Raw genomic sequence first — 56,254 nt, forward strand, 5'->3', positions numbered from 1 at the left:
GCCGGCTTCAGCATGTTGGAGGCGTCCATGGCGCCCTCGGCCTTGCCGGCACCGATCAGGGTGTGCAGTTCGTCAATAAAGACGATGATCTCGCCGCCGGCATCGGCGATCTCCTGCAGCACCGCTTTCAGGCGTTCCTCGAACTCGCCGCGGAACTTGGCACCGGCCACCATGGCGCCCAGGTCCAACGACATCAGGCGCTTGTCCTTCAGGGTGTCGGGCACGTCGCCGTTGACGATACGCTGGGCCAGGCCCTCGACGATGGCGGTCTTGCCGACGCCCGGCTCGCCGATCAGGACGGGATTGTTCTTGGTCCGGCGGGACAGCACCTGCACGGTGCGGCGGATCTCCTCGTCGCGGCCGATGACGGGATCGAGTTTGCCTTCGCGGGCTACCTCGGTGAGGTCGCGGGCATACTTGGTCAGCGCCTCGTACTGCTCCTCGGCGGTCGCGGTGTCGGCGCGCCGGCCCTTGCGCATGTCGTTGATCGCCTGATTGAGCGACTTGGGCGCCACCCCGGCGCTGTCCAGCGCCTTGGCGGCATCGCTGCCCGGCAGCATGGCGATGGCCAGCAGCAGACGTTCTGCCGTCACGTAGCTGTCGCCGGCTTCCTCGGAGAGCTTCTCCGCCTGGGCAAAGAGATCGTTGGTCTCCTGCGCCAGATAGAGCTGACCGGCCCCGGCGCCCTCCACCTTCGGCTGCCTGGCCAGCGCGGCGTCGACGGCTTTGGCGGCGGCCTCGGGCTTGCCGCCGGCGGTGCGGATCAGCTTGCGGGCGAGGCCCTCTTCGTCGTCGAGCAGAACCTTCAGCAGGTGCTCGGGCGTCAGGCGTTGGTGGTGTTTGCGGCTGGCGAGAGTCTGCGCGGCCTGGAGGAACCCGCGCGAGCGTTCGGTATAGCGATTGAAATCCATCTATATCCCCTTTCCCGCACCCTCGATTCGGCATGCAGGCATATGGTTCATGGTACTCCGACCGGCGCGCCCGTCACAGCGGCACACACCTGCCAAAGCCGGCCAAGGCGGCCCGGCTTTCCCCTTGGATATGGGGCTGTTGCAAAAAAGACACAAGACCCAAATGGCTCAAAAACGGGCCGCCCGACACCCCAGAGCACCGCACCAGAGAGACCCGGGACACGGCCTGACCACCGGCTGATCGGCAATCCCGACAACCGACGGACAGCGACCGGGCATGTCGCAAATAGACAATCAGTAATACTGTCACGGACGATTGGGCTAGCCACCCTGTCCCTATGATCTCGGGGCTGTCGCCCAGGACAACATCCAAGCCGCTTCGTGTTTTCCGGGCCCGGCAAACCGCCCCGCACTGCAAGAAGGCGGGGGAATACTAGGAACATCGAACCGCGCTATTTGCGGAGTCCTAGAACAACTAATGGGGGACCCACATGAGCAATCCGGAAAGCACAGACTATGAGGTAGGCCAAGACAACATACGTCCCTTCGGCCTCGACATTCACAATCCGGTTTTCGTCGTTTCCGCACTCACCATCATTATCTTCGTCCTGCTCACCCTGGCCTTTCAGGAGGAGGCGACGAAATTCTTCGGCTGGCTGCGGCCCTTTCTGACATCGAATTTCGATTGGTTCTTTCTGCTCTCGGCGAACATCTTCGTGCTGTTCGGCGTTTTGCTTGTGGTGACGCCTTTGGGGTCGGTGCGCCTTGGCGGCGCCGATGCCAAACCCGAGTATTCCTATCTCGGCTGGTTCGCCATGCTCTTCGCCGCCGGCATGGGCATCGGCCTGATGTTCTTCGGTGTGTCCGAACCGATGTCGCATTTCGCCTCTTCCATGGGCGGCACCAGCCTGGAAAACGGCGTACGCACGGACTGGGCACCGCTCGGTGCGGCGGCTGGTGACGTCGAGGCGGCCCGCAACCTGGGCATGGCCGCAACCATCTTCCACTGGGCCCTGCATCCCTGGGCGATCTATGCCGTGGTGGCCCTGGCGCTGGCGTTCTTCGCCTACAACTACAATCTGCCGCTCACCCTGCGCTCGGCCTTCTACCCGATCTTCGGCGAGTCCGTCTGGGGTTGGGTCGGCCACGTCATCGACACCCTCGCCGTCTTTGCCACCCTCTTCGGCCTCGCCACCTCGCTCGGCTTCGGCACCGAACAGGCGCTGGCCGGCCTCAACTATCTCTTCGGCACGCCGACCGGCAACGGCGCGCGGGTGCTGCTGATCTCGGCCATCACGGTCATCGCGCTGGTCTCCGTGCTGCGCGGCCTGGACGGCGGCGTCAAGGTGCTCTCGGAGATCAACATCGCTTTGGCGGCGCTGCTGATGATCTTCGTGATCTTCGTCGGACCGACCGCCGCGATCTTCGAGACCATCATCGGCGGCGGCGTCGCCTATGTGAAAGAGGTCGTGCCGCTGTCCAACCCCTTCGGCCGCGAGGACGCGAACTTCTCCCAGGGCTGGACTGCGTTCTATTGGGCCTGGTGGATCTCCTGGTCGCCCTTCGTCGGCATGTTCATCGCCCGTGTCTCGCGCGGCCGCACAGTGCGCGAGTTCGTGATCTGCGTCGTCTTCGTGCCAACGGTGGTCAGCATCTTGTGGATGGGCGCTTTCGGCGGCACCGCCATCGACCAGGTGATTGCCAACCCGGAGGCCGCGGTGCAATCGGCTTCGCTGGAGTTGAAGCTCTTCGAGATGTTGAAGGACCTGCCGCTGGCCTGGTTGACGTCGTTCCTCGGCATCGTGCTGGTGATCGTGTTCTTCGTGACATCCTCCGATTCCGGCTCGTTGGTGATCGACACCATCACCGCCGGCGGCAAGACGGACGCGCCGGTATCACAGCGCGTGTTCTGGTGCACCTTCGAAGGGCTGGTGGCCGCGGCACTGCTGCTGGTCGGCGGCGCCGGTGCCCTGACCGCCCTACAGGCCATGGCAGTTTCCACCGGCTTCCCCTTTACCATCGTGCTGCTGCTGATGTGCGTCAGCCTGTTCATCGGCCTCAACCGGGCACGCCGGCAGGCGAACCAGGAAGCAGCCCCCACCCAGGCGGAGTAGCCACCGCGCAGCCTGACTTCCAAGCCCCGCCGCTTTGGCGGGGCTTTTCTTTTGCGTGCTTCAGCGCACGACAAAGACGGAGATATCGCTGTGGGACGCCAGGTAGCCGGCCCGTGAGGCGAAGAGATGCTCGGCGAGGCCCGGGACGCGGGATGCCATGACGATGAGGTCGGCCCCGATCGCATGGGCTTCGCGGCCCAAGGTGTCGTCGAGATCGGCGGCCGGGTCCGGGCTGGTGAGGGCATCGGCGGTAAACGCGACGCCGTACCTGGCGCTTGCGGCAGCCGCATAGTCTTCGAGCTTGCGGGCGAACTCCGCCGGGTTGTGGGCCACAGCAGTCGGGGCTGTCGATGTCACGGCAACCATCTGCACCGGTGCGCTATAGACCTTGGACAGATCGGCAGCCGTTGCCACAGCCTTGCCGAGAGCCTCGGTGTGGCCGAGATCCACCGGAACCATGATCTTCTTGTACACCTTGGGGCCTCCTCCCGCATCTCACGACCGCTGTCCGGCAGCGAACCGGCACGCCTTTTCATCAGGCGTTTACGACGGCAGGGTAGGCGCAGCGCTGCCGCCCCAGCCATGAGACAGGTCAAAGGGCCCGGATGCACGCAGCGCCGCAGCCTGCCCGGAAGGGCGTCCGAGGCCGCCTTGGCGCCGAAACAAGAACCCCGCCGGGCCTTTCGGCCGGCGGGGTCGGGCATTGCCCAAAGTAGGATCAGGAGAGATCAATGCTTACCCCGCTGCGGGAAACCCGCGTCTCCGGTACCGGGCTGGATATGAGGGATCCGCACCCTGCCTCCCGGAAGCCGCTGACTCAGCAGCGAAAAGCATGGGCGGACGCTAACCCAGCTCTCATGCAATTGCAACTCATTATCAATTGCACTGCTGCAATTTTTTGTACGCCTTTGTCCATTCTCGCCGGCTGCTTGACTCCGCCCCGGCGAAAGCGCTTAGGTGCAGTGCAGCATCAATGAAAGAAACGCGATGACCGCACGCGTCGAGCAGATCCATCGTTTTCCAGTCAAAGGCCTGAACGCCGAATCCCTGGACTCCGTGACCCTGGCCCCGGCCGCCGGCCTGCCGGAGGACCGCCGCTTTGCCCTGGCCTACGGCCTGACCACCGGTGCCAAGCGCGGCTTCTTCCAGTTGACCAGGGAGGAGAAGCTGGCCCAGCTCAAGGTCACCTACGACGCTGCGGCCCCCCTTCTCACCATTCATCGTCAGGGCCGCCAGGTGGTTTCCGCCAACCCCTGCGACCAGACGGGCCGCATGTTGCTCAACCAGTTCTTCGCCGGCTTCTTTGCCGGTTCACCACGCGGTACGCCGTCGTTTCAGGAGGTCCGGGGTCCGGCGGCCTCGGACGAGTCCTCGGCTGAAGCCCTGCCGGAGGCGGTGTCCATCATCAACCTGGCCAGCGTCCGCGACTTCGAGCGGGTTGCGCGCACGACCGTCGACCCGCGACGGTTCCGCGGCAATCTTCTGATCGATGGCCTGCCAGCCTGGGACGAGTTCTCCTGGCTCGGGCGGGAACTGGTTGTCGGAAACGCACGGCTGAAGGTCACCGAACGCACTGAGCGCTGCGCAGCGACCAACGTCAATCCCGAAACAGCCGAGCGCGACATGAACATCCCGCTCACCCTGCGCAAGGGCTTCGGCCATATGGACCTTGGAGTCTATGCAGAGGTTACGCTGGGTGGCAACGTCAGGCTTGGCGATGGGGTTGCCCTTGCGGGCGCAGCAGCGGCGGATCTTCCGTTCGCCTGAGATTCACCGTTCGCCTGGCCGGGTCGCGCATTCCGTCCCTGCAGACGCGGTGTTCTCCGAGTGTTGAAATGCCTCAACCAAGCGGAGGCATCAGGCGGAGGCGGGATCGCTTTCCACTTCGGCCGGCGCGCCGTCGCCCGCTGAACTGTCTTTAGAGGCGCTGTCCTTTGCGGCGCTGTCCTTCGGCGCAGCGTCTTTCGCAGCGGCACTCTCCTGATCGCTGCTGCGCGCCTTGCGCGGTCGGCCACGCCGCTTGGGAGCCGGCTTCGGGGCCGCCTCTTCCTCATCGGACTTGTCGCCTGCCGGCGCCATCAGCGTCTCTGCATCCTGTCCGTTCCGGGGACCGGCGGAACCGTTTTGGTGCTGGCCGCCATCTTCGGGCGCAGTCTCGGCAGACCGGACCTCAACAGGCCGGGTCTCCGCAGGCTGATCGGTCAGAAGAGCTTCGGCGGTTGTCTCTTCCGCCTCGCCGTTCACATGCGGCGCGGGCACAGCTTCGGCAGCCGTGCGGCTGTCGTTGCGGGCGTCCTGGCGCCTGTCGTTGCGCTGGCCGTCGGGGCGCTGTGGGTCGGTGGTATCGCTGAGAATTCTGAAGTAGTGCTCGGCGTGCTGGTAATACGCCTCGGCGGCAACCCGGTCGCCGGCCGACTGGGCGTCGCGCGCCAGCGTCAGGTATTTTTCGTAGACCTGCCGGGCATTGCCTCTGACCCGTCCATCAGGTCCGTTGCTGTCGAAGGTATGGGGCCTGGATGGCCCGCCCCCATGTTGCTTGCGATTAGTCCGACCGCGAGGCCGACGTCCATTGTTGGAACCTTGTCTCATCGTTCGCTTGCTTCAGAATGGATAACGTGCCGCCCGCGCTCCCGAAATCCAGCACGGAGCAACTCCGCTAGCTGTAAACCACACACAGGTTAATTTGGGGTGGTTGCGCGTCTCCCGAGACGCTCGGAGCCCTTTGGCTCGGCCCCTTCAAAGTAGAGGCCTTTGACCCTTATTCCAACTCTTTTTTTAGCCTGTTTGCCGTGAATCCGAAGCGCTGCCGCGACTTTTGCGCGCCTGCGTGGCAAGAACGCAACGCACGGTCCCGGATAGGTCACAGGCGGTATTCACGGCCGCGAATCCGGCGCTCTGAAGGAGCGCCGAAACCGCCTCTGCCTGGCCGGCGCCGACCTCCAAAGCGAGCAGTCCGCGCGGATCCAGCACGGCTGCGGCAGCCGGAACGAGGGCGCGGTAAGCCTCCAGACCATCGGCCCCGCCATCAAGGGCCAGGCGGGGCTCGTGGCGCGCCACCTCGGGCGCAAGAGCGGCGATGTCCGCACTGGGAATATAGGGAGGGTTGCTGACGATGATGTCCCAGGCGCCGGCTGCTCCGGGCCTGTCCGGCGCAGGCGGCAGACCGCCATGCCAGGACCCCTCCTGGAACCGCGCACGCTGCGCCAGACCGAGATGCCGGGCATTGCGTTCGGAGAGCCCGACCGCCCCCGGCGCCGCATCGATGCCGAGACCTTCGGCTTCGGGCAGTTCGCTCAGCAGCGCCAGCAGCAGGCAGCCGGAGCCGCAGCCGAGATCGAGGACGCGCAGGTCATGGCTTCCATCGCTCCGCCCGGCGCCGGACCCGGCATCGCTCCGGACCCAGGCGAGCACCGCCTCGACCAGCGTCTCGCTGTCGGGCCGCGGATCGAGGGTCTCCGGCCCCAGCAGAAACTCAAGGCTCCAGAACTCGCGCCGGCCCAGAATGCGTGACACCGGTTCGCGCCCTTCGCGCCGGCGGATGGCCGCTTCGCAGAGACGCGCCTCCTCGGCGTCCAGCGGGCGTTCGGGACGCGACAGCAGCAGTTCGGGCCCGCCGCCGAGAAGACTGCAGATCAGCAGCCGCGCGTCCCGGCGCGGGCTCTCCACACCGGCACTGCGCAATCGGGCGGTTGCAGCGTCGACGGCTGCAGCCAAGGTCGCCGGCGGGTTCGGGGTCACTGCAACTCCGCCAGCTTCGCCGTCTGGTCGTCGGCAATCAGGGGGTCGATCAACTCGTCCAGGCCCTCGCCGGTCAACACACGCTCCAGCTTGTAGAGCGTCAGGTTGATGCGATGGTCGGTCACGCGGCCCTGGGGAAAGTTGTAGGTGCGGATGCGCTCGGAGCGGTCGCCGCTGCCGACCTGGCTCTTGCGCTCGGCGGCCCGCTCGTCGGCCTGCTGTTGCCGCTGCACCTCATAGAGCCTGGCGCGCAACACCTTCATCGCCTTGGCGCGGTTCTTGTGCTGCGACTTCTCGTCCTGGCACTGCACCACCACGCCGCTCGGCAGGTGGGTGATGCGCACCGCCGAATCGGTGGTGTTCACGTGCTGGCCGCCCGCTCCCTGGGAACGGTAGGTGTCGACGCGCAGATCCTTGTCTTCGATGTGAACGTCGACGTCCTCCGCCTCCGGCAGCACCGCGACCGTGGCGGCGGAGGTGTGGATGCGCCCGCCCGACTCCGTCACCGGCACGCGCTGCACGCGGTGCGCCCCGGACTCGAACTTCAGGCGCGCGAAGACACCGCTGCCGGTGATCGATGCGCTGGCCTCCTTGTAGCCGCCCAGCTCGTTCTCCGAAGTCTCGATGAGCTCGAAGCGCCAGCCCTGCTGTTCGGCGTAGCGCTGATACATGCGCATCAGGTCGGCCGCAAAGAGCGCGGCCTCGTCGCCGCCGGTTCCGGCCCGCACCTCCAGAATGACGTTGCGGGAATCCGCCTCGTCCTTTGGAATGAGCAGAAGCTTCAGGTCCTGCTCGAGGGAGGGCAGGCGCGCCTTCAGCCCCTCAAACTCGTCCTCGGCAAGCGTGCGCATCTCGCTGTCGGAGTCCGGATCGGCAATCATCTCGGCGAGATCGGCCATCTCGTTCTGCGCCGCGCGCAGCGCCTCGATGCCCTCGACCACCGGCGTGAGGTCGGAGAATTCCTTCAGCATCGCGGTATGCTCGGGCGAGCCCGGGTTGGCATGGGTCGCCACCAGGTTCTGCAGCTCGTCATAACGGCTGAGCACGCGGTTCAGGTTTTCATCGAGGTTCACGTCTCCTCCTCACCCTTGTCCTCCTCACCTTTGTAACCGGCCGATTTCAGATCGAAGAGCCGGCGCAGGCTGCGCTCCAGCGCTTCCCCCGCTGCAGGGTCGCTGCCTGCGGTGTGGCGCAGGGCCTCGGACGGGCCGTGCAGCAGCCTGTTGATCAACAACCGTGTGGCCGCCTCGGCATCGTCCGCGCCCTGGTCAAGCACCTCCCGGCGCACTGTCTCGAAGTGCTGCCGCAGGGCGGTGACGGAGGGGGCGGCGCTGCGCTCGGCCTGGGCCTGGCAAAAGCGGCCCAGTTCCTCCTCCACAACCGCCCAGGCCATGGCCTCGGCGGCGGCGCGGCCGCCGGCCTCGCTCTGGGCAAGCCGTTCGAGGTCGTCGAGGTCGTAGACGAAAGCGCCGTCCAGGTCCGCCACCCCGGGCTCGATGTCCGATGGCACCCCGGCATCGATCAGCAGCATCGGCTGCCGCCGCCGCCGCTTCAAGGCCGCCTCGACCTGCTCGGCATCCAGGGTAAAGCGTCCGGCGCTGGTGTCGCTGATCACGATGTCGGCCTCCGCCAGATGATGGTCCAGCGTTTCTTTCGGCGCGAAGTTGCAGGCGAGGCGCCGCGCCACGGCCTCGGCCCGCAGCGGCGAGCTATGCATGACCAGCAGATGCTCGATCCCGGCGGCAAGGAAATCGCCCGACAGCATCTCGCCCATCTCGCCGAGACCCAGCCACAGCAGCTTGAGGGCATCGAAGCGTCCGTGCAGGTCTTCGGCGACCTGGCGGGCGATCAGAGTCATCGAGCTGGTCTGCTGGCCGATCGGGGTTTCGCTGCGCACCCTCTTGGCGGCAGCAAAAGCCGCCTGCAGGGCGCCGTCCAGCAGCGGGCCGGAAAGCCCTGCCTCCCGGCTGGCGCGGTAGCACTGTTTCATCTGGCCCAGGATCTGCGGTTCCCCGACGACCAGGCTGTCCAGCGAGGCGGCAACGGCGAAGAGGTGGCGCAACGCCTGCGTGCCGGTATGGCAGTAGCTCTGGCCCGCCAGATCGACCGGGGAGACATCGGCCGTCCGGGCGATGCGCTGCAGCAGTTCCGCCGCCGGCGCGCGCTCCGGCCTGGCGATCACGACGAATTCCAGACGCTCGCAGGTGGCGACCGCCAGGGCTTCCTCCCAGTCGGCGCTGCGCAGCGCCTCCAGCAGCGCGCCCTGGTCCGGCTCCTCATCGAAAAAGCGTCCGCGCAGCGCGGCATTGACGCTGCGATGGCTAACGCCGACCAGAGACAGGCGCTGAAGCTTCGCGGCACTCGCCGGGTCTCTCGTGCTGTCGCCGTCCGCCATCGCCGGCCCGCTAAGCGAGGCGGGAGAGGCGCTCGGTCAAAGATGTGAGTTTGACGAGCTCCTGCTCTCCGGAGTCGAGATCGCGCAGGGTTGCGCTTTCGGCCACCAGTTCCTCTTCGCCGAGGAGCAGAGCCGCGCGGGCATTCATCTTGTCGGCGCGCTGGAGACGCTTCTTCAGGTTCCCCGAGTAGCCCAACTCAGCGACGAAACCCGCGTGCCGCAGGTTCTGCGTCACCTTGAGCGCCGTCTCCGCCGCAGCCTCTCCGACCGGAACGACAACGATGGGCCGCGGCGCTGCAGCGGGTTCACCGGTCAGCATGGCCAGCCGTTCGACGCCCGCCGCCCAGCCGACCCCTGGTGTCTGCGGGCCGCCCATGGTCTTGATCAAGCCGTCGTAGCGTCCCCCCGCCATCACCGCGGACTGCGCGCCGAGCCGGTCGGTGGTGAACTCGAAAGCCGTGTGGCAGTAGTAGTCGAGGCCGCGCACAAGACGCGGATTGAGCCGATAGGCGATGCCGAGACTGTCCAGACCCGCCCGCACCGCGGCGAAGAAGTCCTGGCTGTCCTGGTTCAGGTAGCGCTCGAAGAGCGGCGCGTCGGCCACCAACCTGCGGTCCCCCTCGTCCTTGGAGTCGAGGATCCGCAGCGGGTTGCGCGCGAGTCGCTCCCGGCTGTCCTCCGAAAGACTGTCGCGGTGATCCGAAAAATAGGCGACAAGCGCATCCCGGTAGGCGGTCCGACTCTCCGGGTCGCCCAGGGTGTTGAGTTCCAGTACCACGGCATCCTGCAGGCCCAGCGCTTCCAGGATCTGGGCGCCGCAGGCGATTACTTCGACATCGGCCTGCGGCTGCGGAACGCCGATCAGCTCGACGCCGAACTGATGGAACTGGCGCTGGCGTCCCTTCTGCGGCCGTTCGCGGCGAAACATCGGCCCGGCATAGAAGGCCTTTAGCGGCACCTGCTGCGCGAGCCCGCCGGAGATAAAGGCGCGGGCGACGCCGGCGGTGTTCTCCGGCCTCAGGGTGATGCTTTCACTCTCCTGATCGCGGCCACCGGGGGCAAAGGTGTACATCTCCTTGGTGACGATGTCGGAGGTGTCACCCAGGGTGCGCTTGAAGACCTCGGTGAACTCGAAGATCGGCGTGGCCATTTCCTGGAAGCCATAGCGCGCAGCGACGTCCCGCGCAGAGTCGACGACCGCGCGGTGGCGGCGCATGGCATCGGGCAACAGGTCGTGCGTGCCCCTGACGGGCTGAAGGCTGCTCAAGGCGATCTCCCGGAGAGGCTAAGAGGCCGCAGCGGCCGGCGTCGGATCTTCACTGCTGGCGCCGTCTTTGGTCTGCTGCGGCTCAGCCTCTTGACCGGCCTCTTCGGCAGCCTTGGCGGCCTCGATCTCCGCCGCCTTGCGCTCGACCATCTCGACCAAATGGTCGACGATGTTGTCGTCTTTCAGCCGGTGGTCCGGCAGCCCGTTGACGTAGACCTGATGGGTGCCGCGCCCGCCGCCGGTGAAGCCGATATCGGTCATCAGCGCCTCGCCGGGGCCGTTGACGACACAGCCGATCACCGACACCGTCATCGGCGTCGTGATATGGGCCAGGCGCTTCTCCAGCACCTCGACGGTCTTGATGACTTCGAACTGCTGGCGCGCACAAGACGGACAGGAGATGACGTTCACGCCGCGATGGCGCAGGCCGAGCGACTTCAGGATGTCGAAGCCGACTTTGATCTCTTCCACCGGATCGGCCGAGAGCGAGACCCGGATGGTATCGCCGATACCCGCCCAGAGCAGGTTGCCGATGCCGATCGAGGACTTGATGGTTCCGGTCTGCAGGCCGCCGGCCTCCGTGACGCCCAGGTGAAGCGGGTAATCGCAGGCTTCGGCCAGCGCGGTGTAGGCCGCCACGGCCAGGAAGACGTCGGAGGCCTTGCAGGAGATCTTGAACTCGAAGAAGTCCTCGTCCTCCAGGATGCGCGCGTGGTTCAGCGCGCTCTCCACCATGGCCTCCGGGCAGGGCTCGCCGTACTTCTCCAGCAGGTCGCGCTCCAGCGAGCCGGCATTTACGCCGATGCGGATCGAGCAGTTGTTGTCCCGCGCCGCCTTCACCACCTCGCGCACCCGCTCGCGCGAGCCGATGTTGCCGGGGTTGATGCGCAGGCAGGCCGCGCCCGCCTCGGCCGCTTCGATGCCGCGGCGATAGTGGAAATGGATGTCGGCGACGATGGGAACGGTGACCTCGGGAATGATCTTCTTCAGCGCCGCGGTCGAGTCCTCGTCCGGGCAGGAAATCCGAACGATGTCGGCGCCGGCCACCTCCAGCGCACGGACCTGGGCGATGGTCGCCGCGACGTCGCTGGTCAGGGTATTGGTCATCGACTGCACGGTAATCGGCGCATCGCCGCCGACCGGCACGGAGCCGACGTGAATCTGGCGCGACTTCCGCCGATAGATGTCCCGATATGGCCTAACGCTCATGCAGTCCTTCCTGACCTACCCTGCCTGCCCCCTTTGCCCGGCGCCCTTCCACAAGGGGGCCGCAGGCGTTGCGACATCGGGGCACCGGCCTTAGCGGCCGTCATAGGTATAGATGGGTACGCCCTCGGGCGAGAAGATGCGCCGAAATGCCGCAAACTTCAAGGCTGGCGGGGTGCTTTCAAGGGCTGAAAGGGCGGCGGTTTCGAGGCTCCGAGCGGTCCGAAACCGCCCGTTCCGTTCAGCGCCCGGCGCCGGCGACCAGTTGGTCGGGATCCAGGGGAATGTTGCGGCGCACCGCGCCAACCGGCCCCAGCGGCGCCAGGGGGGTGCCGTCGACCAGGATCTCCAGGCCACCGGCGTTGCCGGTCAGCAGAGTCAGGTCTTCCTGATTGGGTACCCGATAGCTGTCGCCCACCCGCAGCACGCGGGTCAGCAGCAGCGTGCCCTCGCGGTCGCGGACCTGCACCCAGGCATCCTGGTTGGCGCGCAGGACGACCCGGGAATCCGCATTGTCACTGCCGTAGACCTGCGGTTCCTGATTGAGCAGGAAGCTGTTGGCCGGGGCGCTCTCCGGCGCCGAAGGGATGGCATAGGCCGTCTGGTCATTGGCCGCCGGGGGCGCGGTCTCCTGCTGCGCCGGCGGAACAACCCCGCTTTGCAGGCTGTCCTGCCCATCTGCGGCCGGCGTTTCGGGCTGTCGCAGGACAATTGTCGGGGCGGGCGTCGGGGCGGCGGCCGGCTCGGTCGCCTGCGGCACCACCGCATCCAGGGGCGCGGTGACCACCGGTACCTCGGCCGTGGCCGTGCCGGACCCGGAAACTGCTTCCGCCGGGACTTGCTCCGCAGCGGGGGCCTCAGCTTCAGCGGATACAGCAGAATCAGAAGGCGTGTCCTGCGCAGCCTCCGCCGCAGGCGGGACAGCGTCGGCAGTACCGGCCTCTTCCGGAGCAGCGCCCGCGCCAGAGGCATCGGGACCTGCCGGCGCGCCTGGCGTCGGCGCCACGGCAGTTTCGGTGCTTTCCGCCAGCGTCGCCGGCTCCTCGGAAGGCACAGCAGCAGCTTCGCCGTCGTCCTGCTGGGCCGGTTGCTGGGCCGGTTGCTGGGCCGGCAATGATGCCGCCGGGGCAGCGGACTCGCCGGCCGGGTCGGACGCGGCCAACTCCTGCAGACGTTCAGGCACCGGCGCGACGAGGTCGGTGAGGGTTTCGTCCTTGTTGGACAGATAGAACCAGACGCCGTAAGCGCCGGCGAACAACAGAGCGGCAACCAGGAAGACGGCCCCGCCCGGCATCTTGCCCTCCGGCGCCGGTGTCGGGAAATGCAGCTTGGTCTGCCCGTTCAGGCCCTGAACCTCGTTCTTGAAGCGTTCGACGATGGTGTCGCCGTCCAGCCCCAAAAACTCGGCATAGGTCCGCACAAAGCCCACGGCATAGGTGGGGCCCGGCAAATTCTCGTAATTGGCGCGCTCGATGGCATCCAGATAGGAATAGCGGATGCACAAAACCTGGGCGATGGAGCGCAAGTCCTGGCCGTACTGCTGCCGTGCCCGGATCAGGGTGTCGGCAACGGTCTCTCCCTCCAGCTTCTGGGCAATGGTGATCTCCGGAGCGGACTCCGGCCCGGTTTCGGAGATCTTGTCGGGATCGACGAGCTTGGGCTCACGTTTCTTGGCTGTCTGGGCCACCGATTCTCACCAGCTTTGCTTTCGGGGCGACGTCTTCGCCCGCTTGCGCGGACACCCGGAAAACGTCCTCTGCCGGATCGCCCGCAGGAACCAGACTGACCGGCACCTCTACCCCGTCAAGTTAACAATTTTCTCTTCGCCGCAGCAACGCGTTAGATGGCGATGTTCCGCTCGATCGCGTAGGACCTTAACGGTTCCCGGATACTGTGATCCGGTAAAGTTAAGAATTGATTGATGGCATCGCTCAGCGCCGCTGAATCAAGGCCGCGCACCATGGTCTTGACCGGCCCGACCGCGCTCGGCGTCATCGACAGACGGCGCACGCCGCAGCCGAGCAGTGCCATGGCTTCCAGCGGATCGCCGGCCATCTCGCCACAGACCGTAAACGGAACCCCCTGGGCCGCGCACTGGGCGGCGATGTCTCGGACCAGACTCAGCATGGCCGGGGACAGCGGGTCATAGCGGCGGGCAAGGCGGGGATTGCTGCGGTCGGCGGCAAAGAGGAACTGCAGCATGTCGTTGCTGCCCAGCGACAGAAAATCGCAGAGCGGCAGAAGCTGCTGCAGCTGCAGAGCGAGCGCCGGGACCTCCAGCATGGTCCCTACGCGCACCGCCTTGGGCAGCGCACCGCCCAGGGCCGTCTCGCGGTCCATCTCCCGCTGCAGCAGCGCCTGCGCGGCGGAGAACTCCGCCACGTCGCTGATCATCGGAAACTTCACGTAGAGATCCCGCCCCGCCGCCGCCCGCAGCAGCGCGCGCAACTGCTGGCGCAGCAGCGCCGGCCGGTCGAGCCCGATGCGGATGGCCCGCCACCCCATTGCCGGATTGTCTTCGTGACTGCCACGCCAGTAGGGCAGCAGCTTGTCGCCGCCGACGTCGAGGGTCCGAAAGACCACCGGCTTGTCGCCGGCATGTTCGAGGATCCGGCGATAGATGTCGGCCTGCGTTTCGACGCCGGGGAAGGAGTCGCGGATCATGAAGGGAACCTCGGTGCGGTAGAGCCCGATCCCCTCGGCGCCGGCATCGTCGAGGTGGGTGAGGTCGATCATCAACCCGGCATTGATCAGCAGCGTGACATTCTGATTGTCCTGGGTGACCGCCGGCAGGTCGCGCACCGCACGATAGGCTTCCTGCTGGCGCTTCTTGCTTGCGATGCTGTCCTGAAAGCCGGCGCGCACCGAAGCGCTGGGCCGCAGGAGGACCTGGCCGGTCTCGCCATCGACGATGATCGGCTCGCCCTCGCCGGCCTGCGTTGCGATCCCCTCGCAGCGCCCGATCATCGGGATCTGCAGCGCACGGGCAACGATGGCCACGTGGGAGGTCGGCGCCCCCTGTTCCAGAACGACACCGCGCAGACGGTTCTGGTCGTAGTCCAGCAGTTCGGCCGGGCCCAGGTCGTTGGCGATCAGCACCATGTCTTCCGGCAGGTCCTCGCGCCGCTTCTCCTCCAGCCCCAGGAGGTGGTGCAGCAGGCGGTTGCCGAGATCGTCCAGGTCGGCCAGGCGGGCCCGCAGATAGGGGTCCTTGATGCTCGCCATGCGGGCCCGCGTCTCGTTCTGCACCTTCTGCACCGAAGCCTCGGCCGTCAGGCCGCCGCGCACCGCATCATGCATACGCCGGCGCCAGCCGCGGTCGTCGGCGAACATGCGATAGGTTTCCAGGACTTCCCGGTGCTCGCCGGCGCGCGCCACCTCCTGGCGCGCCAGCATGGCATCGAGGGCATCGCGCATCTCGCCCATCGCCGTGTCGAGGCGTTCCCGTTCGGCATCGGGATTTTCGGCCACGACCTGAGAGATCACGATGCCGCGGTGGTGCGGCACCGCCACGCCAATGGCCAGGCCGCGGTTCAGAGTGATCCCGCTGAGACGCGCCGGCATCAGGTCGCTTTCGGCCCCACCGGAGCCGGCCGGGCGTTCCAGCAGGCGGTCGCCGGCAAGCAACTCGGCCAGCACCATGGCCACCGTTTCCAGCGCCTCGACCTCCTCCTCGCCGTAATTGCGCTGGGTGCGGTTCTGGACCACCAGGACGCCGAGCACCCGTCCGCTGCGCATGATCGGCACGCCCATCAGCGAGTGGTAGACCTCTTCACCGGTTTCCGGGCGATAGGCGAAGTTCGGATGGCCCTGGGCGTCGGCCAGCGCCACCGGGCGTGCCTGGGCGGCAATCAGCCCGACAAGTCCTTCGTTCACCCTGAGGCGCGTCATGTGCACGGCGGCAGGCTTCAGCCCCTTGCTGGCGAAGAGCTCCAGCATCTCGCCGCTGCGCATGGCGTAGATCGAACAGACTTCGGCCACGATGTGCTGGGCGATCAGGTCGACGACCTTGTCGAGCCGCTCCTGGCTGCTGCCGCCGGCCTTCATCAGGTCGCGCAGCAGACGCAGCAGACGGCGCGAACCGGCCCAACCGTGATCGATGTCCGAAGGCGCGGTCATTCCGGCTCAGTCCGTCGTTGCGGTAGAAGCTCGGCGCCCCTCTGCGCCGGATGCGGGCTTGGTTCGCAGCGAACCAGCCATTCCCTAGGCCGCGTCCAGTCCGTAGGCGCTGTGCAGGCCGCGCAGGGCAAGTTCGGTGTATTCCTCGGCGATCAGCACGGAGACCTTGATCTCGGAGGTGGAGATCACCTGGATGTTGATGCCGCGGTCGGCAAGGGCGCGGAACATCTGCTGGGCGACGCCGGCGTGGCTGCGCATGCCGACCCCGATGACCGAGACCTTGACCACATTGGGATCGGACAGCAACTGGTCGAAGCCGAGCTCTTCCTGGCTGCGGCGCAGCACCTCTTCCGCCCGTTCCAGGTCGGCCTTGGTCACCGTAAAGGTCAGATCGGTGCGATCGGCCTCGGCCGAGATGTTTTGCACGATCATATCGACGTTGATGGCCGCATCGGCCAGCGGGCCGAAGATCTTGGCGGCAACGCCGGGCTGGTCCAGAACCCTCAGCAAGGTGATCTTGGCTTCATCACGGCTGTAGGCGATCCCGCTGACAACGGCTTGTTCCACGATCTCTTCCTCATCGACGACCAGGGTTCCGGGGGCGTCTTCGAAGCTGGAGCGCACCTGGATACGGACATGGTGCTTCATCGCCATCTCCACCGAGCGCGTCTGCAGCACCTTGGCCCCCTGGGAGGCCATCTCCAGCATTTCTTCGTAGGTGATTTTATCGAGCTTGCGGGCCTTCGCAACGATGCGTGGATCGGTTGTGTAGACACCGTCCACGTCAGTGTAGATGTCGCAGCGGTCCGCGCCGAGTGCAGCCGCCAGGGCGACGGCCGAAGTGTCGGAACCACCGCGACCCAGGGTGGCAATCCGGCCCTGGCTGTCGACGCCTTGGAAACCGGCCACGACTGCGACCTGGCCGTCGTCGAAGCGGCGCTCCATCTCGTCGACCGCGATTTCCTGGATTCGTGCGCTGCCATGGGCATCATCGCAACGAATCGGGATCTGCCACCCCATCCAGGACCGCGCGGAAACACCCAGATCCTGCAGGACAATGGCCAGCAGGCCGGCGGTTACCTGTTCGCCTGACGACACCACAACATCGTATTCACGCAAATCGGCCAGCACGGCGGCATCGCGGACCAGATCAACCATACCGTTGGTGACCCCGGCCATGGCCGAGACCACCACGGCCACCTGGTTGCCCTGGTCGGCCTCCGCTTTGACCCGCCGCGCGGCATTGCGGATGCGGTCCAGGTCGGCAACGGACGTGCCCCCGAATTTCATCACGATACGGGCCATCGACGGTCCTGACTCTCACCTGGGTTCGGCCGCGCACCCGGCGGGCAACTGGTTCAAGATGGCTGCGCAACCGGCTCTGCCGTCCTGCGCGGGACGGTTGCCCCGAAGACGGCGGCTATCCATACTCTCAGCGTCTCCTTGACGCAAGGGCGCGGGGGGATAGATGACCTCATGCGGGCTCTCGAAGTGCGCAGTCGCGCTGCCGCGCAGACTTGGCGCCCATAACCCCGCAACCGCCTGAAGATGCGCCCTGACAGCATCCTGAAAGGACCGGCCCCCCTTGAGCCAAAGTGCCCCGAGCCAGAGTGCCCCGAGCCAGAGTGCCGAAACCATGCCGACAGGCCCGACCGCCAGCATTGATCCCGCCAGCATCGATCCCGCCAGCATCGATCCTGACGAGATCGCCAAGTTCACCGCCATGGCGGAGGCCTGGTGGGACCCCAACGGCAAGTTCCGCCCGCTCCACCGCTTCAACCCGGTGCGCCTGGCTTACATCCGCGACAAGCTCTGCAGCCACTTCGACCGCGACCCCGCCGCCGAACAGCCGCTCACGGGTCTGCGCATTCTCGATGTCGGCTGCGGCGGCGGGCTGCTGTCCGAACCGATGGCCCGGCTCGGCGCGACGGTGACGGGCCTGGACGCGGCGGAAAAGAACATCCGCATCGCCCGCCTGCACGCAGCGGAGTCCAAGCTGGACATCGACTACCGCCACGGCAGCGTCGAAGATCTGGCTGCCGCCGGCGCGCAGTTCGACGCGGTCCTGAACATGGAGGTTGTCGAACACGTGGCCGACGTCGGCAGCTTCCTGGGCGCCAGTGCGGCCGTAGTGCGCCCGGGCGGGATCATGGTGGTCGCCACCCTGAGCCGCACGCCCAAGTCGTTTCTGCTGGCCATTGTCGGTGCCGAATACGTGCTGCGCTGGCTGCCGCGCGGCACCCACGACTGGCGGCGCTTCCTGCGTCCCTCGGAGTTGGCCGCGGACTTGCGGGGCAGCGGCCTGGAGATCGCCGAGATGACCGGGGTCGCCTTCAACCCCCTGACCGACAGCTGGCGACTGGCGCCCCGCGATCTGGACGTCAACTACATGGTCCTGGCGGAAAAGCCGGCTTAGCGCCGCGCCGAGAACGCGCGCTCCCCAGGGGCACGCACTCCTGAGGCCGCGCCGTTACGAGTTCTCGCGCGGCAGCCAGGGAACCTTCTGGACCGCCACGCCCTCGTCCTCAAGGGCCTTGGCTTCCTCGTCCGAGGTCTCACCGTAGATGCCGCGACTCTCGGCCTCGCCATAGTGGATCTTGCGCGCCTCTTCGGCGAACTCGGCGCCCACGTAGTCGCAGTTCTGCTCCACGTGCCGGCGGATCTCTTTCAGCTTCTGGCGAATCTCAGCGGCCTGACCGGCATCCGACACCGCCATCTGGCGGGCCTCGCCCTTTGCGACATTGGGCGCCATCAGCGCCTTCTCGACCTTCTTGCTGCCACAGACCGGACACTGCACCTCGCCCGCAGCCACCTGCGCGCGAAAGCTCTCGCTGTCGCGGAACCAGGCTTCAAAGACATGGTCCTTGCGGCACTTCAGGTCGAAGACAATCATTCCGGTCAGGCTATCCCGTCTGGCAATCTCTTTTGCAGCCAGTCCTTGTTGCGCTGTTCCGGCCCTGCGCCTTGTCGGTCCGCGACAGCCAATCTGCCTCGAAACAGGCGCCGAAGGCCTGGAAACGCTGTACTTTGACCATCTAGCCTTACCGAAAGAAGCGCATTGAAACAAGACGGCAATCAAATGGGACAGGGCGGCCCGGGCGGGCAACAGGGCGGCGAAGGCCGAGGGTCCGCAACGCCTGCAGCGCCCCCCTCGCCCTGGGTGCTCCGCTTCGCCCCGCGGATGGCGGCAGGCTGCCGGATTCTGGATCTCGCTTGCGGCAGCGGCCGGCACAGCCGGCTGTTCCTCGACCGCGGTCATCCGGTGCTGGCCGTCGACCGGGATCTCGCGCGGCTTGCTGCGCTTGCCGACCATCCCGGTCTGGAGACGCTGCAGTGCGACCTGGAGGAGGGCGGGACTCCTGGGTTTCTCAAACGCGGCTTCGGCGGCATTGTCGTCACCAATTACCTCTTCCGCCCGCTGTTTCCGGCCCTTCTTGGCGCGCTGGCCCCCGGCGGCCTGTTGCTCTACGAAACCTTCGCCCGCGGCAACGAGCGCTTCGGGCGCCCGAGAAATCCCGATTTCCTCCTTGCAGAGGGCGAGCTCCTGGACTGGCTGCACCCACAGCTTGAGGTGCTGGCCTACGAGAGTCTGGAAGTCAGTGAGCCGAAACCGGCCGTGGTTCAGCGCATCGCCGCACTGCGGCCGGCCACCAGACGTGCAATGGGCGAGACGCTCTAGCCGACCGCCTGCAGCAGAGGATCGAGCTTGTTGCCCGCGTCCAGGGCGAAAAGCTCGTCGCAGCCGCCGACGTGGCGGTCGCCGATGAAGATCTGGGGAACGCTAGTGCGCCCGCCGCTGCGTTGCACCATCTCGGCCCTGCGACGCGGGTTGAGCATGACGTCGATCTCGGTGAAATCGGCCCCTTTTTGCTCGAGCAGCTTCTTCGCCCGGTAGCAATACGGACAGAGCATGCTCGAATAGATCTCGATCTTCGCCATGGTTAACGTCCCACTCCCCGTGCACTGCAAGCCCGTTTGCAGAGATGGTGTGCCAAGAGCCCCACGTCCAGGGGGCGGCAGCCGATGCAACCGCGATCCTGCCCCTTCATCAATCGCGAACCGCCATCAATCGCGAACCGCCATCAATCGCGGACCGCGCGGGCGAGCACCACCACGTCGACCGCCTGCGCCCCAGCCGCAAGGGCCGCTCGCGCACAGGCGCCCACGGTGGCGCCGGTGGTCATCACGTCGTCGACAAGCAGCAGGCGGCGCCCGCGCAGCACCTCCGCATGGCCGGCACGCACCGCAAAAACCCCGGCCACGTTGCGCCGGCGCTGCGTGGCGCTCAGCCGGCCCTGGCTGGGCGTCGCCCTGTGCCGAACCAGGAGATCCGGCAGGCCCGGCCGCCCGCTCTGCGCAGCCAGCGCCTGGGAGAGCAGTGCAGACTGGTTGTAGCGCCGCCCGAAAAGGCGGCGCCAGTGGAGCGGCACCGGCGCGATTACGGCGCTGTCGGCAACCAACTGCGGCGCCGCCCGGGCCATCCAGGCGGCAAAGGTGGCAGCCGCTTCGGTGCGGTCCGCATGCTTGAAGCCCAGCACGAGGCGCCGGCTGGCATCGTCGTAGCGCAGCACCGCCCGCGCCCGATCATAGGGCGGTGGCTCCCGCAGGCAGGCGCCGCAGTGCATCTCTCTCCCCAAGCCGGGGGCCGGATCGTGATCGAAGGGCAACCCGCAGCGGGCGCACTGCGGATCGCTGACAAAGGTCATGCCGGACCAGCAGGTCACGCAGAGCGCGCCCTGTCGATCAACCAGCGCACCGCAGGACAGGCAGCGCGGCGGCAACAGCAGGTCGACCGTGGACCGCAGGGAGCGCCGGACAGCGCTTGACCAGAAAGCCCCGGCCCAGGGGCGCGCCCGCTCTTCAGGCCGATCCCCGGGCGACTCCCCGGGCGACTCCCCGGGCGACTCCCCGGGCGACTCCCCGGGCGACCCCTCTGTGCCGGTCTCGCTGCCGTGGTTCCACATGACCAAAGTCTCACCGCCTGTCCTGGAGCGGTCAAGCCGCACGGCTTTTCCTCCGGGCGCGCCGAGGCCATATTGCGGGCAATGACCGACTCTCCGGAAGTCTTCGACCGGTACAGCCTGCGTCTGCATCGCGACCGGGCGGCTGCGACCCTCACCGAGCACGATTTTCTGCTGCGCGAGGTCGGCGAGCGCTTGCTCGACCGCCTGAGCGACATTACGCGCGACTTTCCGCTGGCCCTCGACCTTGGCTGTCACCACGGCATGGTCGCCGACCTTCTGGCCGCCGGCGCCGCCGGCAGCACCACGGTCGGCACCCTGATCCAGGCGGACCTTTCGCTGCCGCTCGCGCGCCTGGCTGCGGAAAAGGGCGGCCCGACACTGGTGGCCGACGAGGAGGCCCTACCGCTGGCCCCGGGCAGCCTCGACCTCGTCGTCTCCCTGCTCAGCCTGCACTGGGTGAACGACCTGCCCGGGGCGCTGTTGCAGATCGGCCAGGCGCTGAAGCCCGACGGCCTGTTCCTCGCGGCCATGATCGGCGGCAACAGTCTCGCGGCGCTGCGCAGCGCGCTGATGGAGGCGGAGGTCGAAATCGAAGGCGGCGCCAGTCCGCGGGTGTCACCCTTTGCCGACCTGCGCGATATGGGCGGGCTGCTGCAGCGTGCCGGCTTTGCCCTGCCTGTCAGCGATGTCGACAGCATCACCGTCAGCTATCCCTCCGCTTTCGCCTTGATGAAGGACCTGCGGGGCATGGGCGAATCGAATGCCAGCAAGGAACGCAGACGCAGCACGATGCGGCGCGAAACCCTGCTGCGCGCCGCCGCACTCTACGAAGAACGCTTCGGCGACGGTAACGGCCGGATCCCCGCGGTCTTCGACATCATCTATCTGACCGGCTGGCGTCCCCACGACTCCCAGCAAAAAGCACTGCGCCCCGGCAGCGCCAAGGCACGCCTCGCCGCCGCCCTCGACAGCCGCGAAGTCCCCGCCGGGGAGGCTGCGACTCCGCAGCGCGGGCGCAGGCGTGGCTCCGACGACAGCTAGACCGGAACCCCGGCTTGGCGGGACGGGTCGGAAAGCCGGACTGATGGGCCGATTCGGCGCAAGTCGCGCGCCCCGAACCTGCGCTAGGGGTCAGGCGGAGCCTTTGCGGAGTTGCCATGGGACGCGGCGGCGTGTCCCTCTTCCGTGGCGGCAGCGCGAAAGTAGCTCAAAATGAAAACCCTGACGCCGGCGGTCAGGCCGGATTGCGTGCGCTCCCGATCAACCTGCCTGCAGATATCGTGCAGGCTTCGGGATTCCCGTGTGCAGATTTCGCCCAGAGCATCCCACATCTCAGGTTCCAAACGAATACTGGTCCGCCGATCCGAGAGCGTCACATTACGGCTAATGAGAGTAGACACACGCCTCCAAAAGAATCTCTTAAACAATATCGTTCAACGAACTGGGTAAACGATATTAACCAACGGCAACTATCAGTAGCAAGTCTTAACGAGACCTACGCGGAAATGTCGCAACTCACGCTGCCTGGTCCCGCGCCGCACACAGCCCGGCCGCTTCAAGCGGCGCAGGTCCCGGATATCGCCTGACGCGGATCATGTTTTGCCGGGACCGATCTGCGGTTTCGCTGAAGCATGCGATCCCGCGCTGGTTTTGAAGACTTAAAGCAGATCGCGCAGCAATGCGACCAGGGGCGCGTCAGCCGGCGGCATCTCATAGTCGCCCAGCCGCGCAGGCAGCACCCAGGCGAGGCGTTGGCCTTCTTGCGGTTGGACGGTGCCCTGCCAGGTTCGGCAGGCAAACAACGGCATCAGCAGATGAAACTCTTCGTAGGCATGGGACGCAAAGGCGATGGGCGCCAGGCAGCTCTGCCGGGTGTCGATGCCCAGCTCCTCCCGCAGTTCGCGGACCAGGGCGGCCTCCGGCGTTTCGCCTTCATCGACCTTGCCGCCCGGGAATTCCCACAGGCCGGCCATGGACCGGCCCGCCGGGCGCTCGGCAATCAGCACCCGTCCGTCGAAATCGATCAGAGCCGCAGCGGCGACAAGGAGAATCGGCTGCGCCTCGCTCTGCCGATCCTCCGCACCCCAGCAGCCCTGCGGGTCCGCCTGCGTATTTGCGGGGGATGCATCTTCCAACTTGTCTCTGGTGACGTCGCTCAGCAGCTCAGCTCCGATAGTCGGCGTTGATCGATATGTAGCCGTGAGTCAGGTCGCAGGTCCAGACCGTGGCCCGCCCGCGCCCGACACCGACATCGACCGCGATATCGATGGACTCTCCCTTCATGTGCGCAGCCACCGGCGCTTCGTCATAGCCGGGCACGACCTCGCCCGCATCCGCCACGGCCACGCCGCCGATCTTGATGGCCAGGCGATCGCGGTCTGCGCGCTCGCCGGACTTGCCCACGGCCATGACGATGCGACCCCAATTGGCGTCCTCCCCCGCGACCGCTGTCTTCACCAGCGGCGAATTGCCGATCGCCAAGCCGATGCGGCGCGCAGCCGCGCGCGAGGCCGCCCCGCTGACGGTGATGGTGACGAACTTGCTGGCACCCTCGCCATCGCGCACCACTTGCTGCGCAAGATCGCAAAGCAGGTCTTCCAATGCGGCCTTGAAGCCCTTGAGCTGCGGATCTGCGGCGGCAGTGATCTTCGGATGCTTCGCCTTTCCGGTGGCTGCAAGCAGCAGCGTGTCGCTCGTGGAGGTGTCGCCGTCGACGGTGATGCAGTTGAAACTGCGGTCGGCGCTGCGCCACAGGAGGCTCTGCAGCAACGGCGCCGGCAGGCGCGCATCGGTGGTGACGAAGGCCAGCATGGTCGCCATGTCCGGGGCGATCATGCCGGAGCCCTTGGCGATGCCGGCGATGGTCACGGGCTTGCCGCCGATCTCGCAGCTCCGCGCGGCGCCCTTGGGGAAGGTGTCGGTGGTCATGATCGCCTCGGCGGCGGCCTGCCAGCGGCCCGGCCCAAGGTCGTCGGCGAGGCCGCCCAGGCGATCGATCACCAGCCCGTCGGGCAGAGCCTCACCGATAACCCCAGTGGAGGCGACGAAGACCTCGCCGCGCCGGCAGCCGATTCGGTCGGCGGCCGCGGCCACGATCCGCTCCACCGAGGCGTTGCCGAGCTTGCCGGTGAAGGCATTGGCGTTGCCGGAGTTCACGACGATGGCGCGCGCCCGCCCGCGCGACAGGATCTTTCGGCACCACTCGACCGGCGCCGCGGCGGTCTTCGAACGTGTGAGGACACCGGCGATTGTGGTGCCGGGATCGAGCGCGATCATGCAGAGATCCGTGCGCGACCTGTACTTGATGCCGGCCTTTGCCGTGGCGATGGAGACGCCCTCCACCGCCGGCATGGCCGGAAAGCGTTTGGGCGCCAGGGGAGATCGCTTCAACATCGCCAACGCGGGGCTCCGAAGTCCTTGTTCAAGTCGGGGTTCAAGTCGGGGTTCCAGCCGGGCCCGAAGCCTGGGGCCGCAACCCGGCCCTTGCCCGCCCGACTCCTACTGGCCCGACTGTTACTGGCCCGCCTCTTATTGGTTCGTGGACCCGGCCTCGGGTTCTGCCTGCTCCTCAGGTCCGCTTTCAGAAGCCGCAGGTTGCTCGCCCGGCTCTTCCTCTGCCGTCCGGCCGAGCAGGACTTCGACCTCCGCGCGCTCGCGCAGCTCGGCATAGAGATCCTGCACCACGTCCTGCGCAAGCTGTTCGCGCAGCTGGGCCTCCAGCGCGTCCTGGCTCGGCGGCTCGGTCATGCGTCGCTCCTCCACCTTGATAATGTGGAACCCGAACTGGGTCTGCACCGGCGCGGCGGAATGGTTGCCCGCCTCCATGGCAAAGGCCGCTTCCGAGAACTCCGGCACCATGTCGCCGGCCACGAAGGGCGGCAGCTCCCCGCCGTTGGCCTTGCTGGGTCCGATGGAATTCTCCTCGGCCAGCGTTGCGAAATCGGCGCCGCCGTCGAGCTCGACGATCAGCGCCTTCGCGGCATCCTCGGTCTCCACCAGGATGTGGCGGGCGACCAGCTCCGGCTCCGGCGGGTTTTCCTCAAGGTAGGCCTGGTAGGCCGAGTCCAGACGCTCCGGCGTGGTCCGCGCGTCGATGGTGCGCTGGAGGAAGACCTGGCGGATGATGATGTCCTCGAACTGGGCAAGCCGGGCCATGACCTCCGGGTCCGCGGCCATGTCCGCCTTGCGCCCGGCGCTGGTGACGAGGGCGTTGTTGACCATCTGCTCGACCAGTTGGGGCATCAGGAAGCCGACCTGACCCTGGATCTGCGGCGGCAGCGTCTGGATGAAGGCAACGAGATCCGACTGCAGGATGTCCTCCCCGTCGACCCGGGCGATGACCGGGTCTGCCGGAGCACCGTCGGCATCGGCGGCGGGCGCCGTTTCCTCGCCCGACATGGCCTCCCCCTCCGACATCGTCTCCTCGGCGGGCGCCGGCTCGACCTGGGCGCCGGGCTGTTCGGCCTCGCTCTGGGCGAACACCGGCTGAGCCGCCATGGCCGTGCCGCCGAGCAGCAGAACGGCGGCAAAGAACTTGCTGAACATAAGGAGGTCCTCCTTGCGGGGCCGCGCGGCCGGAATTGGCCTGGATCAGCGGCTTATCTCTGTTGCGGCGGGGTTTCGGCCGGCAGCCGGATCTTCCAGACTCTGCGGTTGCCAAGCTGCCGATTGACGGGCTCCCGCTTCATTGGCTGCTGCCCTGGGCTTCGTCACCCGCTGCAGCACCGTCTTCGGGAAACATCTCGAGGTCGGCGCTCTGGCGCAGGCTGCCGATCAGACGGCCGATGGCCTCCTTGGTCACTTCCTGGCGGAGCTGCGCCTGCATGTCCAGGAACGAGGGAACGTCGTCATCACGGCGGTCCACCAGCAGAATCACATGCCAGCCGAAATCCGTTTCCACCGGCTTTGGCGTGTAGACACCCGGCTCCAGGTCCAAGAGGGCCTCGGCAAAGGCCGGCTCCATGCGCCGGGCAAAGAAGTAGCCGAGATCGCCGCCCCGGCCCGCCGAAGGGCCGATCGAATGCTCCCGCGCCAAAGTCGGGAAGACCGCCCCCCCGTCGAGCTTGGCGATGAGACTCTGGGCTTCCTCCTCGGTCTCCACCAGAATATGCCGGGCGCGCATCTCGCGGTTGGCGCGCCGGACGGCCACCAGAGAGTCGTAGCGTTCGCGCACCTTCGCGGTGGTTACCTCATCGGCGAGGTAGCGCTCCAACAGCAATCCGGAAAGCAGCTTGTCTTCATAGCTGACAAGGCTGCGACGGACCGTCTCTTCCTCTGCAACGCCCTGATCCCGGGCCGCGTCCGCCAGAAGCCGGATGTCCACGAGGCGGTCCAGCAGGGCCGGAAACACCGACTCGATCTGATCGCGATAGCGCTCCGGCAGGTCGTCGGCCGAGGTGAGCACGTCGGCCCAGCGGATCTCGTGGCCGTCGACCCGGGCGACCACAGGGTTCTGCGTCTTCATTTGCTGCAGGGCTTCGCCGAGGCGCGCGATCTCCGGGTCCGCTTCGCCATCCGGAAGCTCAAGAGGCAAGGTGGCGGCGCCCTCAGCCGGGGCCTGCTGCGCAGCGGCCTGGCGCGCCGTCAGGGCCGCTGCCGCCGAAAGCCACAGCAAGGCGGCTGAGGCCAGCAACAAAACCGTCAAGAATCGCTGGAACACAGCCCTTTCCAAGGGCTTGGGCCGCGCCGCGGCCGGGCGCCTTGCGGAAAATCGGTCCCCAACCTTCATGGCTACGCATCATGCACGCCGGGCACCATATCACAAGGGGCCAGAAAGCCCCCGACAGCGCCCGGATGAGGAGAGCAAAGGCGCGCGCCGCCATCGTTGACAGCCTGAAGCCAGGGCCCTATGTGTCACCTCACGGACGATCCGGCCACGGCCCCCTCTTTGCCTTAAGGATTCTGAATGTTCGGCGCGCTCGCCAAGCGGCTGTTTGGAACCGCCAATGAGCGGTTTCTAAAAAACCTCGATAGCACGGTTACGGCGATCAATGCCCTGGAGCCCAAGCTCCAGGAGATGGACGACGAGACCCTGAAAGGCCAGACCGCAGCGCTGCGCCAGCGCCTGGAGGCCGGCGAGAGCCTGGACGATATCATCCCGGACGCCTTTGCCACCGTGCGCGAAGCCGCGCGGCGCACCCTGGGCCAGCGCCACTACGACGTGCAGTTGATCGGCGGTATCGTGCTGCACCAGGGCAAGATCGCCGAGATGAAAACCGGCGAGGGCAAGACCCTGGTGGCGACTCTGGCCGTCTACCTGAACGCCCTGGCCGGCAAGGGCGTGCACGTGGTCACAGTGAACGACTACCTGGCCCGCCGCGACGCCGAGTGGATGGGCCAGATCTACCGCTTTCTGGGCCTGACGGTGGGCTGCATCGTCCACGGCCTCAGCGAGGAGGAACGCCGGGCCGCCTACGCCGCAGACGTGACCTACGGCACCAACAACGAGTTCGGCTTCGACTACCTGCGCGACAACATGAAGTTCCGCCTGGAAGACATGGTCCAGCGCGATTTCAACTTTGCCATCGTCGACGAAGTCGACTCGATCCTGATCGACGAGGCCCGCACGCCGCTGATCATCTCGGGTCCGGCGGAGGACTCCTCGGAAGCCTACATCGGCGTGAACAAGCTGATTCCTAACCTCGTGCCGGACGACTTCGAAAAGGACGAAAAGGCCCGTTCCGTCACCTTCACCGAAACCGGTGCGGAACACATGGAAGAGCTGCTGCGCGAAGCCGGCATGATCCAGGACGGCAGCCTCTTCGACATCCAGAACGTCAGCCTGCTGCATCACGCCAACCAGGCGCTGCGCGCCCATCAGTTGTTCCAGCGCGACACCGACTACATCGTCAAGGATAACAAGGTCGTCATCATCGACGAGTTCACCGGGCGCATGATGGAAGGGCGGCGCTACTCGGAAGGCCTGCATCAGGCCCTGGAGGCCAAGGAGGGCGTCCAGATCCAGCAGGAGAACCAGACCCTCGCCTCCATCACCTTCCAGAACTACTTCCGGCTCTATCCGAAGCTGGCGGGCATGACCGGCACGGCGATGACCGAGGCCACCGAGTTCCAGGAAACCTACAGTCTGGAAGTCATTGAGATTCCGACCAACGTCGAGGTGGTCCGCGTCGACCACGACGACGAGGTCTATCGCACGGCCAACGAGAAGCACACCGCGATCCTGGAGCAGATCCGCGACTGCCAGGAGCGCAAGCAGCCGGTGCTGGTCGGCACCGTCTCCATCGAAAAGTCCGAGATGCTCTCCGGAGTCCTGAAGAAGGAGAAGATCAAGCACCAGGTGCTGAACGCGCGCTTCCACGAACAGGAAGCCTTCATCATCGCCCAGGCCGGGGTGCCCGGCGCCGTGACCATCGCCACCAACATGGCCGGCCGCGGCACCGACATCCAGCTCGGCGGCAATGTCGAGATGCGCATCAGCCAGGAAGCCGCGGACATCCAGGACGAGGGCGCGCGCGGCAAGAAGATCGCCAAGATCGAGGAAGAGGTGGCCGCCGCCAAGCAGGTCGCACTGGATGCCGGGGGGCTCTACGTGATCTCCAGCGAGCGCCACGAAAGCCGGCGCATCGACAACCAGCTGCGTGGCCGCTCCGGGCGACAGGGCGACCCCGGCGCCTCCAAGTTCTTCCTCTCCCTGGAAGACGACCTGATGCGCATCTTCGGCTCCGACCGCATGGATTCGATGCTCCAGAAGCTCGGCCTGCAGGAAGGCGAGGCCATCGTTCACGCCTGGGTCAACAAGGCCCTGGAGAAAGCGCAGCAGAAGGTCGAGGCGCGCCACTTCGAGGGCCGCAAATACCTGCTGAAGTACGACGACGTCATGAACGATCAGCGCAAGGTGGTCTTCGAGCAGCGCAAGGATCTGATGCGCGCGGAGGACGTGCGCGACACCGTCACCGAGATGCGCGAAGAGGTCATCAAGTCGATGGTCGAGCGCTGCGTGCCGGCCAACGCCTATTCCGAGCAGTGGCAGATCGACAGCCTGCATGAGGAATCCATGCGCCTCCTGGGTCTCGACCTGCCGGTCAAGGACTGGGCCGACGAAGAGGGCATCGCCGACCAGGAGATCCACGACCGCATCGCCGCAGCGGCCAACCAGCGCATGGCCGCGAAGACCGCCAACTTCGGCCCGGAGATGATGCGCGGCCTGGAAAAACAGATCCTGCTGCTGGTGCTGGACCGCCAGTGGAAGGACCACCTGCTGTCCCTCGACCACCTGCGCCAGGGCGTGCAGCTGCGCGCCTACGGCCAGCGCGATCCGCTGATCGAGTACAAGCGCGAGGCCTTCGACCTCTTCGAGAACATGCTGGCGGAGGTGCGCGAGGAGACCATCAGCCTGCTCAGCCGCGTCGAGCTGCGCCCCTCGGCAGACGAGGTGGTGGTGCCGCGGCCGGAGCAGGAAATGCACGAGGGGCGCCAGGATGTGGCCCTGGTGGGTGCCGGCGCCGAAGCCGGCCCCGAAGGGGCTCAACCTGGCGGTCAGGGACAGGCCGCGCCATCACGCCAACAGCCGGTTGCCAGCCGTGCCGCCGCCGCACAGATCGATCCCAGCGACCCGGCCACCTGGGGCCGCACCCCCCGCAACGCCCCCTGCCCCTGCGGCTCCGGCAAGAAATACAAGCACTGCCACGGCCGCCTAGCGTAATCGGGCTGGCGGACCACATCCTTCGAGACGCCGCTTACGCGGCTCCTAAGGACTGCAACGCTGTTTGCGGTCGTCTACAATCCGAAGCAGATGGCTGGCGAGTGAAATCATTTCGATAGCCTCGGTTTGCTCGGTGATCGTAACTGTTCGATGACTATGTGGATTCTTGTAGGATCCAATCGCTCCTGCAAAAAGATCACTAAGCGCTTGTCTTTCTCCCTTGTCTTTTGACGTGTCAGTAAGTGGCCCAGTGTCTACGTGAAATGCTTTCCTCATAAGATCCACGCCGATCACTGATTGACCAAATGCAGCAGCGTCCCTTACAGCAATCTCGACTTCTTTGAACGCTTGAAACACCGAGGTGTCGAGGTCACCACGGAGAAAGGTGATCCAGCACTTCTCAGAGATTCGTTCGTGAAGCAGTTCCTTCGGAAAGGAGCTTGCTCTCAAGTACTCTTTGAACTCACCTTTACCACCCACATTCCTGCCACGCCTAGTAACGAAGTGCCATCCGGACGAATGGTCAGATAGATCTTGTACTAAGGCAATTAGGCCCTGATTTCGGAGCCATGAGAACGCTTCCATTATCGCAACAAGAACATCGTCCCAACGATCCTGCGGATAGCCAGGTCCTCGTACGAAGCCCACATGCTCACCCGCAATACTGCTCGGATGGAATTTCCCACTCTCTCTGAGTGATCCAGGATATGCCTGCACCAAATAGCCGAGCAGAATGCCTCCAAGTTCCTCAGGCTGCAGACCCAGTAGGACATCAACATCCGGTACTAGTTTATTAAGCGGTTTGTCTATCTTTCGCATATTGTCAAAGTGTCTGAGCGAGACAGGATGTCTGGTTCGCCAACTAGTTTCTGGCTTCGGTCTTCTTCTACTCCCCCGCCCTTGCCAGGTTCAGGTATCCGTCGCGGGTCTGCGGCAGTTTGCGCTCCAGCAGGCGCCCGGCGATCATGGTGCGCAGGATCTGGGCGGTGCCGCCGCCGATGGTGAACATGCGGGCATCGCGGACCATGCGCTCCAGCGGGTTGCTGCGCGAATAGCCGGCGGCACCGAAAAGCTGCAGGGCGTCGTTGCTCACCTTGATCGCCATTTCCGAGGCGAAGACCTTGGCCTGGGCGGCTTCCAGGGCGTCGGGAAAGCCGCTGGCGTCGGTCGCCTGGCGGATCAGGGCGCGGGCGGCGGACAGCTGGGTCGCCATGTCGGCCAGCATCCACTGCAGGCCCTGGAACTCGCAGATCGGCCGGCCGAACTGCTCGCGCTTCTGGATGTAGGCCAGGGCTTGCTCGTAGGCACCCTGGGCGATACCCAGGGCGACCGTGGCCGCGCCGACGCGCTGTGCGTTATAGGCGGCCATCAGGGCCCCGAAGCCGCGGCGCAGCCCCTGGTCCGGGCGCAGCAGCATGTCTTCGGGCACTTCCAGATCGTGAAAGAGGATCTCGGTTTCCGGGATGCCGCGCAGGCCCATGGTGGGCTCGCGCCGGCCGATGGCAAGGCCCTTAGGAGACCCGCTTTCCGGGTCGCGGACGACGATGAAACCGCCGATGCCCTGCTCGACGCCGTCCTCGAAGACCCGCGCGAAAATGAGGTGGAGCCGGGAAACGCCGCCGCCGGTGATCCAATGCTTGCCGCCGTTCAGGACGTAGCGGTCGCCTTTCCTGTCGGCGCGGGTGGTCATCTCCGTCGCCGCCGAGCCGGCGCCCGGCTCGGTGATGCAGATGGCCGGCTTGTCGCCCTTCAGCACCTGCTCGGCCGCCAGGCGGCACTGGGCCGGGCTGCCGTAGGCCATGATCGCACCGATGGCGCCCATGTTGGCCTCCACGGCGATCCGTCCGGTGACACCGCAGACCTTGGCCATCTCCTCGATCACCAGGGTCGCCTCCAGGTAGCCGAGGCCCGGGCCGCCGTAGTCCCGCGGAATGGTCATGCCGAAAAAGCCCGCCTCCCGCAGGGCCCGGCAATTGTCCCAGGGATAGGCCTCCTGGCGGTCGACCTCCGCCGCGCGGGGGGCGATCACCGCCTCGGCCAGTTGCCGCGCTCGCGTGCGGATCGCGTCCTGTTCTGCCGTCAATCTGCTCATTGCGCCTTGCCTCGCCTTACCGCGCCGAAAATGAGGTCCAGCAAAAGAGTGTGTGGTCGGCCCCGCGGCTGGTCAAGCCGGGCAAGTCAAGTGCCCCGGTCAGGCGGGCGCCCGCCGTCGCCCCTCGCTGAGCTGATAGAACGCCAGCCCCGGCAGTCCCACCAGCAACTCGCGCAGACGCTTGGCCAGGGACGCCGTGAGCGCCAGATCCGGCGGCACCCCCACCAGGGTGCCCAGCAGGATAAAGCCGCCCTCCTGAACGCCATAAGCCCCGGGCAGGGCAAAGGCCGCCGAACGCAGGGTCTGGGCCAGGCACTCGATCATCAAGGCCTCCAGGACGGTGACGGGATGGCCCAAGAGCATCAGCACCAGCCAGACCTCGCCGGCCATCACCAGGCGCGAGGCGAGGCGCAGCAGCAGATAGGCCGCCATCGGGCCCGGCACAGCGCAGATCTGTGTGACGGCGGCCCCGACGTCGGCGGTATGGCCTGCGATCCGGCCGGCCAGACCGCCGGCGGAGGCGTCCGGCCCGTCCGGGTGATCCTGGTTGTCCCTGCTTGCGAGGGCACGCTTCAGAAAGGCGCGCTCCGCCGCCCCCGCAAAGCGCTGCAGGAGCCCGTGGCGCTGGGCATAGACGAAGCCGATCAGCAGCCCAAGCATCAGCAGGGCGAAGACCAGGGCAAAGGGCACGAGATCGCTGGCGCCGGCCAGGGCCAGCGCAAGGCCGACGCCGACAAGCGCCACCAGGGCCTGGCCGGCGGTCTGCAGCACCTTGTCGACCACGGTGGCGGCCACCATGGTCGCCGCGGGCGCTGCGCGGCGCGCCAGCCAGGCCGCTTTGGCGATTTCTCCGCCGATCTGGGCCACCGGTAACAGCCAATTGATCGAGACGGCGATCCAGGATGCCAGAACCAGCCGCGACAGCGCGGGACGGGTCCCATGGGGGAAAATCGCCGCCCAGGCAAAAGCCGAGAGGACCAGCGGCAGGGCGAAGGCAGGACCCAGCCAGAGAAGCTGGAAACCGGCGTGGTTCAACGCCTTGGCGACGTCCCCGAAACCCTGCCAGGCGACCAGCCCAACCGCCAGGGACAGGCCGATAAACAAAGCAGCTAGACCCAGCTTCGGCATCACGCGATCGCTAGCCTGTCAGGAGCGGACGCTCGCAAGTGCAATCGCAAACTGTCACAATTCAGCAACGTCTCAACCAAAGGTGCCCGAGCCCTCTTTCGACTGCCTTTCATCACGGGGAGTGTTACCTATTTAACAAGACCGTAATCATACCTTCGCAGACGGCTCCCGCCGAACCCGCAGCATTCCTTTCCAGAACCCTTTCCAGAATCAGTATCAGTCATGGATCCAGAACAAGACCAACAACCGCGTGAACGCGCCGAGGAACTCGGCCTACCAGTCCCGGCCACGCCAGCAATCAAGTTGACCCGTTTGACCGTCGCCCTGCACGGGCTGCGCGCAGCCTGGCGCGAAGAGCCGGGCTTCCGCAACCACGTGATGGGCGCCCTGGCCATGCTTACAACCCTGCTGGTGCTCAACCCCACGGCCATGTGGTGGGCCCTGGCCCTGCTGTGCTCTGCACTGCTGCTGGCGCTCGAACTGGTGAACAGCGCCATCGAGCGGGTCATCGACCACGTCGACGGCCGCCGTCACCCGCGCATCAAGGCCATCAAGGACATGTCCGCCGCCGCCGTCATCGTCGCCTCGGCGGGCGTCTTCCTGCTCGGCATCATCATGATCGTGGACACCCTGACGTGACCGCCTGAAGCGGCCCCCGTCAGTCGCGCAACCCCGGCGCTCACTCGCGCCAGTGGTGGCAGGCGATCAGGTGGCCGTCGCCGGTGCCGTCGTCTTCCAGCGCCGGCGGCGTCTTGGCGCAGAGCTCGGTCGCCTTGGGGCAGCGGGTCCGGAACACGCAGCCCGAGGGCGGTGCCATGGGCGACGGCAGGTCGCCCTGCAAAACCACGCGCTGCTTGTCGCGTTCCTTGTCAGGGTCGGGGATCGGTACGGCCGAGATCAGCGCCTGGGTGTAGGGGTGGCGCGGCGCCGCATAGATCGACGCCCGGTCGGCGATCTCCATCACCTTGCCGAGATAGAGCACCATGACGCGGTGGGAGATGTGGCGCACCACCGAGAGATCGTGGCTGATGAACAGCAGGGAGAGGCCGAACTCCTGCTGCAGGCGCATCAGAAGGTTGATGATCTGCGACTGGATGGACACGTCGAGGGCCGATACCGGCTCGTCACAGATGATCAGCTTCGGCCCCAGCACCATGGCCCGGGCGATGCCGATGCGCTGGCACTGGCCGCCGGAGAACTCGTGCGGGTAACGGTTGATCATCTGCGGCAACAGGCCGACCTTGGCCATCATGTCCTTCACCCGCGCCTTCATCGCCGCCTTGCCGACGCCCGGCGCAAAGGTGCGCAGGGGCTCGCCGATGATCTCGCCCACCGTCATGCGCGGATTGAGGCTGGCCAGGGGATCCTGGAAGATGATCTGCATTTCCTGGCGCTTGGCACGCAGGGCTTCGACGCCCAGGTTTCCCAGATCGTCGCCCAGCCAGACCACATTGCCGGCGGTCGGCGGGATGAGTTGCAGCACCGCGCGCCCCAGGGTCGACTTGCCGCAGCCCGATTCGCCGACGATGCCCAGCGTCTCGCCGGGCTTCAGTTCGAAGCTGACCCCATCCACCGCCTTCAGCGGCTGGTAGCGCCCGGCCAGCACGCCACCCACCCGGATGTCGAAGTGCACCTTGAGGTCGCGCACGGAGAGGATCGGCGTACTCATGGCCGGACCTCCTGAGACTCTGGCTGAGGCTCTGGCAGAGTCTCTGGCTGAGTCTCTGGCGTTGCGGCCTCCGTCTCTTGCGGGATCGCGGTCAGATGACAGGCCTTTTCGCGGCCCGGCTCGAGGACATGCAACTCGGGCTCCACGGAGCGGCAGGCGTCGAAGACATAGGGACAGCGGTCCTGGTAGGCGCAGCCTTCCGGCAGATTCTGCAGGTTCGGCGGCTGGCCGGGAATGGTGCTGAGTTCGCTGGCGCCGGCCTGGTCGAGGCGCGGCATGGAACTGAGCAGACCGAGGGAATAAGGATGCTGCGGGCGGTAGTAGATGTCGCGCACGGCACCCTTTTCCACCACCCGCCCGGCATACATCACCATCACCCGGTCGCAGAGCCCGGCGACCACGCCCAGGTCGTGGGTGATCATGATGATCGAGGTGCGGAAGTCGCGCTTCAGATCGGCCATGAGATCCAGGATCTGCGCCTGGATGGTAACGTCCAGCGCGGTCGTGGGCTCATCGGCGATCAGCAGGTCCGGCTCGCAAAGCAGCGCCATGGCGATCATCACCCGCTGGCGCATGCCGCCGGAGAACTCGTGCGGGTAGAGGTCGTAGCGCGCCTTGGCACCGGGAATGCCGACCCGGTCGAGCAGTTCGATGCCGCGGGCGCGGGCCTGATCCTCGCTCATGCCCTTGTGCTCCACCAGCACCTCGTTCATCTGCTTGGAGATGCGCAGGAAAGGGTTCAGCGAGGTCATGGGGTCCTGGAAGATCATCGACATGGTGACGCCGCGGATCTTGTTCAGATCGCGGGCCGGCAGGCCCAGAATCTCCTGCCCGCGGTAACGCACCGATCCGCCTGCGCGGCCGTTCTTGGCGAGGAGGCCCATGATCGAGAGGAAGATCTGGGTCTTGCCGGAGCCGGACTCGCCGACCACGCCGACGCTTTCACCCTCTGCGATGTCGAAGCTCACCGCGTTGACGGCATGCACCTCCCCGTCCGGGGTGGAAAAGCGGGTGTCGAGGTCGGCGACTTCCAGGACCTTGGCACCCGCGGCGTTGCTTGTCGCATCCATGCTCACCGATCCTTCGGGTCGAGCGCATCGCGCAGACCGTCGCCGATAAAGTTGAAGGCAAAGAGCGTCACCGCCAGGAACAGCGCCGGGAACATCAGCATCCAGGGCGACTGCTCCATCACCCGCGCGCCCTCGGAGATCAGCACGCCCCAGGAGGTCAGCGGCTCCTGCACGCCGAGCCCCAGGAAGGAGATGAAACTCTCCGTCAGGATCACCTGGGGAATGGTGAGCGTCATATAGACGATGACCGGCCCCAGAACGTTGGGAATGATGTGGCGAAAGATGATCTTGAAGTTCGAAACGCCGCCGGCATGCGCTGCCTCGATGAATTCCTTGCGTTTCACCGAGAGCGTCTGGCCGCGCACGATGCGCGCCATGGTCAGCCACTCCACCGCGCCCAGGGCAATGAAGATCAGAAAGATGTTCCGCCCGAAGATCACCATCAGCAGGATGACGAAGAACATGAAGGGCAGGGAGTACATCACGTCGACGAAGCGCATCATCAGGTTGTCGACGCGCCCGCCGACATAGCCGGCCACGGCACCGTAGGTGACGCCGATGATCAGGCTGACCGTTGTGGCAAGGATGCCCACCATCAGCGAGACCCGCGCGCCATAGAGCGTGCGCACGAAGAGGTCGCGGCCGTTGCCGTCGGTGCCGAACCAATGGGCGTTTTCGAAGTCGGGGCCGACCTGAATGCGCTCCCAGTAGACCTCGTCGTAAGGATGCGGGCTGAGATAGGGCGCCAGGATCGCCATCACGGCGATGATGCCCAGGACGATCATCGAGACCACGGCGGCCTTGTTGCGGAAGAGGCGGATGCGCGCGTCCTGCCAGAGGGAGCGGCCTTCCAGTTCTTCCATGCCGGCCATGGCATCGGCGGAGGCAGTGGTATGGATCATCACGTGTACCTCACCTTGGGATCGAGCACCGCATAGAGCAGGTCGACCACCAGATTGAGCACCATGATGAGCACGGCGTAGAAGATCATCACGCCCATCACCAGGGTGTAGTCGCGGCTGAGGGCGCCTTGGATGAAGTAGCGGCCGATGCCGGGAATATCGAAGATGGTCTCGATCACGACAGAACCGGTGATGACCGCCGCCGTCGCCGGGCCGAGGTAGGAGACCACGGGCAGCAGCGCGCCCTTCAGCGCATGGCGCACCACCACCAACTGCTCACGCAGGCCCTTGGCGCGCGCGGTGCGCACGAAGTTGGCGTTCAAGACCTCGACCATCGACCCGCGGGTCAGGCGCGAGATGTAGGCGATCTGCGGCAGCGCCAGCGCGATGATCGGCAGCACCTTGTTGGCAAGCGCGCCGCCGCCCCAGCCGGCGACCGGCAGCCAGGACAGATAGACGCCGAGCACCAGGGTGAGAAGCGGCGCCATGACGAAGTTGGGTATGGCGATCCCCACCATGGCCGCGCCCATGACCGAATAGTCGGTGAGTGTGTTCTGGCGCAGCGCCGCAAAAGCGCCGAGCGAAACCCCGATGATCACCGCCAGCAGGATGGCGGTGCCGCCGATCTGCAGACTGGCGGGGAAGCCCGACATGATGAGCTCGGCAACCGAGAAGTCGCGGACCCGGAAGGAGGGGCCGAAATCGCCCTGAACCAGCCCGCCGAGATACTTCAGGTACTGCTGCCAGAGGGGCAGGTCGAGATTGTAGTGGGCCAGCACGTTCTTCTCGATAGCCGGCGGCAGGACCCGGTCGGAATCGAAAGGCCCGCCGGGGGCCAGACGCATCAGGAAGAACGCCAGCGTGATGATGACGAAGAGTGTGGGTATGGCCACCAACAGGCGGCGAAGCGCATAGGCGAACATGGAACCAGCTCCCCTGATCCCTGTCGTCGCCGCAGCAAAGCGGATGCGTGGCCGTCGAAGCGGTCCGCCTATCCGTCAGTGTGCGGCGAAAGGGCCCTCCGCCCCTGGGGGACGGAGGGCCTCAGCGATCAGGGTTTGATCGACAGATAGCGGGTTCGCTGAATGTCTTTCACATTCGGCTCCCAACCGGCCACGTCGTTGGAAACCAGGTTCTTGGACACATAGTAGTAGATCGGAATGACCGGCTGGTCTTCCATCGCAATGGCTTCCGCAGAACGCAGATACTGCGCACGCTTGTCCATGTCGGTGGTGTTGGCAGCCTTAGCCATGAACTCGTCGAACTCGGGGTTCGAATAGCGCCCGTAGTTCTGGCGGCCGGTCCGCGTCTCGAGGAGATAGAGGAAGTTCTGCGCGTCGTTGTAGTCGGCAATCCAGCCAGCCCGCGCCACGTCGAAGTCGTTCTGCTCCAGCTTGTTGTAGTGGGGCGTCACTTCCTGATTGAAGAGTTCGGCCTGCACGCCGAGCTGCTTCCACATTGCGGCCACGGCAATGGCGATGCGCTTGTGGTTCTCACTGGTGTTGTACGACAGTGTGAACTTCAGAGGGTTGTCGGGGCCGTAGCCGACTTCGGCCAGCAGGGCCTTGGCCGTCTCCACGCGCTCCTTGTAGGGCGTTTCCATCCAGCTCACGAAAGCCGGGTCGCCGTAGTTGCCGGTGCCCGGCGGCACGAAGCTGTAGGCCGGAACCTCACCCGTCTTCAGAACCTTGTCGGTGATGGCGCTGCGATCGATGGCCATGGACAGGGCCTGACGCACGCGCTTGTCGTCGAAGGGCGGCTTGTTGGAGTTGACGGGGTAGTAGTAGATGCCGAGGTAGGGCGCGACGCGCGTCTCGTCCGGCAGGTTCTTCTTCAGGAAGTCGAACTGCTCGGAGGCGAAGTCCTTGGCGATGTCGATCTCGCCAGAGCGGAAGCGCTTCTGCACCGCGCCACGGTCTTCCGAGGGGAAGAACTCCACCGTTTCGATGGAGACGTTGGACGCATCGTAGAAGTCGATGTTCTTGACCAGACGCACATGGGTGTTGGGCACCCACTCATCCAGAACATAAGGGCCGTTGCTGGCGATGTTGTCTTTCTTGATCCAGTCGTCGCCATGCGCCTCGACCAGATGCTTGGGCACCGGAAAGGCCGTGTAGTGGGTGAGCTGTTCGATGAAGTAGGGCGTCGGCGCCACCAGGGTGATTTCCAGTGTCTTTGCGTCGATCGCCCGGGCGCCCAGCAGCGCAGAGTCGGCAACGCTGCCGTTGTTGATCTCTTCGGCGTTCTTGATGGGATAGAGCAGCGAGGCGTACTTGGCCGCCAGTTCCGGCGAGAGGATGCGGCGCAGGGCAAAGACGAAGTCGTCGGCGGTCACCGGCGTGCCGTCTGACCAGCTATGGTCGCGCAGCTTGAAAGTGTAGGTCAGGCCGTCGTCGCTGATGGTCCAGCTCTCCGCCGCGCCGGGCACGACGCTGCCGTCGGGCCCTTCGGTGGTGAGCCCCAGGAACATGTCGCCGATGATCCGGTTTTCCCATACGCCGGCCACGTGATGGGGATCCAGCGTCGCGGGTTCGCCCATGTTGCCGACGCGCAAGACCGTCTCGGCCGACGCCGTCCCGGCCAGAGCAAGGGCAATGCCGATGCTCAATGAGGCGCGTTTAAAGTGTTTCAGAAGCATAAAATCGCTCTCCCATTCTTGTTGTTGTGAGCCTTCCCCACCACGCTGACAGGTTCCCCCCGAAACCAGCCGCTTGACGGTGAGCCGACGCCTGCACGCCGGTGTTCTCGTCATAATAGAGCCCCAACGCCCTGAGGTTACAAGCCTCCTTCTGGGGCAAATTGCAGTAGTGAGTTCCTATGTATACGTATTGAATGATTTCCTAGTCGAATCACTTAGACCTGCCGCCTGCCACGCGCAGGACCACCCCTGCCGGTTGCGGCAAAGTCGGCGGGGAAAGCAGAGTGGGCGGGGAAAGCAGAGTGGGCGGGGAAAGATATGAAGGTCGGCGCCCACACGATGCTCGCACCATGATGGGCCCACGAAATAAGGGCCGCAAAAGGAGGGCCGGAGATAAGGACGGGGCGGATGGCCTAGCCGAGGCCCTTCTGACCCATTTCCAGAAACTTTTCGCGCCGGCGCTGCTTCAGGTGCGGGCCGCTTTCGCGCAGCAACTCGCGAATGCCTTCCTCCAGCTTGTCGCCGACCGCGGTGATGGTGCTTTCGCCGCCGCGGTGCGCCCCGCCCAGCGGCTCGGGAATGATCTCGTCGATCACACCCAGGCGCTGCAGGTCCTGGGCCGTCAGGCGCAAGGCCTCGGCGGCCTCCTGCGCCTGCTCGGACGAACGCCAGAGAATCGACGCGCAGCCTTCCGGCGAGATCACCGAGTAGATCGAGTGTTCCAGCATGAAGATGCGGTTGGCGGCGGCCAGCGCAATGGCGCCGCCGGAGCCGCCCTCGCCGATGATGACCGACAGCAGAGGCACCTCGACGTCCAGGCAGACCTCGATGGACCGGGCGATGGCCTCGGCCTGGCCGCGCTCCTCCGCGCCGACGCCGGGATAGGCGCCAGCAGTGTCGACCAGGGTGATCACCGGCAGGCCAAAGCGCGCCGCCATGCGCATAAGGCGCTGGGCCTTGCGGTAACCCTCCGGCCGCGCCATGCCGAAGTTGTGGGTGACGCGCGAATTGATGTCCGAGCCCTTCTCATGCCCGATGACCACGACGGAATAGCCGCGGAACCGCCCCAAACCGCCGACGATGGCCTTGTCTTCGGCAAACAGCCGGTCACCGGACAGCGGCGTGAAGTCTTCCACCAGAGCGGCGATGTAATCGCCGAAATGGGGGCGGTCGGGATGGCGGGCGACCTGGGTCTTTTGCCAGGCCGAAAGCTTGCCGTAGGTCTGGCGCAGCAGCCGGTCGACCTTGCCCTGAAGCTTTTCGACTTCTTCGGCGATGTTGATCTCGCCATCGTCGGAGAGATGCCGCAGTTCCTCGATCTTGCCTTCGAGTTCTGCGATGGGTTTTTCGAAGTCGAGAAAGTTGTGCATGGGATCCTGTCTAGCACAGCGGCCAACGGCTGGCACGCTTTCGCTCCGGGCCTTCCAGCCGTGCCCTTCTTGGTGGTTCCGGCCCGTTTGCCGCGCTTGCACCCCTAAATAATCGCCTGGGCCGGGGAAATAAAGCCTGATGCGCCTGAACCCGGGGCGCCCGAACCAGAATCGAAGAGGCCGGCGCCTTCAGGGCGCCGGCCTCGAACCCTCGGACCTCTGGCGGGCCTATGGCGCCCGCGCAAGCCTCAGCCCTTGGCGATCTGCCGGGCTTTCTTCACCATCACTTCGGCCTGCTTGATGGAGGCGATATCGATGAGGCGCCCGTCGAGGGAAACGGCGCCCTTGCCTTCCTTCTGGGCCTGGCGCATGGCCTTCAGGATGCGCTTGGCCTTGTCGACCTCGGCCTTGGAGGGGCTGTTGACCTCGTTGGCCAAGCCGATCTGACTGGGATGGATGGCCCACTTGCCCTCGCAGCCCAACACCGCGGCGCGGTTGGCCTGGGCACGGAAACCCTCGGGATCCGAGAAATCCCCGAAAGGCCCGTCGATGGGCCGCAGACCGGCGGCCCGCGCCGCAACCACCATGCGGGCGATGGCGTAATGCCACATGTCGCCCCAGTGGTAGAGCCGCTCGCCCGCCTCGTCGGGATCGGTCAAGACGCCATAGAGTTCGTTGGGGCCGCCGATGACGGTGGTCCGCGCCTTAGTCGAAGCGGCATAGTCGGCCACGCCGAAGTGAAGGCTCTCGTTGCGCGGCGAGGCCTTGGCGATCTCGTCGACATTGGCCATGCCCAGTGCGGTTTCGATGATCATCTCGAAGCCGATGCGCTTCTTGCGCCCGACCGCCTCTTCGGCCTGGCTGACCAGCATGTCGACGGCATAGATGTCGGCAGCAGTTCCCGCCTTCGGGATCATGAAGAGGTCGAGGCGCTCGCCGCCCTGCTCGATGATGTCGATAACATCGCGGTACATGTAATGGGTGTCGAGGCCGTTGATGCGCACCGACATGGTCTTGTTGCCCCAGTCGACCTCGTTCAGAGCCTTGATGATGTTCTTGCGCGCCTGGACCTTGTCGTCCGGCGCCACGGCGTCTTCGAGATCCAGGAAGATCACATCGGCCTCTGACTCCGCAGCCTTCTTGAACAGCTTCGGATTGCTGCCCGGCACGGCAAGTTCGCTGCGGTTCAGGCGCGCCGGCGCCTGTTCGACAATGGTAAAGCTCATGGACGTTCCCCTGGTGGATCTAGCCCCTATGGAGTCTGGTCCTGTGGACTCCGGGCGGTCATCAACACTCGGCAGGCGCGCAGGAGACAAGGCGAGACCCTATCCGCGGCAGCCGATCGCGCACGCTCGGCAAATTGGTCATACCACTTGCTCTTGTCAACCGGAACCTCTCGCGTTTCCGGCCAAATTCGGCAGCAGGACATGCGCTGCGCGGCGCTCGCTGCATCCAAGGCTCAGCGCGACGCGTCCTTTGCAGGCAGTTGGGCCAGCGGATGATGAGTCTGAACCAGCGCCTTCAGCCGCTCGTTGAGAACGTGGGTGTAGATCTGGGTGGTCGAGATATCCGCATGCCCCAGCATCTTCTGCAGGGAGCGCAGGTCGGCACCGTGGTCCAGCAGGTGGCTGGCGAAGGCGTGGCGGAGGACATGGGGAGAGACCTTCGCTGCGTCCAACTGCGCCGCGTGGGCCAGGTCCTTCAACAACTGGCCGACCCGGTGCCGGGTGATGTGACCGCTGGCCCCGCGCGACGGAAACAGCCAGGGCGAGTCCGCGCGGCGCGCCTTTTCGCCCTTCCCCGTCGTCGTCAGAAAACGGTCGCGCACTTCGAGGTAGGCGGCGAGGCTGCGCCTTGCGGCGTCGCTCAACGGCACCATGCGTTCCTTGTTGCCCTTGCCGCGCACGATGAGCAGGCGCTGGTCGCGCTGGGTGGCGGCGAGGCGCAGCCCGACCAGCTCGGAGACCCGAAGGCCGGTGGCATAGAGCAGTTCGACCAGGGCGGCCAGGCGCAGGCCCTCGGCATCCTGCCGGCGCTGGGCAGCGGCCAGCAGGGCGTCCACCTCGGCCTCGCTCAACACCTTGGGCAGACTGCGGCCCTGACGTGGCGAGTCGACCGCTGCACTGGGATCGTCCTCCCGCAAGCCCTCGCTCAGCAGAAAGCGATAGAACTGGCGCAGCGCCGACAGGCGGCGGGCAGCAGTGCGCGGCGCCATCCCGGCCTTGGCCAGTTGCGACAGGAAAGCCCGCAGGTCGCCGGCCTCCGCCGTCTCCGGCCGCTTGCGGCGCTGCTGCAGAAAGGCCGCAAAGCTCTCCAGGTCGCGCCGGTAGGCCTCCAGCGTGTTGGCGGCCGCGCCGCGTTCGGCGGCCAGCATTTCCAGGAAGGGCTCCAGCTGCGTCGTTGTCGGAGGCGGCCGCCGGACCGGCATCGCGGCTCTAGAGCCCGGCGTCGAGCGCCGCCTCCAGGGCCAGGGCCCGGGCATCCCCGCCGAGGCCGACGGACCGCAGCGCGGAGACGGCATAGGCGAGTGCGAGCGGGTGGCGCCCGCCCAATGATTCGTCGCCCAGAGCGTGGCTGGCGAGCAGCGCAGCCTCGCCGCTGCGCCCGGCCACCGCCGCGTCGCTCAATGCCAGCAGGCTGGTCAGCCGCTCCAGCGGCTCCTCGTCCAGGGGTTCATCGGCGATAACAGCGTCGGCTGACCCCGCGCCCTCGGCGACCCCCGGCCAGGCCCTCTCGTCCTGACCGAGCGCCCGCGACAGCATCATGGCTGTCAGCAGCCGCGCGCCGGCCTCCGGGTCCTGCGCTCCCTCTGCGCCCTCCGCGGATGTAATCGGGCCCAATGCAATCGGATCGGTCCCGCCGGCCAGGCGCATGAGCGGATTCAACGCCGCGAAGGCCGCCAGGGATTCCGGGTTCTTGGCGCCGTCGAGCCGCAGCACCGCCGCCCAGGCGCCGGCGCGCTCGAAGCCGCCGACCCGGTAAAGACTGCGCGCCGCCGTGCCGGCAAACCAGGCGAGCTCCACAGCCGGCGCCACCTGCTCCAGCTGCGCCTGCACCGCCCGTGCCATGGCGAAGCCGCGCCCGTCCCGCTCGGCAGCCAGAAGGGCGGCCTGCAGGTACTCGGCCTTGGTCTGGGCGAGGGTCTCGCGCCCGGCGGCATGCACCAGCAGCGCCCGCCCGCGCACCCCGCCCAGGGCTTCGGCGCGGACCAGCGGGTCGTCCAGCTCGGAACTCTCGAAGGGTACGGCGTCGTAGGCCTCCGTCAGGGCGTTGCCCGGCAGGACCGCGGCCTGCACCAACCGCTCGGCGGCGCCGGCCTTGTCCGCCGGCGCGGCGCTGTCCAGCGCTGCAATTCCATGCAACAGAAGCGGCGCGGCCCGCTCCGCCAGTCCTTCCGGCGGCGTTCCCTCGCCCAGGCGCAGCATCGCCAGGGTCAGGGGCGTTAGATCCTCGGGCGCCGGCGGCGCCACCGTGCCGCCGATGAAAAGGTTGCTGAGGGCGTAGAACACCGGGTCGGCGTCCGGGTGCTCCTCACGCAGCAGATCGAGCCCCAGGAAAGCCTGGTCGCGCTGCTCGGCCAGAAGCTGGCAGAAGACCAGGGCCTGGCCCCAGTAGGCCGCGCCGGCAAAGCGCGCGACCGCGCTGCGCACCTGGCTGCAGGCCTCCTGGTCCCGGCCGGCGAGCAGCAGACCGTCGACCCGCGCCTGGGCCAGCCAGGAATCCTCGGCCCGCTGCGGGACGATGGAGAGCAGACGGTTGAGGCCGGCCAGTTCGCCCATGGCATGCAGCCGCTCCGCCCGCAGCCGCAGAAACCCGCCGTCCAGGTCCCCCTGGGCACCGGCCACCGCATCGGCCAGGGTCGGCCCGCCCGCCGGCGCGCCACCGCCCAAAGGCCCGGGCGCGCGGGCGTTGCTGAGCAGCAGACGCGTGGTCAGCGCTCTCAGAGTCGGTGACGCCGGGTCGCCCGGCAAGCTGCGGATCAGCGCCGCGACGAGGGCGCGGTCGCTGCCCGCCCAGGCATCGACGCCGAGCCCGCCGGAATCCGCTTCGAGGATGCCGAGGGACTCCGTATCCAGCTCCTGCAGGCGGTCGACCTGGATGCCTTCGTACTGCGGAGTCTCCGGCGGCGTCTCCGGCGCCGTCCCGACAGGAGCCGGCGCGGAAGGTGCAGCCCCAGGGGGCCCCTCTTGCGCCCCATTCTGAGGCGTGTCCGGGCCTTCGGGGGCAACGACGGTGGGCGGGAAGAGGCTGATCGGCCCCTCCGGCCGATCCTGAGCGGCCAGCGGCGTGACCGACAGCATCCCCGTCAGCACGATCCCAGCCAGCACGGCCAGAGCCGCAGCTCCGGACAAGGGCCTCGCACTGCGGCTGATTGCACTGCGGCTGATCGCCGGCACAGGCCGCCACGGCGAAGCGCGGCGGCGGCAAGCGCCCTCAGCGCGGGAAACGTTCATCGGGAAGGACCTTCTCGACCGGCGCCGAAGGGGGCGGGATATCCCAGGTCAGAAGAAAGAAACCGCCGGAGACGATGAGCCCGGCGAGAACGATCAGGGCGATGAGGCTGGTCTTTTTCATCAATTCACTTGCTTGCGGCTTGGAACGCCAGACTAAGGACGCGAGACTTTGCACGCCCGACTTGAACCGACCTACTTGGACCACCCAGCTTCGGACGCCTCCAGAGGGCCTCCGAACGGGCTGCGACCGTACTACTTGCACCGCCCCGAAGATTCTATGGTAAGGTCCGAATCTGGCGCGAAGGCGGCAGTTTACCTAGGGTCTACACCCCTGGCAATGATCGCCCGAGGCGTGATTGCGGCGCCGGGGGCGGCCCAGGGGCGGCGCAGAAGGGCCCGGCCCGGACAACGATTGGCAGACGCTTGGCTCGCTCGGATTCAAACGGCTCGACCTCGAAAGACAGCACGTCGGCGAAAGAGAGTGCCTCGGCAAAAGACGGGCTGGAGGTGCCGCGCACCATCGTCTTCGTCGGCCTGATGGGGGCCGGCAAGTCCTGTATCGGCCGCAACCTCGCCGCGGCCCTGGACCTGCCCTTCGTCGATGCCGACAAGGAGATCGAGGCGGCCGCCGGATGCTCCATCGAGGACATCTTCGAAGAACACGGCGAAGAAGCCTTCCGCGCCGGCGAGCGGCGCGTGATCGCGCGCCTGCTGAACCAGCCGACCATGGTCCTGGCAACCGGCGGCGGCGCCTTTATGGACCCAGACACCCGTAAGCTGATCCACCAACGGGCAACCTCCGTCTGGCTGCGGGCCGATCTGGACCTGCTGCTGCGGCGCACCGCACGGCGCAACAACCGCCCGCTGCTGAAACGCGGCGACCCGCGGCAGATTCTCAGCGACCTCATCGCGCTGCGCTACCCGGTCTATGCCGAGGCCGACGTTACGGTCGATTCCGTCGACGGGCCGCCGGAGGTGACTCTGGGGCGGGTGATCGAGGGGCTGCGCGCCTACGCCGGCGAGGGCGGCCGCAGCGGTTCGCACACCAACAAGGGGCGGAGCGCCGCGCTGTGACCAGCCATCAGAGCCTGACCGTCGAGCTCGGCGCGCGCAGTTACGACATCCTCGTCGGCACCACGGTGCTGGCCGAAGCCGGGCGGCTGATGCAGCCGCTGCTCAAGAGCCCGCGCGTGGTGGTCGTCACCGACCGGCACCTGGCCGAGCTGCATCTGGCGCGCCTGGAGCGTGCGCTCGACGACGCCGGCCTGCAGCACGAAACCATCACCCTGCCGCCGGGCGATGCCAGCAAGTCCTGGGACCAGTTGGGCGCGCTGCTCGACCGGCTCCTGGAGATGAAGGTCGAGCGCAGCACCACGCTGATCGCGCTGGGCGGCGGCGTCATCGGCGATCTGGCCGGCTTTGCCGCGGCCGTCACCCTGCGCGGGCTGGATTTCGTGCAGATCCCCACCAGCCTGCTGGCCCAGGTAGACAGCTCCGTCGGCGGCAAGACGGGCATCAACAGCCGCCACGGCAAGAACCTGATCGGCGCTTTCTATCAGCCGCGCCTGGTGCTGGCGGACACCTCGATCCTCACCACGCTGCCGCGCCGCGAGATGCTGGCCGGCTATGCCGAGGTGGTGAAGTACGGGCTGATTCAGGATGCCGCGTTCTTTGCCTGGCTGGAATCGCACGGTGCCGACCTGATCGAGGGCAACCGGGCGGCGCTCGAGACCGCGGTGCTGCGCAGCTGCGCCTGCAAGGCCGAGGTGGTGGCCGCCGACGAGCGCGAAGGCGGCCGCCGGGCCCTGCTCAATCTCGGCCATACTTTCGGCCATGCGCTGGAGGCGGAGACCGGCTACGGCGGAGAGCTGCTGCACGGAGAGGCGGTTGCCGTCGGCATGGTGATGGCCTTCGATCTTTCGGTGCAGCGGGGGCACTGCCCGCCGGAGGATGCGGACCGGCTGCGCCGCCACCTGGCCGCCGTCGGTCTGCCCACCGGCTTTGCCGACCTGTCGCCAAGGCACTGGGAGGCTGCCCGCCTGATGGAGCACATGAGCCGCGACAAGAAGGTTCACCAGGGCAACATCAACTTCATCCTGGCGCGCGGCATCGGCGATGCCTACATAGAGAAAGATGTGGGCAACGACGAAGTGATGGCGCTGCTCACCAACGCCATCGATCAATCCGACCAACTGGCCAAAGAAAACACCGCGGCGGACATGACGTCGCGCGCGACCCTGGGCAGCTAGACGCCCCAGCGAGAGCCACCCGCCAGACCGCACGGCCCATCAACCCCACACCACAACAGACAAACAATGGACATGGACATTGCCATCACCCTCGGCGCCATTCTGGTGCTGCTGGCCATTTCGGCATTCTTCTCCGGATCGGAAACCGCGCTGACCGCGGCGTCGCGGCCGCGGATGCACAATCTGGCCCAGTCCGGCAACCGGCGAGCCTATCTGGTCGACGAGCTCTGGCTGGAAAAGGAGCACCTCATCGGCGCGATCCTGCTGGGCAACAACCTGGTGAACATCCTGGCTTCGGCGCTGGCCACCAGCGTGCTGATCGCCCTTTTCGGCGAGGCCGGTGTGGTCTACGCAACGCTGGGCATGACCCTGATGGTGCTGATCTTCGCCGAGGTGCTGCCCAAGACCTACGCCCTGCAGAATGCCGACCGGGCCGCCTTGAACGTGGCGCCGATCCTCAGCGTGATCGTCACGATCCTGAAGCCGATTTCCGTGGCGATCCAGGTGATCGTTCGTTCTGCGCTTTCTTTTTTCGGAATCGAGGTGCGTCACACGCTGACCTCCGAAGCCATCGAGGAACAGCTCCGGGGCGCCATCGATCTGCACCAGGGCGAGGGCGAAGGCGAAGAAGAAAAACATGAGCGCGAGATGCTGCGTTCGATCCTCGACCTCGGCGACGTCTGGGTCGAGGAGATCATGGTTCACCGCAAGGAGATGGTCTCCATCGACATCGACCAGCCGCCGGCCCGGATCGTCGAGGAGGTGCTGTCCAGCCCCTATACGCGCCTGCCGCTGTGGCGCGACGACCCGGACAACATCGTCGGCGTGCTGCACGCCAAGGCGCTGCTCCGGGCCGTCCAGGCCGCCGACAACAAGCTGGACGGCCTCGACATCGTGGCCATCGCCAATGCAGCTTGGTTCATCCCCGAAACCACCGACCTGCTGTCGCAGCTTCAAGCCTTCCGCAGCCGCCACGAACACTTCGCCATCGTCGTCGACGAATACGGCGAGGTGCTCGGCATCGTGACCCTCGAAGACATTCTCGAGGAGATCGTCGGCGACATCTCCGACGAGCACGACATCGAGATGGAAGGCGTACAGATGGAGCGCGCCGGCAGCTTCATCGTCGAAGGCAAGGTCACCCTGCGCGACCTGAACCGCCGCTTCGAATGGCGCCTGCCCGACGAGGAGGCTTCCACCATCGCCGGGCTGGTCCTGCATGAGGCCCGCCGCATCCCGGAGATCGGCCAGGTCTTCACCTTCCACGGGCTGAACTTCGAGATCCTCGGGCGCAAGCGCAACCAGGTCACGTCGATCCGCATCACCCAGCCGCCGGAGGCCGGGGTACCGGAGGCCGGGGTACCGGAAGCCGGGGTACAAAAAACCGAGGCGCCGGAAGCGGAACCGTCCCGCGCGCCCGCCCGGCCCGACGGCACGGCCTAGAGCGGATCGTGTTCTGGCGGAAGCACTTTCGTGTTTGCGTCAGAACGCGCGAATCCGCTCTACACTTAACACCCAGCGCAATCTCGGCGGGTGGCTGCTTGCCAGCATAGCGGGTAGCCCCCGAGCGGCATCGGGGGCTCGGGGCAGAGGCTCGGGAAGCTTAGGCTTTCCGCCGGTCACAGCCTGGATTCAGCCCATTGCTTGACGCATTCGCCGTGCCCCTTCACAATTGGTCCCAAGAAAAGACCAAAAGGTCGCCCGGCCATCAACGTGCAGGCGGGAGGAATACATGCAGCGCAAGGTTGTTCCTGATATCGTCAACAAGCAGCGCATCGAAGTGCTGCCGGCAAGCACCACAGTCCGTGACGCGACGCGCAAGATGACCGAACGGCATATCGGCGCAGTTCTGGTGGGCACGGCGGAGCAGCTGGAAGGTATTTTCACGGAGCGCGACGTGCTGACCCGTGTGGTGGCGCAGGGCCTGAACCCGGAAAGCACCCGGCTGGAGTCGGTCATGACGCCGACCCCGGATACGGTCGGCCCCGACGACATCGCGCTCCACGTTCTCGAGCGGATGCGTGCTTCTGGCTATCGCCACCTTCCGGTCGTCGACGCCGGCAAGGTGATCGGCATCGTTTCGATCCGCGATCTCTACGCCGCCGTAAAGCGCGAACTGGAGGAAGACCTTCAGCAGCGCGAAGCCTTTATCTTCGATACCGGCTACGGCACCGGCTGACGCCCTTCTCACTCGAAGCCCGGCCTCACTCGAAGCCCGGCCTCACTCGAAGACCGGCAGGAAGACGGCGAGACGCAAGGCCGGCGCCCGGGGAACCCCGGCGCCGGCCTTTGAGTTCGGCAGCCACCCTAGGGTCGCAGGACGGTTAGCTTGCGCCGGCGGCGTCTTCGGCCCTGCGGGTCTCCTCCCCCTCCGAGGCTGTCTGCGCCATACGCTGGCCAAGGGCGTACCAATCGAAGTTGCGGGTCACGTACATGGCCGCTGCCAGCAGCACCAGCAGCAGCACGCTGCCCATCAGAAGCGCGTGGTCCTCTGACTGCAGGGTGATGAAGAGGTAGCCGTAGATGCCGGCCAGGAGCCCACCCAGCAGCAGGCCCCGGCCGCGGCTGGTCGTGATCTTTGCGGCATAGAGCGTCACCAGGGCGACACAGGCCAGGGCGGCAAGGCCGTAGGCCGCGGCAAAGCCGACGACTTCGGCCAGGGAGAGTTGCAGCAGGAAGAACAGAGTGAGCGCCGCCCCGACCATAAGATACTGCACGGCATGGAGGCGTCGCCGCCCCAGCGCTTCGAAGGTGAAGAGGGTGCCGAAGGTCACGACGACGAAGAGCAGCCCGTATTTCACGGAGCGCTCGCTCTTCAAGTAGAAATCGACCGGGTTCACCAGACGCGTCTCGACCCCGCCGGAGGTGATCTGCCGCAACAGTGCCGCCGTCCCGCCATTGTCGTCCCGCAGAACCTGGGGCAGGCCGCGGGCAAGGTGAGAGACCTGCCAGGTGGCGGAAAATCCCGCAGCCTCGACTGTGCTGGCGGTCGGCAGGTTCACGCCGGCAAAGCTGGGATGGGGCCAGTCGCCCGACAGCGCGATCTCGCTGGCGCGTCCCAAGGGAACGAAGCGCAATGCCCCGCTGCCCTTCAGGTCCACCTGGAGAGAGAAATCGAGGGGCCCGGCACCGGCCGAGAGTTTCGGCAGCGGCGCCTCGATCCAGGAAAGCCCGCTGTCGCTGGCGCCAAGCAAAGGCTCGCTGCGGACGTCGAAGGGCAGGCGCTGGTCCCCCCACTGCAGTTGCGGCGCATTGGCACTACCGCGGAGATCGGCGACGTGGACGAGAAGCCGCGCCTGGTCCCACAGCAGGCGTGCATCCTGCTTCACCGGCAGCGCCGCAGCGGCGGGAAGGCGAAACGCGCCCGTCGTTTCGGATGCCGCGCTGTAAAGCAGAGCTTCGTAGATGCCGCGCTTGCGCGTCTGGCTGGCAAGGGTCGCGGAGACGCTTTGCTCCTCCGGCAGAATGTAGAGATGGCGGCGGTGCCATTTCTGCTCTTTCACATAGACCGGCTGCGCCGCGGTCCAGCCGGGCGCGCGCACCTTGACGGTCTGCGGCTCTTCGATTGGCAGAACCAGGACAGGGCCTGCGATGGTCTGCGCCCGCCCCCAGCTCTCGCCCAGTTCCCGTTCCACGGCGCGGCTCAGATAGGCCCGCTCCTGGATCACCGACCAGACGTATTCCAGCGGCACTGTCATGACCAGCACCAGAAGCCCCAGCAGGGCGATCTTTAAGAGGGCGGCATTGCGGGCAAAAAAGCCGGGCAGGATCTTGTCCTTTTCCATCGTCGGTCCCCCGAGTTCGAATCACAGTTCACGGACGGGGCTGGCGGCGAGGCGCCCGTCTGCGCCGAATGCCGTTGTGACGGCGGTTTAAGGCGTCATGCGGGCGCGTCGGGTTCGCTTCCAAGGCGAAATTGCGGCGATCCTGGCCGATTCTCGGGAGAGGTTCACGGGCAGGCCGGCTCGGTTGACGCGCCGGGTTCCGCATCTATAGTCACGGATCCTGTTGGAAACAGCCGTCGCGGAAGACCGCCATGCCCCTCAGCCCGCCCCCGGTGGAACGGACCAAGCTGCACAATCGTACCTACGATTTTCAGGGCTATCAGCGCAGCGACGGGCTATGGGACATCGAAGGGCGCATCGTCGATACCAAAACCTACGCCTTCGATAACGACTACCGCGGCGAGATCCGTCCGGGCGAAGCGCTGCACGACATGTCGATCCGGCTGACCATCGACGAGGACTTCGTGGTTCACGATATCGAAGCGGTCACCGACGACAGCCCCTTTGCGGTCTGCACCGCCGTTGCGCCGAACTTCAAACGCGTCATCGGCTGCCAGATCAAGGCCGGCTGGCGCCAGCAGGTGCGCAAGCAGATCGGCGCCGCCGATGGCTGCACCCATCTGATCGAAATGCTGGGCGCCATGGCCACCGTCGCCTTTCAGACGCTCTATCCGGTGCGCGCCCGGCGGGCCAATGCGCGCAAGCCAGGCGAGAAGCCGGGTCTGATCGACACCTGCTACGCCTTTCGCAGCGATGGCGACATCGTCAGGAAGTCCTGGCCGGCGTTCTACACCGGCCCCGATGCGCCCGCGGTCCGGTCCTCAGAAAGCGGCCAGCGGGTCGACGCCAATGACGGCTTCGTGGACATGAAGGAAGACCCCGTAAAGCAGGAGCCCGGCGCATAGCTCCAGGCCCGTGCGCAGGCTCGCTGCCCGCCGCAGGCGGGCAGCGAGACCGCCGCCGGTCACCGCCATGGCCGCTTCGAGATCCTCAGCGGAGAGGCGCTGACGGGCGCGTTTCTCCAGCCGCCCCATCCCCATCAGACTGAAGACGGCCAGCGCCCCGAAGAGCACCACCGAGACCACATCGCCGTTGGCCACCAGGTGCCCCGCCGCCCAGAAGAAGAACGCCCAGAGGATCGGATGGCGGGTCAGCGCCAGCAGGCCCGGGCTTTGCCGATCGGTCATGCCGCCACGGAAGGACACCGACAGCGGATTGGGCCGCAGGACCGCGCCGGCGAACAGCAGCGAAGCGGGGATCATCGCCAGGAAGGTGACGCGGGCCGCCGCCGCGCCGGGCGGCCAGAGCTCGATGTAAGGCGCCTTGCCGGCCGCGACGATGACCCAGGCAATGGTGGCCAGGGACACCAGAGAGTAGGCCGCAACATAGAGCCGGCGCCCGATCCGTTCGATCAGGACGCCGCGCAGTCCCGTCGCCGCCGGCAACACGTGGGCACCGAGGAACACCAGGATGGCTAGCGCGAATTCAATCATGAGCACTCGGTCTTCGATGCTGTTTTGCGGCTCCCCGACGGCTGCGGCGCGCCAGCATGAGCCATGCGGCAATCCGGCCGATTGACTTTGCAATGGCCGCTGCCGACCATCAGCAATCATGACCGCAGCACTATCAAAGCCGAACGGAGACGGCAAACCGCAGAGCCTGCGGAAGGCAGCGACATCGCGTCGCGCCCGAAATGATCAGTCCGGCGTCTTTTTGTTTTCCCAGGGCTTCCGGCCGTTCTTCCTGGCCGCCGCCCTGCTGGCCGTGTCGGCGCTGCCGCTGTGGATGCTGCAGTTCACCGGCGCCCTCAGCCTGCCCGGCGTTCCCGACCCGCTGGCCTGGCACAGCCACGAGATGCTGTTCGGCTATCTGGGGGCCGCCCTGGCCGGCTTTCTGCTGACCGCCGTGCCGAACTGGACCGGACGCCTGCCGATTGCCGGCGGCCCGCTGATGGCCCTGTTCGGCCTCTGGCTGGCCGGGCGGCTGGCCATGCTGATGGATGCCGAGGGTCCGATCGGCACTGCCGTGGCCCTCACTTTCCTGCCGGTGCTGGCCGCGGTGGTCTGGCGCGAGGTGGCGGCCGCCGGCAACCGCCGCAACCTGCCGGTCTGCCTGCTGGTGACGATCCTGGCCGTCGCACAGATCCTCTTTCTCCTGGGCCCGGCGGAGGTCGGTCTGCGGCTCGGCTTCGCCACGGCGGCCATGATGATCCTGCTCATCGGCGGGCGCATCATCCCCAGCTTCACCACCAACTGGCTGAAGAAGCGCGGGGCCGCCGCCCTGCCGGCGCCTTTCGGGCGCGGCGACACGGTGGTACTGGCGCTGAGCCTGGCAGCCCTTGCCGTGTGGGTAGCCTTGCCGGAGGGGTCGGCGGCGGCAGGGCTGCTCGGAGTAGCGGCCGCGGCCAACCTCTGGCGCCTGTCTCGCTGGCGCGGCACCGCAACGATGGCGGAACCGCTGCTGCTGGTGCTGCATCTGGCCTATGTCTGGCTGCCGCTGGGTTTTGCGCTGCTTGCGCTCTCCACCGTGATGCCGGCGCTGGTTGTGCCGCAGCAGGCCCTTCATGCCCTGAGTGCCGGCGGCATCGGGCTCATGACCCTGGCCGTGATGACCCGCGCCAGCCTGGGCCACTCCGGCCGGGCACTGACCGCCGACCGCGCCACCACGCTGGCCTTCGGGCTGGTTTTTCTCTCCGCTGGCGCGCGCGTGGCCGCGGACTGGACAGACGACCCCATGCTCCTGCTGCATCTCGCCGCCGCGGCCTGGACGGGCGGGTTCCTGCTGTTCCTGCTGCGCTTCGTGCCGATCCTGGCGAAAAGACGGGAGCCCTAGCCGTCCCCCCGCCGGCGGCCCGGGTTCGCCGCGTCCTCCGCCGGCGTCAGGGTCTTCAGTTGCAGGGCATGGAGGCCGGCATCGATTTCCGCCTGGAGGATCTCGTAGACCCTGCGCTGCCGTGCGACCCGGCTCAGCCCTGCGAAGCTTTCGGAGACCACCTCGACGCGGAAGTGGGTCTCACCCCCCTCGCGGTAGCCGGCATGACCCTTGTGCTTCTCCGAATCATCAACGATCCTCAGGCGTTGCGGTTCCAGAGCCGCCGTCAGTTTCCGCTCGATAGTCTCTGCAACAGCCAAGGGCCCGCTCCTTCAGGTGATGTGACGTCCTGAAGGTGTGATCGCGCCCGCTCCCAGTCAACCTGCGTTTCCGGTCAACCTGGCGCCATGTCCGACAGCCCGCCCAATTCTGCTCCCCTCAGCCCCAACGCCGCCCGCCTGCTGCTGCTGGCCCTCGTGGTGCTCTGGGGCGCCAACTGGCCGATCATCAAGGTCGGGCTGGAGTTCATGCCGCCGCTGTGGTTCGCCGCGGCCCGCATGATCCTGGGCGTGCTCTGCTTCGTCGTCCTGCTGGCGGCGCTCGGGCGGCTCTCCCTGCCGACGCGCCGGGACCTGCCCGTGGTGTTGTCCATCGGCGTGGTGCAGATGATCGGCTTCGTCGCCCTCATCAACTTCGGCCTGCTCTACGTCGATGCCGGGCGCTCGGCCATCCTGGCCTACACCACGCCGCTCTGGGTCACCCCGGCCGCGGTCTGGCTGCTGGGAGAGGTGCTGAACGGCCGCAAGGCCTTCGGCCTGGCGCTTGGGCTCGGCGGCGTCGCGGTTCTGTTCAATCCTCTGGGCTTCGACTGGGGCGACCGCCAGGCGCTGATCGGCAATGCCTATCTGCTGGGCGCCGCGCTGGCCTGGTCGGTCGGCATCCTGCATGTGCGCGCCCACGACTGGGAGTCCTCGCCCCTGCAACTCGCCCCCTGGCAGATGCTGCTCGCCGTCCCGCCCCTGACGATCCTCTCCTGGCTGCGGGAGGACTGGAGCACGGTCGCCTGGACGCCGGAGATGCTGGGCGCGCTCATCTATAACGGTCCCATCGCAACGGCCTTTTGTTTCTGGGCCTCGGTCGCCGTGACCAGGGCCCTGCCGGCGATTACCACTTCGCTGTCCTTCCTGGCCGTGCCGGTGGTCGGCGTGCTGTCTTCGGCCCTCGTCCTGGGCGAGGCCATGACCGCAACGCTGATCGGTGGGCTCGCCCTCATCGTCGGCGGCATGGCCCTGGTCAACCTGCCGGAGCGCTCCGAAACGGCCGCAACGCAAGGCAACCGCTAACTCGGCAACCCTGCCTTGCCTTGCGCCGCGATGACGCCATCTTCATACTCCGCGTGATGATCCAACCGGGCAAAAACAGCACTTTCGAGCAGCAAGACCGCAGCGACAGCGGGCAGCGCCGCTGCGATTTCCCGGGCTGCGAGGCCGAGGGCCTGTACCGAGCCCCGCGCTCGCGCGAGTCCCTCAACAGCTACTATTGGTTCTGCCTGGAACACGTGCGCGAATACAATCAGGCCTGGGACTACTTCAAGGATTTGAGCGAGGAGTCGATCGAGGCGATCCGCCGCCGCGATGCCGTATGGCAGCGTCCGTCCTGGCCGTTCTCCGGGCGGGAAAAACAGCGCAACGGCACGGCTGCCGGCCAGTTCCGCGACGACTTCGGGTTTTTCGCCGAGGAAGCCGCCGAGACCGCAGCCCGAAGCAGCCGCTTTCCGCCCAACAGCAAGCCGGCCAGGGCGCTGGCGGCGCTCAACCTGGGGCCCAATGCCACCCTGGAGGAGGTCAAGGCCCGCTACAAGGCACTGGCCAAGGAGCTACATCCGGACCGCAACGGCGGCGACAGCGCAGCGGAAGAACGGCTAAAAATCATAAACTTGGCGTATTCGGACTTGAAGGCCGCCTTCTAGTGATGTTCAACAGAAGGGGCGCAGGTCCGACCCCCCACCCTTGCTTTCATGACTGAACGACGGAATTCCTAATTCATGGCGACTGCAGACCCCACGGCCCTGGGCGGCGAGATGCCGGAGCAGGGCCCGGATATCGAAGTCTCGGTGCGGCAGACCTTCGGCATCGACAGCGATATCCAGGTACCGGCTTACAGCCAGGCCAGCGACTACGTGCCCGACGTCGACGAGTCCTACCGTTTCGACCACGACACCACGATGGCGATCCTGGCCGGCTTTGCCCACAACCGCCGTGTCATGATCCAGGGCTATCACGGCACCGGCAAGTCGACCCATATCGAGCAGGTCTCCGCGCGCCTCAACTGGCCCTGCATCCGCATCAACCTGGACAGTCACATCAGCCGCATCGACCTCGTTGGCAAGGACGCCATCGTGCTGAAGGACGGCAAGCAGGTGACCGAGTTCCGCGAGGGTCTGCTGCCCTGGGCGCTGCAGCGCCCGACGGCGCTGGTCTTCGACGAATACGACGCCGGGCGCCCGGACGTGATGTTCGTCATCCAGCGCGTGCTGGAGGTGGAGGGCAAGCTGACCCTGCTGGATCAGAACCGGGTCATCCGCCCGCATCCAGCCTTTCGCCTTTTCGCCACCACCAACACCATCGGCCTGGGCGACACCACCGGCCTCTACCACGGCACCCAGCAGATCAACCAGGGCCAGATGGACCGCTGGAACATCGTCGCCACC

General features: G+C 66.4%; 50 protein-coding genes and 1 pseudogene. 16 read left to right on the plus strand and 35 right to left on the minus strand.

Annotation, left to right across the window (positions count from 1 at the left end; all coding sequences use genetic code 11):
• Positions 1-911, minus strand: a 911-nt coding sequence (locus tag Q0982_RS19435) for a Clp protease N-terminal domain-containing protein (protein ID WP_299398479.1), incomplete at its 3' end; no start/stop codon positions are given.
• 491 nt (positions 912-1,402) lie between these two features.
• Between Q0982_RS19435 and Q0982_RS19440 the strand changes: the two genes are divergently transcribed.
• The gene (locus tag Q0982_RS19440; protein ID WP_299398481.1) at positions 1,403-3,025 is read left to right on the plus strand and encodes a BCCT family transporter; all 1,623 of its coding nucleotides are present in this window, start codon (positions 1,403-1,405) and stop codon (positions 3,023-3,025) included.
• Between the two features lie 60 nt (positions 3,026-3,085).
• Here the strand turns inward: Q0982_RS19440 and Q0982_RS19445 are convergent, their stop codons facing one another.
• A complete protein-coding gene (locus tag Q0982_RS19445; protein ID WP_299398484.1) occupies positions 3,086-3,499 on the minus strand; it encodes a universal stress protein in 414 nt (137 codons plus the stop codon).
• A 513-nt stretch (positions 3,500-4,012) separates the two neighbouring features.
• Between Q0982_RS19445 and Q0982_RS19450 the strand changes: the two genes are divergently transcribed.
• Positions 4,013-4,792, plus strand: a complete 780-nt coding sequence (locus Q0982_RS19450) for an MOSC domain-containing protein (protein ID WP_299398491.1) — start codon at positions 4,013-4,015, stop codon at positions 4,790-4,792.
• Between the two features lie 90 nt (positions 4,793-4,882).
• Here Q0982_RS19450 and Q0982_RS19455 read toward each other — a convergent pair whose 3' ends face one another.
• From Q0982_RS19455 to Q0982_RS19495, 9 genes are all read right to left on the minus strand, one after another.
• The gene (locus Q0982_RS19455) at positions 4,883-5,614 is read right to left on the minus strand and encodes a DUF4167 domain-containing protein (protein WP_299398493.1); all 732 of its coding nucleotides are present in this window, start codon (positions 5,612-5,614) and stop codon (positions 4,883-4,885) included.
• 186 nt (positions 5,615-5,800) lie between these two features.
• Positions 5,801-6,763, minus strand: a complete 963-nt coding sequence (gene prmC / locus Q0982_RS19460; RefSeq protein ID WP_299398496.1) for a peptide chain release factor N(5)-glutamine methyltransferase — start codon at positions 6,761-6,763, stop codon at positions 5,801-5,803.
• The gene (gene prfA, locus Q0982_RS19465) at positions 6,760-7,836 is read right to left on the minus strand and encodes a peptide chain release factor 1 (protein WP_299398502.1); all 1,077 of its coding nucleotides are present in this window, start codon (positions 7,834-7,836) and stop codon (positions 6,760-6,762) included. The genes prmC and prfA overlap by 4 nt, the downstream gene beginning before the upstream one ends.
• Entirely contained in the window at positions 7,833-9,158 is a 1,326-nt protein-coding gene (hemA, locus tag Q0982_RS19470; RefSeq protein ID WP_299398512.1) for a glutamyl-tRNA reductase, read from the minus strand. Before hemA ends, prfA begins: the two co-directional genes overlap by 4 nt.
• Positions 9,159-9,168: 10 nt before the next feature.
• Positions 9,169-10,425, minus strand: coding sequence for a histidine--tRNA ligase (gene hisS, locus Q0982_RS19475; RefSeq protein WP_299398515.1), 1,257 nt, complete (start codon positions 10,423-10,425; stop codon positions 9,169-9,171).
• Between the two features lie 18 nt (positions 10,426-10,443).
• On the minus strand, positions 10,444-11,634 hold the full coding sequence (gene ispG, locus Q0982_RS19480) for a flavodoxin-dependent (E)-4-hydroxy-3-methylbut-2-enyl-diphosphate synthase (protein WP_299398520.1): 1,191 nt from the start codon (positions 11,632-11,634) through the stop codon (positions 10,444-10,446).
• A gap of 238 nt (positions 11,635-11,872) precedes the next feature.
• Complete coding sequence (locus Q0982_RS19485; protein ID WP_299398525.1) at positions 11,873-13,318, minus strand: RodZ domain-containing protein; 1,446 nt, start codon at positions 13,316-13,318, stop codon at positions 11,873-11,875.
• Positions 13,319-13,470: 152 nt separating this feature from the next.
• Complete coding sequence (ptsP, locus tag Q0982_RS19490) at positions 13,471-15,750, minus strand: phosphoenolpyruvate--protein phosphotransferase (protein ID WP_299398527.1); 2,280 nt, start codon at positions 15,748-15,750, stop codon at positions 13,471-13,473.
• A gap of 84 nt (positions 15,751-15,834) precedes the next feature.
• Positions 15,835-17,055, minus strand: coding sequence for an aspartate kinase (locus tag Q0982_RS19495; protein WP_299398532.1), 1,221 nt, complete (start codon positions 17,053-17,055; stop codon positions 15,835-15,837).
• A gap of 331 nt (positions 17,056-17,386) precedes the next feature.
• Here Q0982_RS19495 and ubiG point away from each other — a divergent pair, with 331 nt between their 5' ends.
• Positions 17,387-18,166 carry a bifunctional 2-polyprenyl-6-hydroxyphenol methylase/3-demethylubiquinol 3-O-methyltransferase UbiG gene (gene ubiG / locus Q0982_RS19500; protein ID WP_299398538.1) on the plus strand — a complete coding sequence of 260 codons (780 nt, stop codon included), beginning with the start codon at positions 17,387-17,389 and terminating at the stop codon, positions 18,164-18,166.
• Positions 18,167-18,220: 54 nt separating this feature from the next.
• On the opposite strand, the gene Q0982_RS19505 is transcribed toward ubiG, so the two are convergent.
• A complete protein-coding gene (locus Q0982_RS19505) occupies positions 18,221-18,643 on the minus strand; it encodes a DUF1178 family protein (protein ID WP_299398542.1) in 423 nt (140 codons plus the stop codon).
• A 186-nt stretch (positions 18,644-18,829) separates the two neighbouring features.
• On the opposite strand from Q0982_RS19505, the gene Q0982_RS19510 reads away from it, so the two are divergent.
• Complete coding sequence (locus Q0982_RS19510) at positions 18,830-19,429, plus strand: bifunctional 2-polyprenyl-6-hydroxyphenol methylase/3-demethylubiquinol 3-O-methyltransferase UbiG (protein WP_299398544.1); 600 nt, start codon at positions 18,830-18,832, stop codon at positions 19,427-19,429.
• Here the strand turns inward: Q0982_RS19510 and grxC are convergent.
• Entirely contained in the window at positions 19,426-19,689 is a 264-nt protein-coding gene (grxC, locus tag Q0982_RS19515) for a glutaredoxin 3 (protein WP_299398547.1), read from the minus strand. The genes Q0982_RS19510 and grxC overlap by 4 nt on opposite strands.
• 143 nt (positions 19,690-19,832) lie before the next feature.
• A complete protein-coding gene (locus tag Q0982_RS19520) occupies positions 19,833-20,756 on the minus strand; it encodes a ComF family protein (RefSeq protein WP_299398550.1) in 924 nt (307 codons plus the stop codon).
• A 39-nt stretch (positions 20,757-20,795) separates the two neighbouring features.
• Here Q0982_RS19520 and Q0982_RS19525 point away from each other — a divergent pair, with 39 nt between their 5' ends.
• Positions 20,796-21,755: a methyltransferase domain-containing protein gene (locus Q0982_RS19525; RefSeq protein WP_299398552.1), complete on the plus strand. Its 960-nt coding sequence runs from the start codon at positions 20,796-20,798 to the stop codon at positions 21,753-21,755.
• 83 nt (positions 21,756-21,838) lie between these two features.
• Here the strand turns inward: Q0982_RS19525 and Q0982_RS23815 are convergent, their stop codons facing one another.
• The 5 genes from Q0982_RS23815 to Q0982_RS19545 form a co-directional block, all read right to left on the minus strand.
• Positions 21,839-22,114: a ribbon-helix-helix domain-containing protein gene (locus tag Q0982_RS23815; RefSeq protein ID WP_322097073.1), complete on the minus strand. Its 276-nt coding sequence runs from the start codon at positions 22,112-22,114 to the stop codon at positions 21,839-21,841.
• 258 nt (positions 22,115-22,372) lie between these two features.
• Positions 22,373-22,765 carry a (deoxy)nucleoside triphosphate pyrophosphohydrolase gene (locus Q0982_RS19530; RefSeq protein WP_299398629.1) on the minus strand — a complete coding sequence of 131 codons (393 nt, stop codon included), beginning with the start codon at positions 22,763-22,765 and terminating at the stop codon, positions 22,373-22,375.
• 112 nt (positions 22,766-22,877) lie between these two features.
• Positions 22,878-24,107: a bifunctional glutamate N-acetyltransferase/amino-acid acetyltransferase ArgJ gene (gene argJ / locus Q0982_RS19535; RefSeq protein WP_299398554.1), complete on the minus strand. Its 1,230-nt coding sequence runs from the start codon at positions 24,105-24,107 to the stop codon at positions 22,878-22,880.
• 135 nt (positions 24,108-24,242) lie between these two features.
• A complete protein-coding gene (locus Q0982_RS19540; RefSeq protein ID WP_299398557.1) occupies positions 24,243-25,259 on the minus strand; it encodes a peptidylprolyl isomerase in 1,017 nt (338 codons plus the stop codon).
• A 139-nt stretch (positions 25,260-25,398) separates the two neighbouring features.
• Positions 25,399-26,373, minus strand: coding sequence for a peptidylprolyl isomerase (locus Q0982_RS19545; RefSeq protein ID WP_299398560.1), 975 nt, complete (start codon positions 26,371-26,373; stop codon positions 25,399-25,401).
• Positions 26,374-26,619: 246 nt separating this feature from the next.
• Here Q0982_RS19545 and secA point away from each other — a divergent pair, with 246 nt between their 5' ends.
• On the plus strand, positions 26,620-29,376 hold the full coding sequence (gene secA, locus Q0982_RS19550) for a preprotein translocase subunit SecA (RefSeq protein ID WP_299398562.1): 2,757 nt from the start codon (positions 26,620-26,622) through the stop codon (positions 29,374-29,376).
• 45 nt (positions 29,377-29,421) lie between these two features.
• On the opposite strand, the gene Q0982_RS19555 is transcribed toward secA, so the two are convergent.
• The 3 genes from Q0982_RS19555 to Q0982_RS19565 all read right to left on the minus strand — a co-directional run bounded on the left by Q0982_RS19555 (position 29,422) and on the right by Q0982_RS19565 (position 32,596).
• Complete coding sequence (locus Q0982_RS19555) at positions 29,422-30,195, minus strand: TIGR02391 family protein (protein ID WP_299398565.1); 774 nt, start codon at positions 30,193-30,195, stop codon at positions 29,422-29,424.
• A 67-nt stretch (positions 30,196-30,262) separates the two neighbouring features.
• Positions 30,263-31,468, minus strand: a complete 1,206-nt coding sequence (gene acdA, locus Q0982_RS19560) for a 3-sulfinopropanoyl-CoA desulfinase (protein ID WP_299398568.1) — start codon at positions 31,466-31,468, stop codon at positions 30,263-30,265.
• Positions 31,469-31,567: 99 nt separating this feature from the next.
• Entirely contained in the window at positions 31,568-32,596 is a 1,029-nt protein-coding gene (locus tag Q0982_RS19565) for a flippase-like domain-containing protein (protein ID WP_299398571.1), read from the minus strand.
• Between the two features lie 303 nt (positions 32,597-32,899).
• On the opposite strand from Q0982_RS19565, the gene Q0982_RS19570 reads away from it, so the two are divergent.
• Positions 32,900-33,235, plus strand: coding sequence for a diacylglycerol kinase (locus tag Q0982_RS19570; RefSeq protein WP_299398573.1), 336 nt, complete (start codon positions 32,900-32,902; stop codon positions 33,233-33,235).
• A gap of 40 nt (positions 33,236-33,275) precedes the next feature.
• On the opposite strand, the gene Q0982_RS19575 is transcribed toward Q0982_RS19570, so the two are convergent.
• The 10 genes from Q0982_RS19575 to Q0982_RS19620 form a co-directional block, all read right to left on the minus strand.
• Positions 33,276-34,265: an ABC transporter ATP-binding protein gene (locus Q0982_RS19575; protein ID WP_299398575.1), complete on the minus strand. Its 990-nt coding sequence runs from the start codon at positions 34,263-34,265 to the stop codon at positions 33,276-33,278.
• Positions 34,262-35,335 (minus strand): ABC transporter ATP-binding protein, encoded by a 1,074-nt coding sequence (locus tag Q0982_RS19580; RefSeq protein ID WP_299398577.1) that lies wholly within the window; start codon positions 35,333-35,335, stop codon positions 34,262-34,264. Before Q0982_RS19580 ends, Q0982_RS19575 begins: the two co-directional genes overlap by 4 nt.
• Positions 35,336-35,337: 2 nt before the next feature.
• Complete coding sequence (locus Q0982_RS19585) at positions 35,338-36,237, minus strand: ABC transporter permease subunit (RefSeq protein ID WP_299398580.1); 900 nt, start codon at positions 36,235-36,237, stop codon at positions 35,338-35,340.
• Positions 36,237-37,160, minus strand: a complete 924-nt coding sequence (gene oppB, locus Q0982_RS19590; protein ID WP_299398583.1) for an oligopeptide ABC transporter permease OppB — start codon at positions 37,158-37,160, stop codon at positions 36,237-36,239. The genes Q0982_RS19585 and oppB overlap by 1 nt, the downstream gene beginning before the upstream one ends.
• A gap of 128 nt (positions 37,161-37,288) precedes the next feature.
• Positions 37,289-38,875 (minus strand): peptide ABC transporter substrate-binding protein, encoded by a 1,587-nt coding sequence (locus tag Q0982_RS19595; RefSeq protein ID WP_299398585.1) that lies wholly within the window; start codon positions 38,873-38,875, stop codon positions 37,289-37,291.
• A gap of 413 nt (positions 38,876-39,288) precedes the next feature.
• On the minus strand, positions 39,289-40,245 hold the full coding sequence (locus Q0982_RS19600; RefSeq protein WP_299398588.1) for an acetyl-CoA carboxylase carboxyltransferase subunit alpha: 957 nt from the start codon (positions 40,243-40,245) through the stop codon (positions 39,289-39,291).
• Positions 40,246-40,493: 248 nt separating this feature from the next.
• Positions 40,494-41,471, minus strand: coding sequence for a CoA ester lyase (locus tag Q0982_RS19605; RefSeq protein ID WP_299398590.1), 978 nt, complete (start codon positions 41,469-41,471; stop codon positions 40,494-40,496).
• Positions 41,472-41,704: 233 nt separating this feature from the next.
• On the minus strand, positions 41,705-42,673 hold the full coding sequence (xerD, locus tag Q0982_RS19610) for a site-specific tyrosine recombinase XerD (protein ID WP_299398593.1): 969 nt from the start codon (positions 42,671-42,673) through the stop codon (positions 41,705-41,707).
• Between the two features lie 7 nt (positions 42,674-42,680).
• Positions 42,681-44,597, minus strand: coding sequence for a hypothetical protein (locus Q0982_RS19615; RefSeq protein ID WP_299398596.1), 1,917 nt, complete (start codon positions 44,595-44,597; stop codon positions 42,681-42,683).
• An 82-nt stretch (positions 44,598-44,679) separates the two neighbouring features.
• Positions 44,680-44,820, minus strand: coding sequence for a hypothetical protein (locus Q0982_RS19620; protein ID WP_299398598.1), 141 nt, complete (start codon positions 44,818-44,820; stop codon positions 44,680-44,682).
• A 302-nt stretch (positions 44,821-45,122) separates the two neighbouring features.
• Here Q0982_RS19620 and Q0982_RS19625 point away from each other — a divergent pair, with 302 nt between their 5' ends.
• The 4 genes and pseudogenes from Q0982_RS19625 to Q0982_RS19640 all read left to right on the plus strand — a co-directional run bounded on the left by Q0982_RS19625 (position 45,123) and on the right by Q0982_RS19640 (position 49,127).
• Complete coding sequence (locus tag Q0982_RS19625) at positions 45,123-45,773, plus strand: shikimate kinase (protein ID WP_299398600.1); 651 nt, start codon at positions 45,123-45,125, stop codon at positions 45,771-45,773.
• Positions 45,770-46,864 (plus strand): annotated as a pseudogene (gene aroB / locus Q0982_RS19630) (3-dehydroquinate synthase); the annotation flags it as partial. The gene Q0982_RS19625 and the pseudogene aroB, both read left to right, overlap by 4 nt.
• Positions 46,865-47,014: 150 nt before the next feature.
• Positions 47,015-48,391 (plus strand): HlyC/CorC family transporter, encoded by a 1,377-nt coding sequence (locus tag Q0982_RS19635; protein ID WP_299398604.1) that lies wholly within the window; start codon positions 47,015-47,017, stop codon positions 48,389-48,391.
• A 289-nt stretch (positions 48,392-48,680) separates the two neighbouring features.
• Positions 48,681-49,127, plus strand: a complete 447-nt coding sequence (locus Q0982_RS19640) for a cyclic nucleotide-binding/CBS domain-containing protein (RefSeq protein ID WP_299398606.1) — start codon at positions 48,681-48,683, stop codon at positions 49,125-49,127.
• A 145-nt stretch (positions 49,128-49,272) separates the two neighbouring features.
• On the opposite strand, the gene creD is transcribed toward Q0982_RS19640, so the two are convergent.
• Positions 49,273-50,733 carry a cell envelope integrity protein CreD gene (creD, locus tag Q0982_RS19645; RefSeq protein ID WP_299398609.1) on the minus strand — a complete coding sequence of 487 codons (1,461 nt, stop codon included), beginning with the start codon at positions 50,731-50,733 and terminating at the stop codon, positions 49,273-49,275.
• 251 nt (positions 50,734-50,984) lie between these two features.
• On the opposite strand from creD, the gene Q0982_RS19650 reads away from it, so the two are divergent.
• Positions 50,985-51,638 (plus strand): DUF2889 domain-containing protein, encoded by a 654-nt coding sequence (locus tag Q0982_RS19650; RefSeq protein WP_299398611.1) that lies wholly within the window; start codon positions 50,985-50,987, stop codon positions 51,636-51,638.
• Here Q0982_RS19650 and Q0982_RS19655 read toward each other — a convergent pair.
• Positions 51,555-52,226 (minus strand): NnrU family protein, encoded by a 672-nt coding sequence (locus Q0982_RS19655; RefSeq protein ID WP_299398614.1) that lies wholly within the window; start codon positions 52,224-52,226, stop codon positions 51,555-51,557. The genes Q0982_RS19650 and Q0982_RS19655 overlap by 84 nt on opposite strands.
• Before the next feature lie 220 nt (positions 52,227-52,446).
• Between Q0982_RS19655 and Q0982_RS19660 the strand changes: the two genes are divergently transcribed.
• Complete coding sequence (locus Q0982_RS19660; RefSeq protein ID WP_299398617.1) at positions 52,447-53,565, plus strand: NnrS family protein; 1,119 nt, start codon at positions 52,447-52,449, stop codon at positions 53,563-53,565.
• Here the strand turns inward: Q0982_RS19660 and Q0982_RS19665 are convergent.
• Positions 53,562-53,864, minus strand: a complete 303-nt coding sequence (locus Q0982_RS19665) for a BolA family transcriptional regulator (protein WP_299398618.1) — start codon at positions 53,862-53,864, stop codon at positions 53,562-53,564. The two genes, Q0982_RS19660 and Q0982_RS19665, sit on opposite strands and share 4 nt — an antisense overlap.
• An 87-nt stretch (positions 53,865-53,951) precedes the next feature.
• Here Q0982_RS19665 and Q0982_RS19670 point away from each other — a divergent pair, with 87 nt between their 5' ends.
• The 3 genes from Q0982_RS19670 to Q0982_RS19680 all read left to right on the plus strand — a co-directional run.
• Positions 53,952-54,887, plus strand: coding sequence for a DMT family transporter (locus Q0982_RS19670; protein WP_299398621.1), 936 nt, complete (start codon positions 53,952-53,954; stop codon positions 54,885-54,887).
• Positions 54,888-54,907: 20 nt separating this feature from the next.
• Complete coding sequence (locus Q0982_RS19675) at positions 54,908-55,513, plus strand: J domain-containing protein (RefSeq protein ID WP_299398624.1); 606 nt, start codon at positions 54,908-54,910, stop codon at positions 55,511-55,513.
• A gap of 75 nt (positions 55,514-55,588) precedes the next feature.
• Positions 55,589-56,254: AAA family ATPase (locus tag Q0982_RS19680; RefSeq protein WP_299398626.1), on the plus strand; the 666-nt coding region annotated here is incomplete at its 3' end.

This window comes from Pelagibius sp. (genome assembly GCF_028281305.1).
In the GTDB taxonomy this organism is placed as follows: domain Bacteria; phylum Pseudomonadota; class Alphaproteobacteria; order Kiloniellales; family Kiloniellaceae; genus Pelagibius.

What these genes read in the sequence shown, in the direction of transcription:
- Q0982_RS19440 (WP_299398481.1), top strand. Translation starts at nt 1,403, where the DNA reads ATGAGCAATCCGGAAAGCACAGACTATGAGGTAGGCCAAGACAACATA.
- Q0982_RS19450 (WP_299398491.1), top strand. Translation starts at nt 4,013, where the DNA reads ATGACCGCACGCGTCGAGCAGATCCATCGTTTTCCAGTCAAAGGCCTG.
- Q0982_RS19455 (WP_299398493.1), bottom strand. Translation starts at nt 5,614, where the DNA reads ATGAGACAAGGTTCCAACAATGGACGTCGGCCTCGCGGTCGGACTAAT.
- hemA (WP_299398512.1), bottom strand. Translation starts at nt 9,158, where the DNA reads ATGGCGGACGGCGACAGCACGAGAGACCCGGCGAGTGCCGCGAAGCTT.
- ispG (WP_299398520.1), bottom strand. Translation starts at nt 11,634, where the DNA reads ATGAGCGTTAGGCCATATCGGGACATCTATCGGCGGAAGTCGCGCCAG.
- ptsP (WP_299398527.1), bottom strand. Translation starts at nt 15,750, where the DNA reads ATGACCGCGCCTTCGGACATCGATCACGGTTGGGCCGGTTCGCGCCGT.
- Q0982_RS19495 (WP_299398532.1), bottom strand. Translation starts at nt 17,055, where the DNA reads ATGGCCCGTATCGTGATGAAATTCGGGGGCACGTCCGTTGCCGACCTG.
- ubiG (WP_299398538.1), top strand. Translation starts at nt 17,387, where the DNA reads ATGCCGACAGGCCCGACCGCCAGCATTGATCCCGCCAGCATCGATCCC.
- Q0982_RS19505 (WP_299398542.1), bottom strand. Translation starts at nt 18,643, where the DNA reads ATGATTGTCTTCGACCTGAAGTGCCGCAAGGACCATGTCTTTGAAGCC.
- Q0982_RS19510 (WP_299398544.1), top strand. Translation starts at nt 18,830, where the DNA reads ATGGGACAGGGCGGCCCGGGCGGGCAACAGGGCGGCGAAGGCCGAGGG.
- grxC (WP_299398547.1), bottom strand. Translation starts at nt 19,689, where the DNA reads ATGGCGAAGATCGAGATCTATTCGAGCATGCTCTGTCCGTATTGCTAC.
- Q0982_RS19525 (WP_299398552.1), top strand. Translation starts at nt 20,796, where the DNA reads ATGACCGACTCTCCGGAAGTCTTCGACCGGTACAGCCTGCGTCTGCAT.
- argJ (WP_299398554.1), bottom strand. Translation starts at nt 24,107, where the DNA reads ATGTTGAAGCGATCTCCCCTGGCGCCCAAACGCTTTCCGGCCATGCCG.
- Q0982_RS19540 (WP_299398557.1), bottom strand. Translation starts at nt 25,259, where the DNA reads ATGTTCAGCAAGTTCTTTGCCGCCGTTCTGCTGCTCGGCGGCACGGCC.
- secA (WP_299398562.1), top strand. Translation starts at nt 26,620, where the DNA reads ATGTTCGGCGCGCTCGCCAAGCGGCTGTTTGGAACCGCCAATGAGCGG.
- Q0982_RS19555 (WP_299398565.1), bottom strand. Translation starts at nt 30,195, where the DNA reads ATGCGAAAGATAGACAAACCGCTTAATAAACTAGTACCGGATGTTGAT.
- acdA (WP_299398568.1), bottom strand. Translation starts at nt 31,468, where the DNA reads ATGAGCAGATTGACGGCAGAACAGGACGCGATCCGCACGCGAGCGCGG.
- Q0982_RS19565 (WP_299398571.1), bottom strand. Translation starts at nt 32,596, where the DNA reads ATGCCGAAGCTGGGTCTAGCTGCTTTGTTTATCGGCCTGTCCCTGGCG.
- Q0982_RS19575 (WP_299398575.1), bottom strand. Translation starts at nt 34,265, where the DNA reads ATGAGTACGCCGATCCTCTCCGTGCGCGACCTCAAGGTGCACTTCGAC.
- Q0982_RS19580 (WP_299398577.1), bottom strand. Translation starts at nt 35,335, where the DNA reads ATGGATGCGACAAGCAACGCCGCGGGTGCCAAGGTCCTGGAAGTCGCC.
- Q0982_RS19585 (WP_299398580.1), bottom strand. Translation starts at nt 36,237, where the DNA reads ATGATCCATACCACTGCCTCCGCCGATGCCATGGCCGGCATGGAAGAA.
- oppB (WP_299398583.1), bottom strand. Translation starts at nt 37,160, where the DNA reads ATGTTCGCCTATGCGCTTCGCCGCCTGTTGGTGGCCATACCCACACTC.
- Q0982_RS19595 (WP_299398585.1), bottom strand. Translation starts at nt 38,875, where the DNA reads ATGCTTCTGAAACACTTTAAACGCGCCTCATTGAGCATCGGCATTGCC.
- Q0982_RS19600 (WP_299398588.1), bottom strand. Translation starts at nt 40,245, where the DNA reads ATGCACAACTTTCTCGACTTCGAAAAACCCATCGCAGAACTCGAAGGC.
- Q0982_RS19605 (WP_299398590.1), bottom strand. Translation starts at nt 41,471, where the DNA reads ATGAGCTTTACCATTGTCGAACAGGCGCCGGCGCGCCTGAACCGCAGC.
- xerD (WP_299398593.1), bottom strand. Translation starts at nt 42,673, where the DNA reads ATGCCGGTCCGGCGGCCGCCTCCGACAACGACGCAGCTGGAGCCCTTC.
- Q0982_RS19620 (WP_299398598.1), bottom strand. Translation starts at nt 44,820, where the DNA reads ATGAAAAAGACCAGCCTCATCGCCCTGATCGTTCTCGCCGGGCTCATC.
- Q0982_RS19635 (WP_299398604.1), top strand. Translation starts at nt 47,015, where the DNA reads ATGGACATGGACATTGCCATCACCCTCGGCGCCATTCTGGTGCTGCTG.
- Q0982_RS19640 (WP_299398606.1), top strand. Translation starts at nt 48,681, where the DNA reads ATGCAGCGCAAGGTTGTTCCTGATATCGTCAACAAGCAGCGCATCGAA.
- creD (WP_299398609.1), bottom strand. Translation starts at nt 50,733, where the DNA reads ATGGAAAAGGACAAGATCCTGCCCGGCTTTTTTGCCCGCAATGCCGCC.
- Q0982_RS19650 (WP_299398611.1), top strand. Translation starts at nt 50,985, where the DNA reads ATGCCCCTCAGCCCGCCCCCGGTGGAACGGACCAAGCTGCACAATCGT.
- Q0982_RS19655 (WP_299398614.1), bottom strand. Translation starts at nt 52,226, where the DNA reads ATGATTGAATTCGCGCTAGCCATCCTGGTGTTCCTCGGTGCCCACGTG.
- Q0982_RS19670 (WP_299398621.1), top strand. Translation starts at nt 53,952, where the DNA reads ATGTCCGACAGCCCGCCCAATTCTGCTCCCCTCAGCCCCAACGCCGCC.